General features: G+C 44.9%; 54 protein-coding genes, 9 tRNA genes and 1 other RNA gene (1 of these 64 running past the window's edge). 58 read left to right on the top strand and 6 right to left on the bottom strand.

Annotated features, from left to right (window positions below):
* Positions 1–136 precede the first annotated feature (136 nt).
* The 8 genes from A8709_RS05895 to A8709_RS05930 all read left to right on the top strand — a co-directional run bounded on the left by A8709_RS05895 (position 137) and on the right by A8709_RS05930 (position 942).
* A tRNA-Ser gene (locus A8709_RS05895) sits at positions 137–228 on the top strand.
* A 27-nt stretch (positions 229–255) separates the two neighbouring features.
* A tRNA-Met gene (locus A8709_RS05900) sits at positions 256–332 on the top strand.
* A gap of 18 nt (positions 333–350) precedes the next feature.
* A tRNA-Val gene (locus tag A8709_RS05905) sits at positions 351–426 on the top strand.
* Positions 427–433: 7 nt separating this feature from the next.
* Positions 434–509 (top strand) — tRNA-Thr (locus A8709_RS05910).
* A gap of 23 nt (positions 510–532) precedes the next feature.
* Positions 533–609, top strand: a tRNA-Asp gene (locus A8709_RS05915).
* A gap of 45 nt (positions 610–654) precedes the next feature.
* Positions 655–727 (top strand) — tRNA-Phe (locus A8709_RS05920).
* A gap of 44 nt (positions 728–771) precedes the next feature.
* A tRNA-Tyr gene (locus A8709_RS05925) sits at positions 772–853 on the top strand.
* A 16-nt stretch (positions 854–869) separates the two neighbouring features.
* Positions 870–942, top strand: a tRNA-Lys gene (locus A8709_RS05930).
* A 163-nt stretch (positions 943–1,105) separates the two neighbouring features.
* Here the strand turns inward: A8709_RS05930 and A8709_RS05935 are convergent.
* The 3 genes from A8709_RS05935 to A8709_RS05945 are packed head-to-tail and all read right to left on the bottom strand — an operon-like array spanning position 1,106 to position 3,615.
* Positions 1,106–1,411: an MTH1187 family thiamine-binding protein gene (locus A8709_RS05935; RefSeq protein ID WP_065851278.1), complete on the bottom strand. Its 306-nt coding sequence runs from the start codon at positions 1,409–1,411 to the stop codon at positions 1,106–1,108.
* A gap of 48 nt (positions 1,412–1,459) precedes the next feature.
* On the bottom strand, positions 1,460–3,022 hold the full coding sequence (locus A8709_RS05940; RefSeq protein ID WP_065851279.1) for a GMC family oxidoreductase: 1,563 nt from the start codon (positions 3,020–3,022) through the stop codon (positions 1,460–1,462).
* Entirely contained in the window at positions 3,019–3,615 is a 597-nt protein-coding gene (locus A8709_RS05945; RefSeq protein WP_065851280.1) for a gluconate 2-dehydrogenase subunit 3 family protein, read from the bottom strand. Before A8709_RS05945 ends, A8709_RS05940 begins: the two co-directional genes overlap by 4 nt.
* Positions 3,616–3,870: 255 nt before the next feature.
* On the opposite strand from A8709_RS05945, the gene A8709_RS35065 reads away from it, so the two are divergent.
* The 25 genes from A8709_RS35065 to A8709_RS06070 all read left to right on the top strand — a co-directional run bounded on the left by A8709_RS35065 (position 3,871) and on the right by A8709_RS06070 (position 29,126).
* Positions 3,871–4,722, top strand: coding sequence for an NlpC/P60 family protein (locus A8709_RS35065; RefSeq protein WP_065851281.1), 852 nt, complete (start codon positions 3,871–3,873; stop codon positions 4,720–4,722).
* A gap of 132 nt (positions 4,723–4,854) precedes the next feature.
* Positions 4,855–5,970 (top strand): PucR family transcriptional regulator, encoded by a 1,116-nt coding sequence (locus A8709_RS05955; RefSeq protein ID WP_065851282.1) that lies wholly within the window; start codon positions 4,855–4,857, stop codon positions 5,968–5,970.
* A gap of 226 nt (positions 5,971–6,196) precedes the next feature.
* The gene (locus tag A8709_RS05960; RefSeq protein ID WP_065851283.1) at positions 6,197–7,327 is read left to right on the top strand and encodes an ABC transporter ATP-binding protein; all 1,131 of its coding nucleotides are present in this window, start codon (positions 6,197–6,199) and stop codon (positions 7,325–7,327) included.
* Between the two features lie 169 nt (positions 7,328–7,496).
* Positions 7,497–8,438: an HPr(Ser) kinase/phosphatase gene (hprK, locus tag A8709_RS05965; protein WP_065851284.1), complete on the top strand. Its 942-nt coding sequence runs from the start codon at positions 7,497–7,499 to the stop codon at positions 8,436–8,438.
* Positions 8,439–8,461: 23 nt separating this feature from the next.
* Positions 8,462–9,436 carry a prolipoprotein diacylglyceryl transferase gene (gene lgt, locus A8709_RS05970; RefSeq protein ID WP_065851285.1) on the top strand — a complete coding sequence of 325 codons (975 nt, stop codon included), beginning with the start codon at positions 8,462–8,464 and terminating at the stop codon, positions 9,434–9,436.
* Positions 9,414–10,073 carry a pyrophosphatase PpaX gene (gene ppaX / locus A8709_RS05975; RefSeq protein ID WP_065851286.1) on the top strand — a complete coding sequence of 220 codons (660 nt, stop codon included), beginning with the start codon at positions 9,414–9,416 and terminating at the stop codon, positions 10,071–10,073. Before lgt ends, ppaX begins: the two co-directional genes overlap by 23 nt.
* Complete coding sequence (locus A8709_RS05980; RefSeq protein ID WP_065851287.1) at positions 10,070–10,561, top strand: acyltransferase; 492 nt, start codon at positions 10,070–10,072, stop codon at positions 10,559–10,561. The genes ppaX and A8709_RS05980 overlap by 4 nt, the downstream gene beginning before the upstream one ends.
* Before the next feature lie 179 nt (positions 10,562–10,740).
* Complete coding sequence (locus A8709_RS35395) at positions 10,741–11,733, top strand: peptidoglycan-binding domain-containing protein (protein ID WP_065851288.1); 993 nt, start codon at positions 10,741–10,743, stop codon at positions 11,731–11,733.
* Between the two features lie 304 nt (positions 11,734–12,037).
* A complete protein-coding gene (locus A8709_RS05990) occupies positions 12,038–13,219 on the top strand; it encodes an ATP phosphoribosyltransferase regulatory subunit (RefSeq protein WP_065851289.1) in 1,182 nt (393 codons plus the stop codon).
* Positions 13,220–13,281: 62 nt separating this feature from the next.
* Positions 13,282–13,917, top strand: a complete 636-nt coding sequence (gene hisG / locus A8709_RS05995) for an ATP phosphoribosyltransferase (RefSeq protein WP_065851290.1) — start codon at positions 13,282–13,284, stop codon at positions 13,915–13,917.
* A 30-nt stretch (positions 13,918–13,947) separates the two neighbouring features.
* Positions 13,948–15,234: a histidinol dehydrogenase gene (gene hisD / locus A8709_RS06000; protein ID WP_065851291.1), complete on the top strand. Its 1,287-nt coding sequence runs from the start codon at positions 13,948–13,950 to the stop codon at positions 15,232–15,234.
* Positions 15,235–15,843, top strand: coding sequence for an imidazoleglycerol-phosphate dehydratase HisB (hisB, locus tag A8709_RS06005; RefSeq protein WP_065851292.1), 609 nt, complete (start codon positions 15,235–15,237; stop codon positions 15,841–15,843). It begins immediately after the preceding gene.
* Between the two features lie 2 nt (positions 15,844–15,845).
* The gene (hisH, locus tag A8709_RS06010; protein WP_065851293.1) at positions 15,846–16,448 is read left to right on the top strand and encodes an imidazole glycerol phosphate synthase subunit HisH; all 603 of its coding nucleotides are present in this window, start codon (positions 15,846–15,848) and stop codon (positions 16,446–16,448) included.
* A gap of 115 nt (positions 16,449–16,563) precedes the next feature.
* Complete coding sequence (gene hisF, locus A8709_RS06015) at positions 16,564–17,322, top strand: imidazole glycerol phosphate synthase subunit HisF (RefSeq protein WP_065851294.1); 759 nt, start codon at positions 16,564–16,566, stop codon at positions 17,320–17,322.
* Positions 17,319–17,975, top strand: coding sequence for a bifunctional phosphoribosyl-AMP cyclohydrolase/phosphoribosyl-ATP diphosphatase HisIE (gene hisIE / locus A8709_RS06020; protein WP_065851295.1), 657 nt, complete (start codon positions 17,319–17,321; stop codon positions 17,973–17,975). The genes hisF and hisIE overlap by 4 nt, the downstream gene beginning before the upstream one ends.
* 27 nt (positions 17,976–18,002) lie before the next feature.
* Entirely contained in the window at positions 18,003–18,809 is an 807-nt protein-coding gene (gene hisJ, locus A8709_RS06025; RefSeq protein ID WP_065851296.1) for a histidinol-phosphatase HisJ, read from the top strand.
* A gap of 74 nt (positions 18,810–18,883) precedes the next feature.
* Positions 18,884–19,834 (top strand): ribose-phosphate diphosphokinase, encoded by a 951-nt coding sequence (locus A8709_RS06030; RefSeq protein WP_065851297.1) that lies wholly within the window; start codon positions 18,884–18,886, stop codon positions 19,832–19,834.
* 91 nt (positions 19,835–19,925) lie between these two features.
* Entirely contained in the window at positions 19,926–21,662 is a 1,737-nt protein-coding gene (locus A8709_RS06035) for a tetratricopeptide repeat protein (protein WP_065851298.1), read from the top strand.
* 100 nt (positions 21,663–21,762) lie between these two features.
* A complete protein-coding gene (trxB, locus tag A8709_RS06040) occupies positions 21,763–22,710 on the top strand; it encodes a thioredoxin-disulfide reductase (protein ID WP_065851299.1) in 948 nt (315 codons plus the stop codon).
* Between the two features lie 160 nt (positions 22,711–22,870).
* The gene (locus A8709_RS06045) at positions 22,871–23,818 is read left to right on the top strand and encodes an ROK family glucokinase (protein WP_065851300.1); all 948 of its coding nucleotides are present in this window, start codon (positions 22,871–22,873) and stop codon (positions 23,816–23,818) included.
* Between the two features lie 76 nt (positions 23,819–23,894).
* Entirely contained in the window at positions 23,895–24,782 is an 888-nt protein-coding gene (rapZ, locus tag A8709_RS06050; RefSeq protein ID WP_065851301.1) for an RNase adapter RapZ, read from the top strand.
* A gap of 31 nt (positions 24,783–24,813) precedes the next feature.
* The gene (locus A8709_RS06055; protein WP_065851302.1) at positions 24,814–25,797 is read left to right on the top strand and encodes a gluconeogenesis factor YvcK family protein; all 984 of its coding nucleotides are present in this window, start codon (positions 24,814–24,816) and stop codon (positions 25,795–25,797) included.
* A 5-nt stretch (positions 25,798–25,802) separates the two neighbouring features.
* The gene (gene whiA / locus A8709_RS06060; RefSeq protein ID WP_065851303.1) at positions 25,803–26,735 is read left to right on the top strand and encodes a DNA-binding protein WhiA; all 933 of its coding nucleotides are present in this window, start codon (positions 25,803–25,805) and stop codon (positions 26,733–26,735) included.
* Positions 26,736–26,881: 146 nt separating this feature from the next.
* On the top strand, positions 26,882–27,151 hold the full coding sequence (locus A8709_RS06065; RefSeq protein WP_028555561.1) for an HPr family phosphocarrier protein: 270 nt from the start codon (positions 26,882–26,884) through the stop codon (positions 27,149–27,151).
* Positions 27,152–27,362: 211 nt separating this feature from the next.
* Positions 27,363–29,126, top strand: a complete 1,764-nt coding sequence (locus A8709_RS06070) for a stalk domain-containing protein (RefSeq protein WP_065851304.1) — start codon at positions 27,363–27,365, stop codon at positions 29,124–29,126.
* A gap of 120 nt (positions 29,127–29,246) precedes the next feature.
* Here A8709_RS06070 and clpP read toward each other — a convergent pair whose 3' ends face one another.
* Complete coding sequence (clpP, locus tag A8709_RS06075; RefSeq protein WP_065851305.1) at positions 29,247–29,828, bottom strand: ATP-dependent Clp endopeptidase proteolytic subunit ClpP; 582 nt, start codon at positions 29,826–29,828, stop codon at positions 29,247–29,249.
* A 177-nt stretch (positions 29,829–30,005) separates the two neighbouring features.
* Positions 30,006–30,077: transfer RNA gene (locus A8709_RS06080), tRNA-Arg, on the bottom strand.
* Positions 30,078–30,339: 262 nt separating this feature from the next.
* On the opposite strand from A8709_RS06080, the gene A8709_RS06085 reads away from it, so the two are divergent.
* From A8709_RS06085 to A8709_RS06160, 16 genes are all read left to right on the top strand, one after another.
* Entirely contained in the window at positions 30,340–31,362 is a 1,023-nt protein-coding gene (locus A8709_RS06085) for a sugar-binding transcriptional regulator (protein ID WP_065851306.1), read from the top strand.
* Between the two features lie 83 nt (positions 31,363–31,445).
* Entirely contained in the window at positions 31,446–32,453 is a 1,008-nt protein-coding gene (gene gap, locus A8709_RS06090) for a type I glyceraldehyde-3-phosphate dehydrogenase (RefSeq protein ID WP_065851307.1), read from the top strand.
* Between the two features lie 344 nt (positions 32,454–32,797).
* On the top strand, positions 32,798–33,979 hold the full coding sequence (locus A8709_RS06095) for a phosphoglycerate kinase (protein WP_065851308.1): 1,182 nt from the start codon (positions 32,798–32,800) through the stop codon (positions 33,977–33,979).
* A gap of 73 nt (positions 33,980–34,052) precedes the next feature.
* A complete protein-coding gene (gene tpiA, locus A8709_RS06100; RefSeq protein WP_057310211.1) occupies positions 34,053–34,805 on the top strand; it encodes a triose-phosphate isomerase in 753 nt (250 codons plus the stop codon).
* A gap of 1 nt (position 34,806) precedes the next feature.
* Positions 34,807–36,345 (top strand): 2,3-bisphosphoglycerate-independent phosphoglycerate mutase, encoded by a 1,539-nt coding sequence (gene gpmI, locus A8709_RS06105; protein ID WP_065851309.1) that lies wholly within the window; start codon positions 34,807–34,809, stop codon positions 36,343–36,345.
* 46 nt (positions 36,346–36,391) lie between these two features.
* Entirely contained in the window at positions 36,392–37,684 is a 1,293-nt protein-coding gene (eno, locus tag A8709_RS06110) for a phosphopyruvate hydratase (protein WP_065851310.1), read from the top strand.
* Positions 37,685–37,771: 87 nt separating this feature from the next.
* A complete protein-coding gene (locus A8709_RS06115; RefSeq protein ID WP_065851311.1) occupies positions 37,772–38,482 on the top strand; it encodes a M50 family metallopeptidase in 711 nt (236 codons plus the stop codon).
* A 119-nt stretch (positions 38,483–38,601) separates the two neighbouring features.
* Positions 38,602–38,838, top strand: coding sequence for a preprotein translocase subunit SecG (secG, locus tag A8709_RS06120; RefSeq protein ID WP_065851312.1), 237 nt, complete (start codon positions 38,602–38,604; stop codon positions 38,836–38,838).
* Between the two features lie 76 nt (positions 38,839–38,914).
* A complete protein-coding gene (locus A8709_RS06125) occupies positions 38,915–39,727 on the top strand; it encodes an alpha/beta hydrolase (RefSeq protein WP_244163111.1) in 813 nt (270 codons plus the stop codon).
* Positions 39,728–39,756: 29 nt separating this feature from the next.
* Positions 39,757–42,786: a ribonuclease R gene (rnr, locus tag A8709_RS06130; RefSeq protein ID WP_084224706.1), complete on the top strand. Its 3,030-nt coding sequence runs from the start codon at positions 39,757–39,759 to the stop codon at positions 42,784–42,786.
* 97 nt (positions 42,787–42,883) lie between these two features.
* On the top strand, positions 42,884–43,366 hold the full coding sequence (gene smpB / locus A8709_RS06135) for an SsrA-binding protein SmpB (protein WP_028555549.1): 483 nt from the start codon (positions 42,884–42,886) through the stop codon (positions 43,364–43,366).
* A gap of 161 nt (positions 43,367–43,527) precedes the next feature.
* Positions 43,528–43,891, top strand: a transfer-messenger RNA (tmRNA) gene (gene ssrA, locus A8709_RS06140).
* A 293-nt stretch (positions 43,892–44,184) separates the two neighbouring features.
* Positions 44,185–44,943, top strand: coding sequence for an FRG domain-containing protein (locus tag A8709_RS06145; RefSeq protein WP_065851313.1), 759 nt, complete (start codon positions 44,185–44,187; stop codon positions 44,941–44,943).
* 1 nt (position 44,944) lies between these two features.
* Positions 44,945–46,102, top strand: coding sequence for a DUF262 domain-containing protein (locus A8709_RS06150; RefSeq protein WP_244163112.1), 1,158 nt, complete (start codon positions 44,945–44,947; stop codon positions 46,100–46,102).
* A gap of 268 nt (positions 46,103–46,370) precedes the next feature.
* Positions 46,371–47,225 (top strand): hypothetical protein, encoded by an 855-nt coding sequence (locus tag A8709_RS06155; protein WP_065851314.1) that lies wholly within the window; start codon positions 46,371–46,373, stop codon positions 47,223–47,225.
* Positions 47,226–47,593: 368 nt separating this feature from the next.
* Positions 47,594–48,244: a hypothetical protein gene (locus A8709_RS06160; protein WP_065851315.1), complete on the top strand. Its 651-nt coding sequence runs from the start codon at positions 47,594–47,596 to the stop codon at positions 48,242–48,244.
* A 147-nt stretch (positions 48,245–48,391) separates the two neighbouring features.
* Here A8709_RS06160 and A8709_RS06165 read toward each other — a convergent pair whose 3' ends face one another.
* Positions 48,392–48,619: an HTH-like domain-containing protein gene (locus A8709_RS06165; protein WP_065851316.1), complete on the bottom strand. Its 228-nt coding sequence runs from the start codon at positions 48,617–48,619 to the stop codon at positions 48,392–48,394.
* Positions 48,620–48,821: 202 nt separating this feature from the next.
* Here A8709_RS06165 and A8709_RS06170 point away from each other — a divergent pair, with 202 nt between their 5' ends.
* The 9 genes from A8709_RS06170 to A8709_RS06210 form a co-directional block, all read left to right on the top strand.
* Entirely contained in the window at positions 48,822–49,814 is a 993-nt protein-coding gene (locus A8709_RS06170) for a ParB N-terminal domain-containing protein (protein WP_084224707.1), read from the top strand.
* 1,311 nt (positions 49,815–51,125) lie between these two features.
* Entirely contained in the window at positions 51,126–51,794 is a 669-nt protein-coding gene (locus tag A8709_RS06180) for a vWA domain-containing protein (protein ID WP_065851319.1), read from the top strand.
* A complete protein-coding gene (locus A8709_RS06185) occupies positions 51,791–52,573 on the top strand; it encodes a PP2C family serine/threonine-protein phosphatase (RefSeq protein WP_167357012.1) in 783 nt (260 codons plus the stop codon). The genes A8709_RS06180 and A8709_RS06185 overlap by 4 nt, the downstream gene beginning before the upstream one ends.
* A gap of 3 nt (positions 52,574–52,576) precedes the next feature.
* A complete protein-coding gene (locus A8709_RS06190; protein ID WP_065851321.1) occupies positions 52,577–54,523 on the top strand; it encodes a helix-hairpin-helix domain-containing protein in 1,947 nt (648 codons plus the stop codon).
* A 464-nt stretch (positions 54,524–54,987) separates the two neighbouring features.
* On the top strand, positions 54,988–55,143 hold the full coding sequence (locus A8709_RS34435) for a hypothetical protein (RefSeq protein WP_167357013.1): 156 nt from the start codon (positions 54,988–54,990) through the stop codon (positions 55,141–55,143).
* A 159-nt stretch (positions 55,144–55,302) separates the two neighbouring features.
* The gene (locus A8709_RS34000) at positions 55,303–56,178 is read left to right on the top strand and encodes a hypothetical protein (protein ID WP_065851322.1); all 876 of its coding nucleotides are present in this window, start codon (positions 55,303–55,305) and stop codon (positions 56,176–56,178) included.
* Between the two features lie 119 nt (positions 56,179–56,297).
* Complete coding sequence (locus tag A8709_RS06200) at positions 56,298–56,768, top strand: SRPBCC family protein (protein ID WP_065851323.1); 471 nt, start codon at positions 56,298–56,300, stop codon at positions 56,766–56,768.
* A gap of 42 nt (positions 56,769–56,810) precedes the next feature.
* Positions 56,811–57,008: an ABC transporter substrate-binding protein gene (locus A8709_RS06205; RefSeq protein ID WP_141692444.1), complete on the top strand. Its 198-nt coding sequence runs from the start codon at positions 56,811–56,813 to the stop codon at positions 57,006–57,008.
* 225 nt (positions 57,009–57,233) lie between these two features.
* A protein-coding gene (locus A8709_RS06210) for a hypothetical protein (RefSeq protein ID WP_065851325.1) crosses the window boundary here: on the top strand, positions 57,234–57,671 show its 5' portion. 108 nt of this gene lie beyond the right edge of the window; only the first 438 of its 546 coding nucleotides appear in the window; the start codon lies at positions 57,234–57,236; its stop codon lies beyond the right edge, outside the window.

Here is a 57,671-nt window from a genome sequence, read left to right on the forward strand (position 1 = left end):
TGGAAGTGCGGTAACGTATGCAGCTGACGAATACTAATCGGTCGAGGGCTTAACCAAAATTCCTAAGAGTATTACTTTACGCAAGTTTCGTATCTAGTTTTCAGGGAATACTATTCCTGAATGGTATATATATCTTGGAGAGATACCCAAGTGGCTATAAGGGGACCCTCTGCTAAGGGGTTAGACTGCGTAAGTGGTGCGAGGGTTCGAATCCCTCTCTCTCCGCCAGTTCCAAATATATATACACTTTTATGTGGCGGCGTAGCTCAGCTGGCTAGAGCGTACGGTTCATACCCGTAAGGTCGGGGGTTCGAGCCCCTCTGCCGCTACCATAAAACCAAACACCAGATGGAGGCTTAGCTCAGCTGGGAGAGCATCTGCCTTACAAGCAGAGGGTCGGCGGTTCGATCCCGTCAGCCTCCACCATCATTATGCCGTTGTAGCTCAACTGGTAGAGCAACTGACTTGTAATCAGTAGGTTGGGGGTTCAAGTCCTCTCGACGGCACCATTTTTTGTAAAGATTTGTAGCATGGAGCTGTGGTGTAGTGGCCTAACATGCCTGCCTGTCACGCAGGAGACCGCGGGTTCGAATCCCGTCAGCTCCGCCATTTCTTATCACAATTAATGTAGGACATGCTATATAACAATCATTTGGCTTTGTAGCTCAGTCGGTAGAGCAGAGGACTGAAAATCCTCGTGTCGGCGGTTCGATTCCGTCCAAAGCCATTGAGATGGTTGTATTACTTAGGTAATACGGGTATCTCGTATCCGGAGGCTTAGTGAAGTGGCTAAACACGGCAGACTGTAAATCTGCTCTCTTCGAGTTCGGTGGTTCGAATCCATCAGCCTCCATTTTCCTTTCACCTACGAGTCATTAGCTCAGTTGGTAGAGCACCTGACTTTTAATCAGGGTGTCGTAGGTTCGAATCCTACATGACTCACTTTTATAAGTAACAAACGTTCAAGGCCGAGTGGTCTTTTTTTGTTTATATAGGCATGGTAAGTCAATACAATATGCGAAAGTAAGAGAAAAAGCATCCTAGGCTAGGATGCTTTTTTTGGTATTCGGAGATAGGCTCCGATGCGATGAACTGCAGTTGATGATCAGGAGAGCTTTGCGGCGACGGATTGCATTTTTTGTTCCATCGACGCGTCGGGCTTGTCGCGGCGATCGTCGATTTTGATCGAGGTGGAGACCCGCGCAGCACCGTTCAGGAAGGGAACTTCATGAACGGCACGTATGACCTCGAATAAGCGGTCCAGGGGGCCTTCCAGGATGGTGCCCATGGGTGTCATTTGGAAGCGAACATCGCTATGTCGCTCTAATTCTTTATGCAGATCGGCCACATAGCCGCTTAGGCTTGTGGTTGCTGTGCCGATGGGAATGATCGTGAACTCAGCTATAGCCATTGGGATCAATAGCTCCTTTCTTGTATGAGGCTCCAGTAAGCATAAAAATCAGGAGCTGGCGAGGTCAATGATGTAATCGGCTGTGCGTGCAGCGAGCGCCATGACGGTCAGTGTCGGATTACTCCCACTGGAGGTTACGAAGAGACTAGCATCGCAAATGAACAAATTCGGGATATCATGACTTTGACCATACGAATTAACAACGGAAGTCTTAGGATTGTTCCCCATACGGCAACCCCCCATTAAATGTTGTGTACCTGGCACGACATAGGCGATCTCCCCGCCAGCTGCGCGGAGGATTAACTGCATGTTATCAACAGCGTGATCTATCAGCTTGAGATCGTTGTCACTGTACTTGAAGGTTAGAGATGCCAATGGCATGCCGTATGCATCTTTCTCGTCCGAGAGGCTCACATGATTGTCCCACGCCGGCAGCACTTCCCCGACCATTTTCACACGCCCATAGAAGTTGTAATCAAGCATTGCCTTTTTAAAGGAAGGCCCCCACATGGGGGCTTGTGTCGATTTACGGATACCCTCAGCCATCTCGATAGGCCTTGAGCCGTGTGCATGCAAGGTATAGCCCCGAACGAAGCCTCTGCGTGGATCTGTTTCGTAGAAATCCTGGGTGGAAGCAAGTACAGGTGTACCTTTATACAAACGGATTTCCTGTTCGAATTTGGCATAAACATCGTTGCTGCTGTGCGTCATGATTGCCCGCCCGACCCAACCGCTAGAATTAGCTAAGCCCTCTGGAAATTGTGCTGTAGCTGAATGAAGGAGCAATCGAGGGGTTTCTACAACATGAGCACATAGGATAACGGTTCTAGCTCGTTGACGGTAGGTCGTGCCTTGATGATCAAATAGAACCCCGCTAGCATGTCCGTAGGCATCTACCTCGATTTGGGTGACTCGGCAATCTGCGAGGATTTCTGCGCCAGCCTGAACGGCTTTGGGAATCTGGAGGATCAATGTGCTGAACTTTGCGTTAGGTATACATCCTTGCAGGCAAAAACCGCGATTCGTACAGGCGGAACGTCCCTCCAGTGGAGAGGAAAGGATAGCCAAAGGAGTAGGCACGGACTGGATACCAAGGGATTTGCAGCCTTTATGGAATAAGAGGGCATTGGGGCTAAGTGAATCTAATTCAGGAAAGGGATAAGGGCCGTGAAAATTTCCCCAAGGGAAATGCTTAGGACCAGATACGGAAATTTCTTTTTCAATCCTAGCGTAGTAGGGTTCAAGGTCCTTATAGTGAATGGGCCAGTCCTCTCCGACGCCATCAATGGCCTTTGTTTTGAAATCAGATTCATGAAAACGCAGAAAGACCCCCGTAAAGTTCTGGGTGCCACCGCCAATGCCCATCCCCGATTGATGTCGTCCATTGACGAAAGCTTCGTCAGCCTCAGTAAGACGCGTATCCTGCCAAGCTAGGCTTTTCATGCTCAATTCATCGCTTGCGAAATCCTTAACAGGATCGCGCCAAGGTCCCGCATCGATAACGACCACGCTGAGCCCGGCTTCACTTAGCTCCTTGGCCAGAACCCCTCCAGCAGCACCTGCGCCTACGATGACGATATCAACCGTTTCACTTTCATGGCGCCATTTCATGATGGTTTCACAGCCTCCCATGTTTCTAACTGTTCAGGGCTATCTAATGAATACCCACGAGGGTATGCAGGGCCGCCGAAGCCGATTTCGGACCAAACTAGCGGGTGCGCATAGTACGCTTCGACACTAAGCTGCATGAGCTTGTGAAATAGGGCCTTCTGAGGAATACCCTCCCAATTTTTTGTTGCGGGATAGCTAGCTTCGCCAATATGGAGCATAATGTTGCGTTGATTCATCTCATCTAATTGAAAAAAGGGCTGGCTATTCGTGAACCAACCCGTTTCATCGATCGCTTTAAGCCCTTGACGTAGGAGAACACGCATAGAGGGTGTGCCTGCTTTACGGTGACCTTCGCCTTTATTTTCGAAGAGTATACGATCGATATGGCTGATGATGGATTGAATGATTTCTCCGCGATCATCGTCCATAAGCAGTGAACACCAGGATCGCAAAGTTTCTGCTTCCACTGTTGTTAAGAAATTATAGGAATATTCGCGAACTAGCCGAGCGTTCACAATGGATCGCGTGTGCGCATCCCACTCGGTGCTTTCTTTCATAACGTCATAGGTCGGGTAATGTTTATGATCTGTCATGGCATGTCACCTCCATAGCTAGCCATATCTTCATCTATAAAGTGCTACTACAATTATTTCCAAATTCTCAAAGATTATGAGGATTGTCATGCAAAGGGCAATGAAAGAATTGGCATGCTTGCCAATGTCATGGTTGATAGGAAATATTTTAGGAATGAAAGTCTTTTCATTGCCATGGTAATCTTGTACTAGTAAAGAGAGATGGTTACCATTTTAACCAATTCACCAAGAGAGAGCGTACAGGAGGAAATACCCATGTTAAAGATTCTTGCACAACGAACTTTAGGAATTACAGCTGCGATCACAATCGCGTTATCAGCAACTACTGCCATTTCCGCCTATGCCGCGAATGATGATATGGATGCCGTTTCTTTGGCTAATAAATTGGTTGGTATTGATTATTCCAAAAGCGCTGAAACACCGACTGCTGGTTTTGACTCTTCAGGTCTAATCTACTATGTCTATGAGACACTAAACTACACTGTCCCTAGAACCTTAAGTGGGCAATTTAATATGAAGTCAACGAAAATTACGAAGATCGATAAAGCAGAGCCTGGAGACATTCTATTCTTTGGAAGCGGCACGACGCCAACGTATGCTGGTATCTATGTCGGCAATGTGAAAATGGTTATGGCATCGAAAAGTAAAGACGAAGTCGTTACACGCAATGTAAGCGAGCTTAAAGGCAGCTTTATTGGCGGAAGAAGCATTCTATCGTCCAAAGATCGTTTGAAAGCTGAGTTAATCTTGACTGCTCAGAAGTATCTTGGAACTCCTTACGAGTTTGGAGCAAAATATGGTCAAACGAAGACGATGGATTGTTCATCGTTTACAAAAACGGTTTTTGCTGCATACGGGATGACGCTGCCGCGTGTTTCTCGTGATCAAGCCAAGGAAGGTACATTCGTTAGCAAAAGTAACTTACAAGTCGGCGACTTGGTGTTCTTCACAACGCCTGATTCCGGTAAGAATATTGGACATGTCGGCATCTATGTTGGTGATGGTATGATGATTCACACTTATGGTGAAGGTGGCGTCAAATTTACTTCGATTAATAAAGAATGGTGGGCTGACCACTATGTTACAGCTCGTCGCGTACTGAAATAGCACATCATACTTAGAGAACCCTTTTGCTAAACGAGCAGGAGGGTTCCTTGTTATTCACAGGTAGGGGCACACCTATGGTACAATAGTGAGAAAAATATAGAAGTTGCTATAGGCAGTAAGGAGTGAAGGCAGATGATTTGGGAGCATGTCAGAGAGCGATTGGAAGCGGTTTTACAGTCGCCAATACAGATAAGCCTGATACCTGAGTCCGAGTGGCACCAGCTTGTGGAGGATCAGGGAGAGCGACAAGAAGGATTTAGTCGAAGCGTTAGTCGAGGTCAGGAAGTGCTTTTCTTCGTATCGCAGGAACACAAAGAAGTCCGAATTATGCAGGTAAATGGAAGTAAGTTGTCGGTTTCTGAACGTAAGCTTGTCGAATTAACGATTGAATCCAAACAAACACTGGAGAAAAAGCAATATGGCTCCTTTCTATCTGAGGACGAAAGAAAATCTCATCAATTAAGAGATTGGCTACTGCAGCAAATGGAGCGTGGGACGAGCCATGCCGAATTGCCGGATGCTCTGGCTTCCCAATCCTCACTGTACTCAACGAAAATTCCGCTATTGTTATATGGGGACTATCCGCAGAATCAACGCGTTTCCTACACGGAACTGAAGAAGCTGCTGGAATCGTTCTTTGAAGCGGAGATCATTCTTATTCCTTTGCTGGAGAAAGAGTGGCTGATCTTAGCGCCTGAAGGACTTATTACCAGCGGAAGTGAAGAACGTGACGGAGACGAAGAAGAAAGTGTAGAGCAAACACTAGACGCTTTAGGCTCTGGCTTGTATGAGATGCTGGCGAATGAATGGGTGGGCGAATGTCACTTAGCCATTGATTTCCCAATGAAGCCAGCGAAGTCGATGTTCGCAACGGTACTAAAGCTGCGGGAAACTATCATGTTAGGCCGTTCTTTCCACGTAGGCAGCTTCATCCATCTACGCTGGGAGCTTCGTCTGGAAAAGCTGCTTCACCTTATATCGGAAGAGGAGAAAACAGAATTCTTAGAACAAGTGCTCCGCGGCACGGACCATGTCCTTGATAGTGAGACCGTCACTACGCTGGAACATTTTTTCACATTAGACTGTAATGTCAGCGAAACGGCGAAGAAGCTATATATTCATAGAAATACATTATTATATCGGTTAGACAAGTTCAAAAACGAGACTGGTTTGGATGTTAGGACGTTTAATCATGCGGTTTTGGTGCGACTTGCCTTGTTATTGTACAAAGTAACGAAAAGAAAGTGATTTTTTTGTAGGGATTGTGCATAGTCAGTCCGTCGTTCGTAGGGTAAGATGTGTATATAGAAATGTTGATGAGAAAACCTCTATCGAAGCCATTCAGAGATGAGCGAGCGCGTTAAGAGGTAGGTTTTATCGCCAATAAGAAAGCTGTTTTCGGAATCCGAAAACTTACACTTTCCCATGTGGTAAATAAATCATTTGAACGATAAATTGTAGGGGGAATGAAATCATGGCAGGCGTACGTTTAAATCATATCGTTAAAAGATATTCTGGTGCAGAAGAATCAACGGTTAAAGATTTCCATCTTGAAGTTGCAGATAAGGAGTTCGTTGTACTAGTTGGTGCATCCGGTTGCGGAAAATCCACAACACTTCGTATGATCGCAGGCTTAGAGGAAATCACTGAAGGTGAACTTTACATCGGAGACCGCCTTGTAAATGACGTAGCTCCAAAGGATCGCGATATCGCGATGGTTTTCCAATCCTACGCTCTTTATCCGCATATGACTGTTTATCAAAACATGGCGTTCGGTTTGAAACTTCGTAAATTCAAAAAAGCTGATATCGATGCTCGCGTTCGCGAAGCAGCGAAAATTCTAGATATCGTTCACTTGCTTGATCGTAAGCCAAAAGCACTTTCCGGTGGTCAACGTCAACGTGTTGCCTTGGGCCGTGCGATCGTACGTGAGCCACAAGTATTCTTAATGGATGAGCCGCTTTCCAACTTGGATGCGAAACTTCGTGTACAAATGCGTGCGGAAATCACGAAATTGACAAAACGTCTTGGTGTTACGACAATCTACGTAACGCATGACCAAATCGAAGCTATGACAATGGGCGATCGTATCGTTGTTATGGATAAAGGTATCATTCAACAAGCTGCTACACCTGAAGAAATCTACAACTTCCCAGTTAACATGTTCGTTGCAGGCTTCATTGGATCCCCATCCATGAACTTCATGTCCGGAACTTTGGCATCTGAAGGCGGCGGCGTATTCTTCAAAGCAGGTTCTGTGAATGTAGAAGTACCAGCCGGTAAAGCACAAGTTCTTAAAGACAAAGGGTTTGTTGGTAAAGAAGTGATTCTGGGAGTTCGTCCAGAAGATATTCACGAAGAGCCAGTATTCTTGGAAGCTTCCCCTAAAACAGTATTCAACGTTAACGTTGAATTGACTGAAAACTTAGGTCACGAAATGTACTTGTACTTGAACGGTATCGGCGCTAACACAGTAATCGCTCGTGTTGATGGTCGTTCCGGAATCAAAGAAGGTACAAACGTTAAATTGGCACTTGATATGAACAAAGTTCATTTCTTCGATAAAGAAACAACACTATCCATCTTGGTTAACCCAAACCTATAGGATTGTACTGAAAGGCCAGCCGTTATCGGCTGGTTTTTTTGTGTATTATGATCTTTATGAACGCGATAGTTGATTTCACCTAGGTATTCTATTACGATGAAACTATTGGGAACCTGCGTGCTGCACGAAGGGCACATGGTACATAAGCAAATTCGAAGGAGTTAGGACGATGGCCAAAAAAGTAAAGGTTTCCGAGATGATAGAACTGTTACATATGGAAGTGCTAGCAGGAGAAGCTGGATTGAAGCGTCCGATTACCACAGGTGATTTGCATCGACCTGGTCTGGAGATGGCTGGTTATTTTAACTACCACCCTAGAGAACGTATTATGATGCTAGGCAAGACGGAAATCACCTTCATGGAAATGTTGACGGTAGGCGTGCGTCGTAATCGGGTAGAGCAGCTGTGCGCTCCTGAAGAGACACCTTGTATTATCGTAACAAGAGGGCTGGACGTTCCTGTTGAATTGCTGGAAGAGGCGAATAAGCAAGATCTGCCGGTGCTGCGTACGCAGATATCTACAACGATTTTTGCAAGCCGATTGACGGGATTCCTGGAAAATAAGCTGGCACCTAGTACAACGATTCATGGAGTACTTGTCGATGTGTATGGTGTAGGAATGCTAATTACGGGTAGCAGTGGGATCGGGAAAAGCGAAACTGCACTGGAGCTTGTGAAAAGAGGACATCGACTCATCGCGGATGATGCGGTAGAAATTCGCCAAAATGGCGATAAAGTGCTGACAGGGAATGCACCAGAGCTAATTCGTCATTTACTTGAGATCCGCGGCGTAGGTATCATTAATGTGATGACGCTGTTCGGCGCAGGTGCGATTCGTAATGTGAAGAAAATCTCTGTCGTTGTGAAGCTTGAAAATTGGCAGCAAGAGAAGCAATATGATCGTTTGGGCTTAGATGAAGAGCTGACTCGCATCATTGATACGGATCTGCCACTTGTCACCATACCAGTAAGACCAGGTCGAAACTTAGCAGTTATCGTAGAAGTTGCGGCCATGAATTATCGGTTAAAGCGGATGGGTTATAACGCGGCGCTGCAATTTACGAATAAATTAACGGAATCGTTAAATGAAGATTATGAGGATTTTGATTGACCACATTATGAAGGAGTGAAACCATGTTAGAAAGCGTTGCGTTTTCCTTAGGACCGATTCATGTCCGATGGTATGGCATTATTTTAGGAGCAGCCGCGTTAATTGGTTTAATGTTGGCGATTAGAGAAGGAAAACGATTCAAGATCGTGCCAGACTTTTTCATGGATCTATTGTTGATTGGCGTGCCTTCTGCTATTATCGGTGCCAGAATTTATTATGTTGCGTTCCAATGGGCAGATTATAAGGATAACTTATGGGAAGTATTCATGATTTGGCACGGCGGAATTGCGATATACGGTGCACTCATTGGATCGATTGTTGCGGGATCCTTCTACATGCGAGCGAAGGGATATAACTTCTTTCGTATCATGGATATACTTGCGCCTGGTTTCCTTATTGGACAAGCCATCGGCCGTTGGGGCAATTTCATGAACCAGGAGGCTCATGGCGGACCCGTTTCGGAGTCGTTTTTGAGAGATAGTCTGCATCTGCCTAATTTTATTGTGAATCAAATGAATATTGATGGTGTATATTATCACCCAACGTTTTTGTACGAATCGGTTTGGAGTTTTGTAGGGGTACTTCTCTTATTGTGGCTGCGTCGTCGCCCCTTTCTGCGTGCAGGAGAGCTATTTTTGGGCTATTTCGTATGGTACGCGATGGGTCGCTTCTTTATCGAAGGGTTGCGTACAGACAGCCTTGATATCACAGGACCTTCGTGGGTGGCTTCGATTATGAACGCACTATGGTCCCCGATGAAGATTGTATTTGAACCTGGGGCACTTACCTATGGAGGAAATATCAGGTTCTCACAGTTGCTATCGCTGTTGATCGTGATTGCTGCCATCATTACCATTATCGTGAGAAGGAAAAAAGGCTACGCCAGCGAGCATTACTCCGACCCAATTGTATCTTCATTGGCGGTTAATACAAACAACGTGGTTAAAGAGGATGAGACAGATAAAGGAGTCGACTATGATTCAAACCGTACTGTTTGATTTGGATGGCACAATCGTGGATACGAATGAACTGATTGTGCAATCATTTCTGCATAGCTTAGAAGGTGAGACACCGGAGCCTATTAGCCGGGAGCTTATTATCCCGAATATGGGACGTCCGTTAGTGGAGCAAATGGTGTTTTTTTCAGGTAAAAAAGAAGTGGAGGCACTTATTACGAAGTATCGAACGTTTAACATTTCCAAACACGATGAACTCGTGAGGGAATTTCCGAATGTGCGTACCGTGATGGCGAAGCTTCATGAAAATGGGATTAAGATCGGCATTGTGACGAGTAAAATTAGACAGACTACGTTGATGGGGCTTAAGCTGTGTGGCTTAGATAGCTATATTAGCAGCATCGTGACGGTGGATGACGTGAAGGAACCGAAACCGAATCCGGAAGGCATTTTCACCGCGCTGAAAGAGTTAGATGCATCAGCTGACACAACAATGATGGTAGGCGATAGTCATTATGACATTGAGGCTGCTCAAAATGCAGGTGTTACAGCTGTTGGTGTATCCTGGTCCTGGAAAGGGCGCACCTACTTAGAGCAGTACCATCCAGATCACATCATTGATGATATGTTTGACCTTCTTCCATTAGTAGGCATATCTTCGGATGTGAAGGCTGATTGAGGAACACAGATAAATATCCGGTTGATGGGCCGAATGCGCTCTGGCAAATCTACCATACCGTTAGCAAGTGGAAGGCGATCAAGAATTTCGTATTTATTCAAATTACACGGTATTCCCCTTCTTTGCGGATGAAAAACTGGATATATCGCCATGTCCTAGGCATGACGGTGGGAGAGCACTCTGCATTTGCATTGATGGTGATGGTGGACGTGTTTTTCCCAGAGAAGATCTATATTGGAAGCAATACGATTATTGGCTATAATACGACGATACTTGCGCATGAGTATTTAACGAAGGAATATCGACTTGGCGATGTACGAATTGGATCCCACGTTATGGTTGGGGCGAATACAACGATTTTGCCAGGGGTGACGATTGGGGATTACGCCATTATTGGTGCAGGCTCTGTTGTACACAAAGATGTAGCTGCCCATAGTTTTGTAGCAGGGAATCCGATGCAGGTTATTCGCACGGGTCAGGATGCTTAATGAAAGAATGCTTAAAGGACTCAACATCATTGCGATGTTGGGTCCTTTTTGTTGTGGAAGAAGAGTAGAAAATGCTTTCACGCATTTGCACGACACATTCTGGAAAGACGATTAAAAATCGCTTATAGGGAATAGTAAAGACGCAGTGAAATTATAGGTAAAGGGAAGGTGTCAGTTAGGTGCAGCATTGGAATCGTAGTAAACACGCAAATGTGAGAAAAGTGAATTTGGGATGGTTAGGAAAACGTGTAAGCGTAGGTGTGCTTGCTATTATGCTTCTCTTGGCCTTGCCGACAACGGGTTTGGCCGTTGGTAAACCAGCGAATGGACCCGATGTGTATGTTATCCAGGGTATGCTGAAATCACTAGGGAGCTATTCGGGCGATATCAATGGTTACTACGATGATCTAACTGTACAAGGTGTGAGGTACTTTCAGAAAAAACATGGACTGCCAGTAACTGGCGCGGTAGATAAACGTACACTTGAGTCGATTACTTATGGCTATATGAAGCTAAAAGGTGTTGGTCAAGGTCAAGGCGGCGGTAAAGGCATGGGCGGAGGCAAGGGCGAAGGCGGAGGCCAAGGCCAAGGTGGCGGTAATGGCATAGGCGGAGGCAAGGGACAAGGTGGCGGTAAAGGCGAAGGCGGAGGCGGAGGCCAAGGCCAAGGCGGTGGTAATGGCATGGGCGGAGGCAAGGGCCAAGGCGGCGGTAAAGGCGAAGGCGGAGGCCAAGGCCAAGGTGGCGGTAAAGGCGAAGGCGGAGGCAAGGGCCAAGGTGGTGGTAATGACATAGGCGGAGGTCAAGGTCAAGGCGGCAGTCAAACGCCAGCGCCGAATGGCGGAGCTAAGCCTATGCCGTATGGCGGTCAAACGCCAGCGCCGAATGGTGGAGCTAAGCCAACGCCAAATGGCGGTCAAACACCAGCACCAAATGGTGGAGCAAAGCCAACACCAAATGGCGGTCAAACACCAGCACCAAATGGTGGTGGGCAAAATGGACAAACACCTGCGCCTAATGGCAATGGTGGTGGTCAAATTCAGGCGCCGAATGGAAACGGCAATGGCAATGGAAGCAAGGTTCCGAATGGCGGGCAAAATCAGTCACCTAACGGAGGCCAGACTCCGAACGGTGGACAAACACCGAATGGCGGGGAAGACGACGACGAATAGTTGTTTACAAAACAACTGGGAAAAGGCATGCTGCCGATATAGCATGTCTTTTCTTTTTGGGGAGAGGTTAAGAGGCACGCGGCAGGAGTACTTGACTGGCCTATAGTTGACGATACATAGGGTTATATGACATTCTTAAATCTGGAGATGAGGCGCCAAATAAGGCGTAAATGATTGACGCTCCTAGGGATACATGATAAAATAGCCGTACATTCTTTATTTTGGTAGCATGGTAGAACGTTAATGCACTAAAGTATATGTGAATACGAACAGATTATATACTCCTACTTATTGAGGTGAGACGGTGTCGAAGCCAAAAGTATTTGAAAAGCCGTTAGGCGTGAAAGATTATTTACCTGATGCGGTTGCAAAACTTAGAAACATAGAATTCCGTGTATTGGCCTGTATGGAACGCTGGGGTTATAACCAGATCATTACACCTACACTTGAATATTACGATACAGTTGGTGTTGCAAGCTCCACGGAAGACAAGAAGCTGTTCAAGCTATTAGATCGCAAGGGGAAAACATTAGTTTTGCGCTCTGAGTTGACGGCGCCAATCGCACGTGTAGCTTCATCTTTACTAAAAGAACAGGCGTTCCCTATCCGTCTTTCTTATCATTCGAATGTGTTCCGTTCGATAGAGGAAGAAGCGGGCAGAGATTCGGAGTTCTATCAAACAGGTGTTGAATTGATCGGGGACGCTTCATCTGAGGCAGATGCAGAAGTGGTTGCACTAGCGATTGCATCGCTTCAAGCAGCAGGCGTAGAAAAGTTTAAGATTGCCCTTGGTCATGTAGGCTTCCTAAATGGATTGTTCCAAGAGACACTAGACGGCCGGACAGAGGATCAGCTTGCGTTAAAAGAACACTTGCTAAGCCGCGATTATGTCGGATATCGAGAAGCGATTAAATCGTTGTCTCTCGCACCTGACGTTGATCGTGAGCTCAATGGTGTGCTGAGACTGCGTGGCGGGGATGAGATTTGTGAACAAGCCCGCATGGTTTCGCAACATCCGATCGCACAGGATGCCATTCGACATCTATGCGAAGTGTGGGACGTGCTGAAGGCTTACGGAGTTAGTGAGCATGTCGTGATTGATTTAACAATGATCGGAGATTTCTCCTACTATACAGGTATGACGTTCGAAGGATACGCAGCAGATCTAGGTTTCCCTGTCTGCAGCGGCGGTCGTTATGATAATTTATTGAGTCAGTTTGGACGCCCGGCGCCAGCGACTGGATTTGCTCTGAAGACCAATCGGATTCTAGAAGTGACAGGTAAGGATCAGGTAGATCGGCCAAGTCGTGTGCTTATCGCTTATGATGCCGAACATCGCGAAGAAGCGTTACAGCTAGCCAAGGCTATGCGAACTAGAGATGAGGCGGTTGCAGTTATCACACAGCTTGTAAGTGAAACGAATGGTCAGCAGAGCGGCGAGGTTGGAACGGGTTATCAGGAAGTAATCAGGTTAATTACGGAATAGCCCATCAGTGAAGAGGATTTTCTTACATCCGTAATGAGGGAAGTTTGAAGGAGGTTGGAACGGTGGATGACATTCTTAAAGTAGCGATGCCGAAAGGCCGTATCTATAAACAAGCAGCGAAGCTGTTTACGAAAGCAGGTTTACCGATTCCTGAAGATTTGGAAGAGGGACGCCGCTTAATTATCCCTGTACCAGGGGCAAAAATGGAGTTTATTTTGGCCAAACCGGTCGATGTTCCGACCTATGTCGAGTATGGCGTAGCGGATATCGGTGTCGTAGGTAAGGATGTTCTGATGGAAGAAAATCGGAATGTTTACGAATTGCTGGATCTTGGGATCGCGCGCTGCCGTATGTCGGTCATTGGGCTTCCAGATTGGAAGCAAGTGATTAACCCGCGTGTCGCGACCAAGTACCCGAACGTGGCTTCCCAGTACTTCCGTGAGCAAGGACAACAGGTTGAAGTGATCAAATTGAACGGCTCTATCGAGCTGGCCCCCCTAATCGGACTGGCTGATCGCATCGTAGATATGGTGGAAACAGGGCAGACATTGAAGGAAAATGGGCTTGTGGAGCAGGAAGAGATTTTTCAAATTACGAGCCGCTTAATTGCGAATCGTGTGAGTTACCGGATGAAGAACGACTCTATCCAACGGCTGTGTGATATGCTGCAGGCGGTACTGCCGACAGTGAAGCTATAGCATCTAGTAAAAGATGAGAGGATGATGAAGATGCGGATCATGCCCGCCTCCGAATTTCAATTAAACCGTGAGGTCGAATACGGCTCTCCTGAGCAAAATGAGTCCGTCCGCCGCATCATCGATGAGGTGCGGCAGGACGGAGATACGGCGCTTCGTCGCTTAGCGAAGCAGTTCGACGGCGTCGACGTCGCTGAGCTGCGCGTCAGCGACGAAGAGATCCAAGCGGCGTATGCGCAAGTCGACGCCGCGTTCCTAGCGGCGCTGCGTCAAGCCGCCGCTAACATTCGTGCGTTTCATGAGAAGCAGAAACGCAACTCCTGGATGGACCTGCAGCCGGACGGCAGTCTGCTGGGCCAAATCATCCGACCGCTGAAGCGGGTCGGATTGTACGTGCCCGGAGGGAAGGCGGCTTACCCATCCTCCGTGCTGATGAACGCCATCCCTGCGATCGTCGCAGGGGTGCCCGAGATCGCGATGGTGACGCCACCGTCCACCGCGGGCGAAGAAGGCATCAACCCGCATATCCTCGTGGCCGCAGCCGAAGCGGGTGTGAAAGAGATCTACCGCGTAGGCGGAGCGCAGGCAATTGCCGCGCTGGCCTACGGCACAGAATCGATCGCACCGGTCGATAAAATCGTCGGCCCGGGCAACATCTACGTCGCGCTGGCGAAGCGCTTCGTGTTCGGCGTCGTCGATATCGACATGATCGCCGGACCAACGGACATTGTCGTGCTCGCGGACGAGCACGCCGATCCTGAATACGTCGCGGCCGATTTGTTGGCGCAGGCCGAGCACGATGAGATGTCACCGTCGATTCTGGTGACACCTTCAACCGAACTAGCCGAAGAGGTTCGGCTAGCGCTATGGCGGCAGCTGGACGTGCTGCCGAAGAAAGCCATTGCCGCGGTCTCGACAGCGACAAAAGGCGCGATCCTGCTTGTCGACTCACTCGACGAAGGTGTCGACGTCATCAATCGCTTGGCGCCGGAGCACTGTGAACTGCTGGTGCAGGATCCATTCACGTGGCTGCCGCGTATTGAAAATGCTGGTGCCATTTTCCTAGGTGCGTACAGCACAGAACCTGTCGGCGATTATTTCGCCGGTCCGAACCATGTGCTGCCGACGAATGGCACGGCGAGATTCTCATCGCCACTGAATGTGGACGATTTCCTCAAAAAATCAAGCGTTATTCACTATAGCAAGGAAGCGTTACTCGCGAACGGAGAGATGATTATGACACTGGCTCGCAACGAGGGGCTGGAAGGTCACGCGAGAGCGGTTGAAATCAGACTTAAAAAGGAAGGGAAGTTGACCTAGATGGCTGAACAGGATCAAGTAAGAACGCGCTCAGCGAGCGTAGTCCGTAAGACCAATGAGACGGACATTAAGCTCTCTTTTGAAGTAGATGGTACGGGAGTTTCTGAACTCCAAACAGATGTTCCATTCCTGAATCATATGCTGGATCTATTCACGAAGCATGGTCACTTCAATTTGAAAGTGGATGCGAAGGGCGATATCGAAATCGATGACCACCACACGGTGGAGGACATTGGGATTTGCCTGGGTCAAACGTTTCGTGAAGCCCTTGGCGACAAACGTGGAATTAAACGCTACGCGAGCGTCTTTGTTCCAATGGACGAAGCGTTAGCTCAAGTTGTTATTGATATCAGCAACCGTCCGCATTTCGAATACCGTGCAGAGTATCCGACCGCGAACGTTGGCAGCTTTGAAACGCAGCTTGTGCATGAGTTCCTATGGAAGTTTGCTCTTGAAGCTCGTATCACGCTGCACGTTATTGTACATTACGGACAAAACACACATCACATGATTGAAGGTGTGTTTAAAGCGTTAGCTCGTGCTTTGGATGAAGCAACATCGATTGATCCTCGTGTGCAGGGGGTTCCTTCGACGAAGGGAGTGCTGTAAGCATGATCGCCATTATTGATTACGGAATGGGCAATTTACATAGCGTGAGCAAAGCGGTGGAGCGGCTCGGCTATGAAGCAGTTGTCACCGGAGATCCGGTGCAAATTCTGGCAGCAGAGGGTGCGGTCCTTCCAGGGGTGGGCGCGTTCGGAGATGCGATGGAGCATCTGCGTGAATCTGGTCTGGATGAGGTTGTAAAGCAATATGCAGCTTCTGGGAAGCCGTTGTTGGGTATTTGCTTAGGGATGCAGCTGTTGTTCAGCAGCAGCGAAGAGCATGGCGAGCACGAAGGGTTAAACCTGCTGCCGGGCTCAGTGGTTCGTTTTCGCGGAGATTACAAAGTACCGCATATGGGATGGAATCGTCTCAGCTTTAAGCAGAGTGAGAGCCCTATTTTCAAAGGCATCGAGGAAGGGCACGTCTATTTCGTACACTCCTACCATGCGAAGCCTGAGCGAGAGGGCGATCTTTTAGCCGTGACGGATTACTATCAGCCGGTAACTGCGATTGTAGGTCGTGATAACGTCTACGGCATGCAGTTCCACCCTGAGAAAAGTGGCGAGAGCGGTATGAAGCTGTTGGGAAATTTTTTGAAATTAAGTTAAATGTGTTTCACATCAGTTTTCGGCTAAATTTTTGGATAAACGCAAATGTCCTAAGAGGACGATGTAGTCGTTTATTTTAACCCTATGTAAACAACGTCTCAAGGAGGTGCTGAGCATGTTAGCCAAAAGAATTATCCCTTGCCTCGACGTCAAGGATGGCCGAGTGGTGAAAGGCGTAAATTTCGTGAATTTACGTGATGCTGGTGATCCTGTCGAGCTTGCGGCGATATATGATAAAGAAGGTGCGGATGAGCTCGTGTTCCTCGATATTTCGGCTTCCGTTGAAGGACGCGCGACGATGGTCGAGGTGGTTCGTCAAACGGCTGGTGAGATTACGATTCCGTTCACGGTTGGCGGCGGGATCTCTAGTGTCGAAGACATGAAACGTCTCCTGCGTGCAGGCGCGGACAAAATCGGAATCAACACAGCCGCTGTGCTTAATCCTCAGCTCATTTCGGATGGCGCGCGCAAGTTCGGTTCCCAGTGTATCGTGGTGGCGATCGACGCGAAGTTCAATCCCGAATGGGGCGAGTGGGAAGTGTTCACACACGGCGGGCGCAAACCGACTGGCATTAAGACGCTGGAGTGGGCGAAGCGTGTAGAAGAACTAGGAGCAGGCGAGATCCTGCTAACGAGTATGGATGCGGACGGAACGAAGGATGGCTTCGATTTGAAGCTGACACGTGCGGTATCCGAACTTCTCACGATTCCTGTGATTGCTTCTGGTGGAGCGGGGAAAGTGGAGCATTTCTACGATGTGTTTACGGAAGGCAAGGCCGATGCAGGGCTGGCGGCAACCATTTTTCACTATAAAGAATTAACGATAGACGAGGTCAAGGCAGACCTGAAAGGTAAAGGGGTTGAAATTCGATGACATTCTCAGTAGATCAAATTAAATATGATGCGCAAGGACTTGTGCCTGCCATCGTGCAGGATGCGGTAAGTAAAGAGGTTCTAATGATGGCGTACATGAACAGTGAGTCTCTGGCGCGTACGATTCAAACGGGGGATACGTGGTTCTGGAGCCGTTCACGTGAGGAGCTTTGGAATAAAGGGGCAACTTCCGGTCATACGCAAAAAGTAAAGGCACTTCGCTACGATTGCGATGCCGATACACTTCTTGTACTCGTGGAACAAGTAGGACCAGCTTGCCATAATGGTACGTATACTTGCTTCACAAACAGCATTGCGTTGGAAGCAGAAGGCAGTACGCAAGAAGCAACTGCTGCTACGGGTGATCGTTTTGCTATTCTAGGCGAGCTTGAAGCCGTCATTGCTTCCCGTGACGCGGAGCGCCCTGAGGGTGCGTATACGACCTACCTTTTCGAAAAAGGCGTCGATAAGATCCTGAAGAAAGTCGGCGAAGAAACGGCAGAGGTCATTATTGCAGCTAAAAATAAAGACAATGATGAGCTTCGTTATGAAGCGAGCGATCTTATTTTTCACTTAATGGTTCTTTTGCGTAATAATAAATTGCCATTGGATGATATTATGAAAGAGCTGGCTAATCGGCACGTCAAAAAATAAGAACAATGACCTGGAGTGAAATTCACGATGTTGATTGATTATCATACACATCATGTGCGCTGCGGTCACGCCTCTGGGGAACTGGAGGAATACGTCAAACGCGGCATCGAGATCGGACTTACCCAATTAGGGCTTTCTGATCATATGCCGCTTTTGCATGTCGATCCGCAAACGTATTGGCCGGAAATGGCGATGCCGATGGAGGAGCTTCCCCGTTATGTGGAAGAGTGCCTACATCTGAAAGAGAAATATAAGGATCAGATCGACATCCGTGTAGGTTTGGAAGGCGATTATATTGAAGGCTGCGAAACGGAGATTGCGGCTATCATCAACGCCTATCCGTGGGATTATGTCATCGGATCCGTCCATTTTCTAGGCGAGTGGGATATTTCCGATTTTAGGCAGCTGGCTGGTTGGGAAGGCAAGGATATTTTTGAAGTTTATACCCAATACTACGAGGCAGTTAAGCAAGCAGCTCGAACTGGACTGTATGATTATATCGGTCATATCGATATGATCAAGCGATTTGGCTATGTGCCGGATCGTGATACGTGGGAACTCGAGAAGTCAGCCTTGGATGCCGTCAAAGAAGCGGGACTAGCAATTGAACTGAACGCATCGGGGCTGCGTCATCCGTGTAAAGAAATGTTCCCGAGCCGCCGTATGCTGGAATATTGCCATAAGGTGGGAATTCCAGTGACGCTCGGATCGGACGCGCACCAGCCGGAACGGTTGTCTCAGTATTTGGATGAGGCGAGAGAGTTGTTAAAAACGATTGGATTTAACGAAATAGCCACATTTTCTGCTCGAAAACGACATCTTGTGACTTTTTAAATTCGACACGTATCATGTATAATGAGTAGGACTCTATAATCTATTTAATGAACCTTCGGAGGTAACCATTAACCATGCATAGCGACAATGTTAAAATTTTTTCCGGATCTTCGAATCCGAAGCTTGCGGAAAGTATTTGTAAAGAGCTCGGCCAGCCGCTAGGACAAATTAAATTATCCCGTTTTAAAAGCGGAGAAATTTACTGCCTTTACGAAGAAACGATTCGTAACTGCGACGTATTTCTGGTACAAACCTTCTCCCATCCGATTAATGAACATATGATGGAACTTCTGGTCATGATGGATGCGGCGAAAAGAGCATCTGCAAAAACGATCAACCTTGTCATCCCATACTATGGTTACTCTCGTCAAGAACGTAAAGCAGCTCCGCGTGAGCCGATTTCAGCTAAATTAGTCGCTGACTTGTTCAGTGCGGCAGGGGCAACTCGTGTTGTCACGATTGACCTACATGCGCCTGCGATTCAAGGCTTTTTCAATATTCCGGTGGATCACTTAACAGCGCTTGATCTGATTAGTGATTGCATCAAGAAGAAAAACCTGCCGAACCCAATCATCGTATCGCCTGATGCGGGACGTGCAACAACAGCAGAGAAAATGGCTAACATTCTCGACGCGCCATTCGCGATGATGATCAAGAAGCGCCCAGAGCACAACGAATCCGTAATCACTCACGTGATTGGTGATGTTGCTGGACGTACACCGATTATTATCGAGGATCTGATCGATACAGGGACAACGATCGTGAACGTCGTGGAAAGCCTCAAAGAGCGCGGTGCACTTGATGTCTACATCTGTGCTACGCATCCTGTATTCTCTGGCCCAGCATTACAACGCTTGGATCACCCGAGCATCAAGGAAGTTATTATTACGGATTCCATCGCGATTCCGGAAGGACATTCCGACAAGTTTAATGTGCTATCTGTAGCGCCTTTGTTGTCCGATGCGATTCGCATTATTAATGAAGGTGGATCCCTATCCTCCCTATTCAAATACGGCGGCGTATAGGCCCCATTTCTTACCTTCGGATAATGTTTTTGGCTTCTAGACGATCTATGGTATAATTTGATGGTAATCAAATTGCCGGAGGTGTCTTGCTATGGAAAAGAAAAAGCGTTTATCCGAAGCGCCAAAACCAAAAGTTATTGCAATAAACATGGATGCCGCCTTCTTTTTCGAGAGAGCGGTTCAATCTTTGGATCGACTTCATTATGATAAGGCATTGAAATATTTCCGGCGGGCAGCAGAATATGAGCAGGATAACCCTGTGAATCACTGCAACCTCGCGGGAGTTCTCTCCGAAGTGGGCAATTATGACGAGTCGAACCAAATTTTGCAGCATATCCTTGAAACGATCGATCCCGAGATGACAGAATGTCACTTTTATATGGCGAACAACTACGCCAATATGGAAAACTTCGAGCAGGCAGAACAAGCGTTGGTTCGGTATTTGGAGAATGACCCCACAGGGCAGTTCATGGACGAATCCGAAGAAATGATGGAAATGCTGAGCTACGAGCTTGATCGTCCCGCCCCTCTCACTAGCATCAAGAGTCGAGAAGGGCTGTTCGAGCATGATAAAGCCCGTGCGTTGCTGGAGGAAGGTAAATTTGCAGAAGCGGTCAGGCAGCTGGAGAAATTAGTGAAGAAGCAGCCTGATTTCACAGCGGCTCGGAACAATCTAGCTCTGGCCTATTACTATATGGGTCAGTTCGAGAAAGCGATGGAAACGATCCAAGAAGTGCTGGCTATCGATTCAGGTAACCTGCATGCACTCTGCAACATGGCAATTTTCCATCAGCATTTTGGCAATAAGAAGGAACTGGCTGAGCTGACTTCATTGCTTTGTAAGACGTTCCCGTTCCAGCAAGAGCACGTGTTCAAGCTGGCAACGACCATGGGAATACTTGCTCAGCACGAGAAGGCTTACCACTTGTTCAAGCGTCTGCTGAAAGCGGGTGACGGTGGAGCAGATCCTTGCTTGTATCACTATGCAGCCGTAGCGGCTTGTCATATCGGTCGCTTCGATGAAGCGCATCGCTACTGGAAGCAGGTTCAGAAGCTCGATCCTGGAGCTGAAATCTCGAAGTTCTACTTGGAGCAGCTGCGTGTGAGAGAGAAATCGGCGATTCCGCTCACGTGGAGCTACCACTATCATCTGCCGTTCGAAGAGCAGTTCCGTGCGCTTGAGAAGTCAACGCAGGGAATTCCAGACCAATTAAAGAAAGATCCGCTCGTGCGATCCTCTTTCTTCTGGGCTTTGCGGCACGGTGATGTAGAGACGAAGCTTCAAGTTATTCAAGCCTTTGGGCTGATTGCGGACAACGAAGTGCGAGATGCCCTGCAGGACTTCATTTTGGACCATAAAGAAGATGATTACTTGAAGAAGGTAGCCATTTTCGTCCTCCGAAGTATGGGAATCCGCGAATCGCTTCCGGCGTACTTGGAGAATAAAGATATCATGGTGGAAGCTTCCCTGTACTCGCCACACCTCCCTGTTTGGGATGCTAGATGGCAGAGCGTGATGGAAACGGCACTTTCACATATGCATAAGCGTTACGATATGGTTCAACAGTATGACTTGGAGATTCTATGGGTTGAATTTCTGACGAAGGTGTACCCGAATGTACCGAAGATTCATAAATCAGAGGGCTGGGCAGCCGCGTTAGAATATTTAATTGCCAAAATGCACCGCCGAACGATTTCCTATCAGGAAGTGGCTACGCGTTATGGGGTGACCGTTTCAACCGTTAGTCGACATGTGAAGCTTATTGATGACACCTGTGGATTACGTGAGAAAATGGAAGCGATATTCAATAAGTTTACGAGCCTTTGATAGCCGAGCTTCTCAAGTGAAAGTCCCGGCTTTCATGCATATATGATGACAAGTTTGTAAAGATAGCTTTCCTTAGGAAAGCACTCAGGAGGGAAACCATATGTATAAATCAGTCGTTGTAGGAACAGGACCATCCGGTCTAACAGCAGCTATTTACTTGGCGCGCGCGAACCTTAGCCCACTTGTTATCGAAGGACCAGAACCAGGCGGTCAGTTAACAACAACTACCGAAGTAGAGAACTTTCCAGGGTTTCCCGAAGGCATCATGGGACCTGAGCTTATGGAGAACATGCGCAAACAAGCAGAACGCTTTGGCGCAGAATTCAAGACAGGTTGGGTAAACTCCGTCGAATTGACGAATCGCCCTTTTAAACTGCAAGTCGAAGGCCTTGGCGAAATTGAAACAGAAACGCTGATTATCTCCACTGGCGCATCTGCTAGATTGCTGGGCATCACGAATGAGAAAGAAAACATTGGCCGCGGCGTAAGCACGTGTGCAACATGTGATGGTTTCTTCTTCCGTGGCAAAAAGATTATCGTAGTTGGCGGCGGTGACTCCGCCATGGAAGAAGCAAACTTCTTGACTCGTTTTGCTTCCGAAGTACGCCTCGTGCATCGTCGTGATGAGCTTCGCGCATCCAAGATCATGCAAGATCGTGCACGCGGTAATGAGAAAGTAAAATGGTCGTTGAATAACACGCCGCTAGAAGTTGTAGCTGGTGACAAAGGCGTAACAGGCCTGAAAGTGAAAAACAACCAAACTGGTGAAGATGAAATCATCGAAACAGATGGTATTTTCGTTGCCATCGGTCATACGCCGAACACGAAATTCCTCGGTGGACAAATCGAGACGGATGATCACGGCTACATCGTGGTGAAGCCAGGTACGACAGAAACGAACATCCCAGGCGTATTCGCTTGTGGGGATGTGCAAGATACGAAGTACCGCCAAGCGATCACAGCGGCAGGAAGCGGTTGTGCAGCAGCGTTGGAAGCGGAGAAATTCCTAGAAGGCAACAGTGTTCATGACTGGAGCATTTCTTTGTAAGTGATTATGGCATTTCAGTTAACGTGGAAGGCTATGCTTTCCACGTTTTCTCGTTTGTTTGGGGTGCTTCCTTATCTTGACCTCCCTGCAGGGTTGTCTTATAGTGGGAACAGGAGCATATGCCCGAAAATTTTATGATTATTCATGAGGTGACCTTGTAATGTCCAATCAAATTTATATCGGTGTAGATCTAGGCGGCACGAATATTAAGGTAGGTCTGTGTGACGAGCAAGGCAATCTGCTTAAAACGTTAGAAGGACCAACTTCACCAGAACTGGGTGCAGAGTCTGTCCTTGAACGAATTGCGCAATATGTGCGTCAAATTGTCGAAGAGTCGGATTATGATTGGGAGCAAGTGGCAGGTATTGGCGCAGGCTTGGCTGGATTCATGGATATTCCTGAAGGTTTCGTCAAATTTTCGCCTAATTTGCAATGGCACAATGTCCCTGCCAAGAAGACGCTGGAAGCACTTCTAGGTAAACAAGTTAAAATTGATAACGATGCGAACGTAGCTGCACTTGGTGAAGCTTGGGCTGGTGCTGGCGCAGGTATTCCGAATGTGGTGTGCTATACACTTGGAACAGGTGTTGGCGGCGGTATCATTATTAACGGTAAAATTTATCAAGGTTCCGCGGGTATGGCTGGAGAGCTTGGCCATATGTCCATCGTTCCTGACATCGAAGCGATTCAATGCGGATGCGGGCAAATGGGCTGTCTAGAAACGGTATCATCCGCGACGGGCATCGTTCGTATGGCGAAAGAAGCGGTTGAGCGTGGTGAGCGTACGTCGCTTGCTCTACATGAGAAAATTGAAGCTAAGCATGTGTTTGATGATGCCAAAAGCGGAGATGAAGTATCCCTGCGCATCGTGAACCGTGCGGCTTATTATATCGGGCGTTCCATGGCAGCTTTAGCTGTTGTTGTAAACCCTAAGCGCTTTATTATTGGCGGTGGCGTATCCAAGGCTGGAGAAATTCTATTCCAACCGATTCGTGAAACGTTCATGAAATACACACCAGGAGCAGCAGCTGAAGGTGTTGAGATTGTTGCAGCTACACTTGGCAATGATGCAGGCGTTGTTGGTGCTGCAGGACTGAATTTAAGATAGAAAAGCTAGACCGGGTTCGAAGGTGAACATGGCGGAAGCTGGTCTGCGATAGCACCCCCAAAGGAAGGTGTCATTCATGGAAGAAAACCACCCTTTAGCGAAACTGGTCATCATCACAGGCATGTCGGGCGCAGGGAAGACGATTGCGGTCCAAAGCATGGAGGATCTGGGATTCTTCTGCGTGGACAATTTACCTCCCGTCCTCATTCCTAAGTTTGCTGAGTTAATCGTGCAGTCGATGGGTAAAATCGGCAAGGTTGCTTTGGTTATTGACTTGCGCGGACGTGAATTTTTCACTGCGCTTCAAGAATCCTTGCGATATATTCAAGAGAATTACACGCTAAGCTATGAAATTCTCTTTCTGGATGCTACGGACTCTACGCTCGTGCAGCGTTACAAGGAAAGCCGTCGCCGACATCCTTTGGCACCAGACGGGGCGCCGCTTGAGGGCATTGGTCTTGAGCGCAAGCTGCTGGAAGAACTCAAAGGATTGGCTACGCAAGTCATTGATACGAGCAGCCTGAAGCCGGCACAATTGAAAGAAAGAATTATATCTCGGTTCACCAATCTAGAAGCTAATCGCATATCTATAAATGTAATCTCATTCGGGTTCAAATATGGCGTTCCCATTGATGCGGATCTCATCTTTGATGTGCGCTTTCTGCCTAATCCGCATTATGTGGATCAGCTGCGCCCCCAAACGGGTCAAGATCCAGATGTCTATGACTACGTAATGAAATGGTCAGAGACGCAAGAGTTCCTGACAAAGCTGCTGGATATGCTGAATTTCTTAATGCCTCAGTATAAGAAGGAAGGCAAAAGTCAGGTCGTGGTAGGCATTGGATGTACGGGCGGCAAGCACAGATCGGTTGCGATTACGGAATATCTGGGTAAAGTCATGGGGAATAGCGAGACCGAGACCGTGCGTCTAAGTCATCGGGATGCCGAGCGGGACCGCTTATAGGCGGCTATGCCATTAAGAGGGTGAAAGAACTATGGATCTTGGACAATTACAACGTAAACCCAGAATAGTCGTTATTGGCGGTGGAACAGGGCTCTCGGTGATGCTGAGAGGACTGAAAGAGAAGCCGGTTGATATTACAGCGATTGTGACCGTTGCGGATGATGGAGGAAGCTCAGGCATTCTAAGAAGCGAACTGCAGATGCCGCCTCCGGGTGATATCCGCAACGTGTTAACCTCGCTGGCTGATGTCGAGCCCTTATTGTCTTTAATGTTACAGTATCGATTTCAAAGCGGAACAGGTTTAGCTGGGCACAGTCTGGGAAATCTAATACTGGCGGCATTAACAGATATTACTGGTGATTTTGTAACCGCCGTGCAAGAAATGAATCGGGTCTTCGCTGTGCGGGGAAGAGTACTCCCAGCTTCGAATCAGGCCATTGTTTTGAAAGCCATCATGGAGGACGGGACTTTAGTTGTTGGAGAGTCCAAAATCCCCAAGGCCGATGGGCGCATCAAACGCGTATTCATTGAGCCGGCTAATGTAACACCGCTCACGGAGGCTGTTCAAGCGATTCGCGAGGCAGATGCGATTCTGTGCGGTCCAGGGAGTTTATATACCAGCTTGCTGCCGAACTTGCTTGTGCCAGGGATTGCTGAAGAAATCGTGGCGTCTAATGCCGTGAAATTATTCATCTGCAATGTGATGACACAGCCAGGCGAAACCGATGATTACTCCGTTAGTGACCATTTGGATGCCATTTATGATCATCTGGGTCAGCATTTATTTGACTATGTGATTGTAAACAATGGTGAAATACCAGCGCAGGTGCAAGCGAAATATGCGGAAAAAGGTTCAAAAGCGGTTCATTTAGATTTGGATGAAGTGACGAAAAGAGGCTATCGGGTTATCGCGGATCGACTTGTGCTATTCCGTACCTATCTTCGTCATGATGCAGAGAAATTGAGTGACCATATCTATCAGCTCGTCGAAAGCTGGCTGTTAAGGAAGAAGTGAGTCCCTTGTCCTTTGCGGCAACAACCAAAAAAGAATTAACTTTAATCAATGATTCAGAACCGTGTTGTGAAAAAGCGGAGCTATCTGCGCTCATTCGTATGAATGGCGCTGTGCAGTTAACGAGTCAACGTGTCGTATTGGATGTTTCTACGGAGAATGCAGCCATCGCACGGCGGATTTACTCGTTAATCAAGAAGACGTATAATACACACACGGAACTGCTTGTGCGTAAAAAAATGCGTTTGAAGAAGAATAATGTCTATATTGTTAGAGTCCCTGGTCAAGTGCAAGAACTTCTCAGCGATTTGAAAATTGTTTCTGAGGGTTTTATCTTTACAACGGGCATTAATAAGGATATTATTCGCGGCAACTGCTGTAAACGCGCATACCTTCGGGGAGCATTCATGGCCGGCGGCTCCGTTAATAACCCAGAGGGCTCTTCCTATCATTTGGAAATTGCTTCGATTTATGAAGAGCACTGTAAAGCATTAACGCAGCTTGCTAACAAGTTTGACTTAAACGCCCGATTCATTGAACGTAAGAAAGGGTTCGTGCTGTACATCAAAGAAGGCGAGAAAATTATCGAGTTTCTGAATATCATTGGGGCTCATCAGGCGCTGCTGCGCTTCGAGGATGTCCGGATTATGAAAGATATGCGTAACTCTGTTAATCGGATCGTCAACTGTGAAACAGCGAACTTAAACAAAACGATCGGAGCTGCTGTAAGACAGATCGAGAACATTCGATTGCTGCAGCGTGAGATCGGTCTCGACAGCTTGCCTGAGAAGCTCAGAGAGGTTGCGGAGATCAGACTTCAGCACCCTGACTTGAATTTGAAGGAAGTTGGCGATATGCTTTCAGGGAGTGTTAGTAAATCAGGCGTGAATCATCGGCTGCGAAAAATTGACGAATTGGCAGAAAAACACCGTAATTCGTAGATAAATTGGGGCTGTGCAACGCTTGTATAAGTTTTTCGCATTTTTTCTAGTGTACTTGAAGGAAAAATGCTATAATATTAAAACATAAGGTAACGCTGTTATTAATAGTAATCCATATAAGCTCCACACTAGGGGGAATTAGTTCCATGTCCAGACGTCCAGTCGTTGTGAAGTTGAGAACAGGACTTCATGCCAGACCTGCGGCATTGTTTGTTCAAGAGGCGAATAAATTTTCATCAGAGATCTTTGTTGAGAAAGATGAAAAGAAAGTGAATGCGAAAAGCATCATGGGAATTATGAGTCTTGCGATCAGCACAGGGACCGAAGTCTTCATAAGTGCAGAAGGTTCGGATGCCGAGCAGGCTGTAAACGCTTTAGTCACATTAGTCAGTAAGGAAGAATTGGAAAACCAATAATTCTTTAAAAGCCTGCCTTTCGAGGGGGCTTTTTTGCAGTTTGGGGATCCTTATTCACTTCCATCGAAAAGTGTCAGTTTTGTTAACTTTTAGTGGTTTTAGCAACCTTTTTCACTGGGCTACGTCTAATAAGCGTGGTCACGGTGGATAAGGCTATTTGTGTTACTCTTTCTACGTGCCTAGCCTAGCTTGAAGAAGGAGCCGAAGTGAAATGAATGTAGTAAAGAAAGAAATGATTGCACTACTTGCCGTACTCGTATTTCTTGTCAGCACGATAACAGCACCGGCCGCTTATGCGGTATCAACAAGCTCGTCCTTTATTTTACTTTATATCGATAAGTCAGAGGCATTCGTAAATCAAGAACAAATTAATCTGGAATCCCCGTCGACGATTATTGATGGAAGTACGTACGTTCCGGCTAAATTCTTAGGCGACACGCTCGGTTTTAAAGTGGAGTGGAATGATTTATCTCGTACGATTCAAATGACACCTCCTGGCTATAATATTATTCTAGACTCCGATCACAAAACCATAACCACCAATGGGGTCGATGTGCCCTTTAAATCTGTAGCGGCCATCGTGAATGGCAAATTGCTCGTGAAGCTAACTTGGCTAGCCGATTATATGGGTGCCAAGTATACGTATAACAGTGAATTAAGACGTGTAGAGATCGTGTATTTTAAGGCTCCTGAGGGTATCTACATTGACCAGGATAACAATTCCCGACCTGTTGCTAAGTTCGCCACAGCGAAGCCTACATATCGACTAGGCGAGCCTGTCAAATATGTGGATTTGAGCTACGATCCGGATGCAGAGGGTATTGCGTCATACGACTGGACGGGGAAGCAAGAAGCGTTCTTCAAACCCGGTTCCTATCCGGTTACCTTAACGGTGAAAGATGGCCACGGTCATGTGAGTAAACTTTTCAAAAGCTATGTAACTGTCGTAAATGAACCGTATTTATCCGAAGTGGAGTACCCGATTTATATGAAGCCGGTTGGCGGTTTCATCAAAACGAACTGGTCGACCATTTGGTCTCATTTTAATGAATTACCTTTGCTTCCGCGGGAAGTTAATGAAGTGCAAGGCCGCACGCTGCTAGTGAGCGATAGTCCTGAAGAATTCACATCGAGTGGTATCCTGTATCAAGACAACATTAATGGTAAAGCTCGTTTGTACGCGGACCATGTGAATGGCACAGACAAGAAAATGACAATGGCCATCTTCGCAACGAACAACTCGGACAAACCGGTTACGATTAAAACAACGAATAAAGGTGAAGTATATCCTTCCGTTTATGCGAATTTAATTGGGAGTGAAGCGTCCGTAGATTTCCTGCTAGAGAACGTATATACAGATACAATGACAGTGCCTCCAGGCGCGAGTTATGTGTATGCGAAGCTGCCGGATTTCTACCCTGGGCAAGGTGTTAATTTGTTCTATGATGTCGAAACCGACGGTCAGCTGCAAATGTCCTTTATCGTAACGGATCAAGTCTTAACAACAACGACAGTGAAAGAGCTGCCTTTACTCTCCTTCACAGGCCATGTGCGCGGCACATTCCCTGTGTCTCAGATTAATTGGAAGATCGATGCGTCGAGTTTCACGAAACCTTCCGTATTAACGATCGGTGATAACAAGACGGATCCGTTCGTCAAAGGCTATGACGTGATGCGCAAGTTAGATGTTGAGAACGGCGGCAATTATGGCGTGGTATATAAAATCCATGCAGATAAGCCGCGCAAGATGGCTGTCATGATTATGGCGAGAGGCGGCGTGTTCAAAGGGCCGTTCAAAATTAACGGCGAGATCATTCCAGTCCCTGCCTCCGGTGTGATTACAGCTTTCGACGGGCTAGAAGTACTAGCACGCACGACAGGCACTGAGGATTCCCTTGATATTGAGTTCACGCCACCTGCTGGCTCAGCATTCCCGATTGATTTGATTTTCTACCCATTGGAAGATAAGAAGTAAGAAACAAGAAAGAACAGGGCCTAATTCTCTTATTGTAAAATAAAAAAACCAGCCGACTTTCAACGCTCAGGTGAGCAATGAAGGTGCGGCTGGTTTTTTATATGGGCCTTTATAAAAGCATTAGACGCGTTCGATGACTTTATCGATGAGTCCGTATTCGGCTGCTTCTTTAGCACTCATGAAATTATCACGGTCTGTATCCTTCTCGATGCGCTCGAACGATTGTCCAGTGCGCTCTGCCAAGATCGTGTTCAGGTTGTCTCTCATTTTCAAAATACGCTTAGCGCGAATCTCGATGTCGGAGGCTTGACCTTCTGCACCGCCAAGTGGTTGGTGAATCATTACTTCGCTGTTCGGAAGCGCATAACGCTTACCTTTGGCACCTGCTGTTAGCAAGAAAGCGCCCATGGATGCGGCCATACCTACACAGATCGTGGATACGTCTGGTTTGATGAACTGCATCGTGTCGAAGATCGCCATACCGGCTGTGATGGAACCGCCAGGGCTGTTAATGTAAAGCGAGATATCTTTATCAGGATCTTGAGCGGCTAAGAAGAGCAACTGAGCAATGATGGAATTCGCCACAACATCGTTGACACCCGTGCCTAAGAATATAATGCGGTCCTTCAGCAAGCGAGAGTAGATGTCATATCCTCTTTCACCGCGCGCGTCCTGTTCGACGACCATAGGAATAAAACTCATGAGAATGACCTCCTTGGGGTTGGGTTACAAGCTTGGTTACATACTATTTACAGTATCTACAAGTATGATAACGAAAAAACGTCTGAAGGTCAAGAAAGGTCAAACTAAACGCAAAAAAAATCAGCTTCAGAGCTGATTCGGGTGTAAATCTATAGATGTCATGCTGCATGTACTGGACGCGCCCGAAAGGAATCGAACCTTTATCTCAGGCTTCGGAGGCCTACGTCATATCCATTGGACCACGGGCGCATAGTTGGTTAAAAAGGAAGCAAGGGTTATTATAAGACAGCTTCCCAGAAAAAGCAAGATAGAAAGCCCTTTCAGTCCAAATTGCTTAAAATGTTTGAACAAATGTTGAATGTTACTCCGAGATTGGTTATAATAAGAACTGTAAGGCGAAACGAAATACGAAATTGAGTTAGGAACTTTTTTTTCGCCCGGGTGGGACGCAAAATGTATACCCGGGACATAAAACGTCCTACAATGGATCAGGAGTGTTAGAAGTCGTTCAATGAGAGAGATTCTAGACATTCAGAAACAGCTTATGCCTGATCTTATGGACATCATGAAGAAACGGTATTCGATTCTGCAGCACATCTTAGTATCTGGTGTTGTTGGACGAAGGACGCTAGCGTCCTCACTTGATATGACGGAACGCGTACTCCGCGGTGAAGTGGACTTCCTGAAGGAGCTTGGGCTTCTCGAATCCGACGCAAGCGGCATGAAGATCAGTGAGTCGGGTCGTCAACTGCTAGAGGATATGCAACCGATCATCAAGATGGCGTTTGGTTTAACCGATTTGGAAGACAGTATTGCTAAAGCTTTTCATCTTACGAATGTGATTATCGTTCCAGGAGATTCCGACACTTCGATCTTTACGAAGAAGGAGCTTGGACGCGCCGGTGCCGCGGCATTGCGCAAATATGTGTCCAAAGATGATATCATCGCGGTAACGGGTGGTTCAACCATGGCGCAGATTGCCAATAACTTGGCAATATCTTCTTCGATGAAGGGCAGTTGGTTCGTTCCTGCACGTGGTGGACTTGGTGAAAGTGTGGATATGCAAGCGAACACGATTGCTTCCATTATGGCCAAGAAGACAGGCGGGAAATACAGATTGCTGCATGTACCCGATCATTTGGGAGAAGAAGCCTATCAATCGCTTATCCAAGATCCGCAGATTCAGGAAGTTGTTAACGCTGTGCGTAGTTGTCGCATCGTTGTACACGGTATCGGAGATGCTATGGTCATGGCACGCAGACGTAAGGTAGATAGTGAGACTACGAGCAGTTTGAGAGGCGATGGGGCACTTGCTGAGGCGCTTGGTTATTATTTTGACCGCCAGGGTAATGTGGTTCATAAGATGCCGACAGTCGGATTACGGCTGGAAGATCTGCAGCGTGTTGAAGTTGTGATTGGTGTTGCTGGTGGTAAGAGCAAGGGTGAAGCGATCGCCTCGGTACTGCGACATGGCCAAGAAGATGTGCTGGTCACAGATGAAGCAGCAGCCTTGGAAATCATGAAGCATGTTTAACGGAGAAGTTGACATCATAACGTATGCCTTCTTGGCTGCGTTTTGAAATATAAATATTTATTTAATCTTAGGAGGAACTGACTATGACAACAAAAGTAGGTATTAACGGTTTCGGACGTATTGGTCGTAACGTATTCCGCGCAGCATTGAACAACCCAGATGTACAAATCGTGGCAGTAAATGATTTGACTGACGTTAAAACATTGGCTCACTTGCTTAAATATGACACTACTCACGGTAAACTAGACGCTACAGTTGAAGCTGGCGAAGGTGAATTGATCGTTAACGGTCGTTCCATCAAGGTTTTTGCTGAGCGTAACCCTGGGGATCTGCCATGGGCATCTGTAGGCGCTGAAATCGTAATCGAATCCACTGGTATTTTCACAGCGAAAGAAAAAGCAGAACTTCACTTGAAAGGTGGAGCTAAGAAAGTTATCATTTCCGCTCCAGCTTCTGACGAAGATATCACAATCGTACTTGGTGTTAACGAAGACAAATACGATCCAGCTGCTCACACAATCATCTCCAACGCTTCTTGTACAACAAACTGTCTAGCTCCTTTCGCGAAAGTTATCAACGATAGCTTCGGAATCGTAAAAGGTATGATGACAACTGTTCACTCGTACACAAATGACCAATCCGTTCTAGACGTTCCACATAAAGACCTTCGTCGTGCTCGTGCAGCAGCTGAGAACATCATTCCTTCCAGCACTGGCGCAGCAAAAGCAATCGGTCTAGTTCTTCCTGAGCTTAAAGGCAAATTGAACGGTATGGCTATGCGTGTTCCTACACCTAACGTATCCGTAACTGATTTGGTTGTTGAGCTTAAAGTTAACGTAACTGTTGACGAAGTAAACGCAGCTTTGAAAGCAGCTTCCGAAGGCCCTCTTAAAGGCATTCTGAACTACACAGAAGATGCACTTGTATCCAGCGACTTCAATGGTGACCCAGCTTCCTCCACAATCGACGCTTTGTCCACAATGGTAGTTGGCGACAACATGTTGAAAGTTGTTTCCTGGTACGATAACGAGTGGGGCTACTCCAACCGCGTTGTTGACTTGGTAGCTTTCATCGCTAAAAAAGGTCTGTAATTTCATAATCATCACATAACAAAACCACATGAAGGGGAGAAGCGATTCTCCTCTTTATGTGCGATTTACACACAAAATAAACGGCTCCGCCGTCCTTTAAGGACGCATCGCAGTGTTTATGGAGAAATATAGCCGACTTATTATGTGGAACATATAAATGCTTATATTTTAGAAAAAGATGGACCCGGAAGAGAACCATACATGCCAGAGCTTATGCTTAAGAAGTCAGTTGTCTGACGAAAACTTAGGTGTAATGCTTACGAACGATAATTTACTAAAGTAAAACTTAAGATTACGCTTACGAAGTCAGTTTTCTGACGAAAACTTTTAGGAGGCCTTTTACGATGAATAAGAAAAGTGTTCGCGATGTTGAAGTAGCTGGTAAAAGAGTATTTGTTCGCGTTGATTTCAACGTGCCTGTAGAAAACGGTCAAATCACCGACGATACACGAATCAGAGAAACGCTTCCTACGATTAAATTCTTAGTTGAACAAGGCGCTAAAGTTATTCTTGCTGCTCATTTTGGTCGTCCTAACGGTCAAGTGGTGGAAGAACTTCGCTTAACACCGGTTGCGGCTAAATTAGCTGAGCTTCTGGGTCAAAACGTGATCAAAGCGGATCAATCCGTTGGTGAAATCGTGAAAGCACAAGTCGATGCGCTTGAAAATGGCGACGTTCTTCTACTTGAAAACGTTCGTTTCAACGAAGGCGAAGAGAAGAATGATCCTGCATTGGCAAAAGCTTTCGCTGATCTAGCTGATCTGTTCGTGAATGATGCTTTCGGTGCTGCTCACCGTGCACATGCTTCGACAGCAGGCATTGCGGCTTATATCCCGGCTGTATCCGGGCTTTTGATGGAGAAAGAGCTTGATGTTCTAGGCAAAGCGCTGAACAACCCAGAGCGTCCTTTCACAGCTATCGTTGGCGGATCCAAAGTTAAAGATAAAATCGCGGTCATCGAGAACCTCCTGAACATTGCAGACAACGTCCTCATTGGCGGTGGTCTAACTTATACATTCTTGAAAGCACAAGGCTACGAAATCGGTAAATCGCTTTTGGACAATTCGAAGCTTGATCTAGCACTTAGCTTTATCGAAAAAGCAAAAGAAAAAGGCGTGAATTTCTTACTTCCTGTGGATATCGTTGTTACGGATAAATTCAGCGCTGATGCTACTACACAAATCGTTGGCATTGACAGTATTCCTGCGGATATGGAAGGCATTGATATCGGACCGAAAACACGTGAACTTTACGCAGACGTTATCGCGAAATCCAAACTGGTTGTTTGGAATGGACCGATGGGCGTATTCGAAATCGAGCCTTTCTCCCACGGTACACGTGCTGTAGCACAAGCTTGTGCTATAACAGAAGGCTACACAGTGATCGGTGGCGGCGATTCCGCTGCAGCAACTGAGAAATTCCACTTGGCTGAGCAAATGAACCATATGTCCACAGGCGGCGGCGCTTCCTTGGAGTTTATGGAAGGTAAAGCATTGCCAGGCGTAGTAGCACTTAACGATAAATAAGAAATTTTTATATATAAAAAGCGTATGCTTACGACGTCAGTTATTCTGACGAATAACTTTAAGGAGACTTACGATGAGTAGAACACCGATTATCGCGGGTAACTGGAAAATGTTCAAAACGGTTTCCGAAGCGATCAGCTTCGTGAACGAAGTCAAAGGCAGCACAGTTGAAGGCGTGGAGAGCGTTATTTGCTCCCCTTTCACAAACTTGCCTGCATTGGTTGAAGCTACAAAAGGTACTGACGTTCACGTAGGCGCTCAAAACCTTCACTTTGAAGATAACGGCGCATTCACAGGTGAAATCAGCGGCGTGATGCTGAAAGATCTTGGCGTTGAGTACGTCATCATCGGTCACTCCGAGCGTAGAGCTTACTTCGCAGAGTCCGACGAAATCGTGAATAAGAAAGTCGTTGCGGCTTTCAAACACGGCTTGAAACCAATTCTTTGCGTAGGCGAGAAATTGGAAGAGCGTGAAGCAGGTCAAACGAAAGAAGTTTGCAAAGTACAAACAGAAGCAGCTTTCGCTGGTCTAAGTGCGGAGCAAGCAGCACAAGTAGTTATCGCATACGAGCCAATCTGGGCGATCGGTACTGGTAAATCTTCCACAGCGGAAGATGCACAAGACGTGATCGGTTACATCCGTACATTGGTGAGCGGTCTTTACGGAGCAGCAGTTGCAGACGTAGTTCGTATCCAATACGGCGGCAGCGTAAAACCGAATAACATCGCTGAGTACATGGCACAGCCTGACATCGATGGCGCGCTTGTTGGTGGAGCGAGCTTAGAGTCCGCTTCCTACATCCAACTCGTCCAGGGGGCGAAGTAACATGTCCAGACCGAAACCGGTAGCACTCATCATTCTCGATGGCTTCGGACTCCGCTCAGAAGAGCAGGGGAATGCGGTTGCTCATGCCAAAAAGCCGAACTACGACCGTTACTGGTCGACGTTCCCTCATACAACCCTCACCGCTTGCGGTGAGGCTGTAGGTTTGCCAGAAGGCCAGATGGGGAATTCTGAAGTAGGACACCTGAACATCGGTGCAGGCCGTACAGTGTATCAGGATCTTACAAGGATTTCGAAATCGATTCGTGATGGCGAATTCTACGACAATGAAACGATCTTAGGCGCTGTTCGTCATGCCAAAGATAACGGCAAGAAGCTTCACCTGTACGGTTTGCTTTCGGATGGCGGCGTACACAGTCACATTCAGCATTTATTTGCTCTTTTGGACTTGGCGAAGAAAGAAGATTTTCATGAAGTTTACATCCACGCATTTCTTGATGGCCGCGACGTAGCTCCGGATTCTGCAAAGGGGTACATGGAAGAGCTTTTGAACAAAATCAAGGAAGTCGGCGTAGGCAAAATTGCGACCGTGCAAGGCCGCTATTATGCAATGGACCGCGACAAACGCTGGGAGCGTACGGAGAAATCCTACCGCGCCATGGTGTATGGCGATGGCCCAACCTACACGGATCCGATGAAAGCGATCGTTGAATCCTACGAGAAATCCGTCTACGACGAGTTCGTTATGCCAACAGTTATCGTTGGTGACGATGGTCAGCCGGTAGGTCTTGTAGAATCAGGCGATGCTGTCATCTTCTTCAACTTCCGTCCTGACCGTGCGATTCAGCTGTCCCAAGTCTTCACGAATGAAGACTTCCGCGGCTTTGATCGTGGTCCTAAAGTAGCGAAGAACCTCTACTACGTGTGTCTGACGTTGTTCAGCGAGTCCGTAGACGGTTTCGTAGCGTACAAACCGAAGAATCTCGATAACACGCTGGGCGAGGTATTGGCGCAGAACGGTCTGAAGCAGCTTCGCGCTGCGGAAACTGAAAAGTATCCGCACGTCACGTTCTTCTTCAGCGGTGGTCGTGATGCCGAATTGCCAGGCGAAACTCGCCTTCTGATTCCTTCACCGAAGGTTGCGACGTACGATTTGAAGCCTGAAATGAGCGCTTACGAGTTGGCGGATGCTGTCGTGAAAGAAGTAGAAGCAGAGCGTCATGACGTGATCATCTTGAACTTCGCGAACCCTGACATGGTAGGTCACTCTGGATTGCTGGAGCCAACAGTGAAAGCGATCGAAGCGACAGACGAGTGTCTAGGTAAAGTTGTTGAAGCGATCCTAGCTAAGGGCGGCGTCGTCTGCATCACAGCGGATCACGGAAATGCAGATGTGGTTACGAACGCGGATGGTTCACGCAACACAGCGCACACAACGAATCCAGTGCCTTTTATTGTGACAGACAAATCTGTTACACTAAGAGACGGCGGTATTCTGGCAGATATAGCACCAACGATGCTAGATTTCTTAGAAGTGAAGCTACCGGAAGAAATGACGGGCGCAACGATTCTAAACAAGTAATAAAGCAATTAACAAATTTATATTATTGAAGGAGTGTTTTTTCACAATGACAATTATTTCTGATGTTTATGCACGCGAAGTATTGGATTCCCGCGGTAACCCAACGGTTGAAGTAGAAGTATACCTAGAGTCCGGCGCATTCGGCCGCGCTATCGTCCCTTCAGGCGCTTCCACAGGCGCATACGAGGCTGTTGAGCTTCGTGATGGTGACAAAGCTCGTTACCTTGGTAAAGGCGTTCTGAAAGCCGTTGAGAACGTAAACGAAATCATCGCTCCTGAAATCATCGGCCTAGACGCTCTTGATCAAGTTGGCATCGACCACAAAATGATCGAGCTTGACGGTACACCTAACAAAGCAAAATTGGGAGCTAACGCAATTCTAGCTGTTTCCATGGCTGTTGCTCGCGCAGCTGCTGACGCTTTGGACGTGCCATTGTACGTTTACCTTGGTGGATTCAACGCGAAAACTCTTCCAGTTCCAATGATGAACATCATCAACGGTGGGGCACATGCCGATAACAACGTTGACGTTCAAGAATTCATGGTTCTGCCTGTTGGCGCACCAACATTCAAAGAAGCTCTTCGCATCGGCGCTGAGATTTTCCATAGCTTGAAATCCGTATTGAAAGAAAAAGGCCTTAACACAGCAGTTGGCGACGAAGGCGGATTCGCTCCTAACTTCAAATCCAATGAAGAAGCAATTACGACAATCCTTACAGCTATCGAAAACGCTGGTTACAAACCAGGTGTTGACGTATTCTTGGGTATGGACGTGGCTTCCACTGAGTTCTTCAAAGACGGTAAATACCACCTTGAAGGCGAAGGCAAATCCTTCACATCCGCTGAGTGGGTTGACTTCTTGGCTGCATGGGTTGATAAATATCCAATCATCACGGTTGAAGATGGTTGCTCCGAAGACGATTGGGAAGGTTGGAAATTGCTTACTGAGAAATTGGGTAACAAAATTCAACTCGTTGGTGACGATCTGTTCGTTACGAACACTGAGCGTCTTTCCCGCGGTATCGAAGAAAACATCGGTAACTCCATCTTGGTTAAAGTTAACCAAATTGGTACACTTACTGAGACTTTTGACGCGATCGAAATGGCAAAACGCGCTGGTTACACAGCGGTTATCTCCCACCGTTCCGGTGAGAGCGAAGACAGCACAATCGCTGACATCGCGGTTGCTACAAACGCTGGTCAAATCAAAACAGGTGCTCCGTCCCGTACGGACCGTGTAGCGAAATACAACCAACTTCTTCGTATCGAAGATGAGTTGTTCACTGTAGCTCAATACGCTGGTAAAAAAGCATTTTACAACTTGAGAAACTTCAAATAAGTTGATTCGTATATAATCAAATAAGATCATGAGCGAGCAGGTGATGATGTCACCTGCTCGTTTATGCAATTAGGGGGCGTCAGTCGTATGAGCAACTGGGTGAAGACTATTCTATTCCTGATAGGTTCCGCAGTGCTCACGCACTGGATCCCTTCTGCTTTTTTCAGGAACCTAGACACGATGGTACATGAGTTCGGTCACGCGGTGGTCACGCTGGCGCTGTCGGGCAAGGTGATGTACATTGAGCTGTACAGCGATCAAAGCGGGGTTACCTTATCCAGCATGACGAAGTCATGGGCGATCATTCCTGTGTCACTGGCGGGTTATATGACAGCATCCCTATTCGCCTGGTTTCTGTTCTCTGCCTACGGAAGAGGCAAGCAGCGACTTGGTTTACAAGTGATGGTGGTCTTGTCCGCCCTATCGCTGGTGTTATTCGTGCGCAATGGGTATGGGGTTACTTTTTTGATCGGTTTTATTATACTAACGGTCGTGGTTCTAGCCTTTACACCTAAGTGGCTAAGTGACTTCTACTATCTGCTGCTGGCGTTCTTATGCTTGGAAGAATCGGTGTTTGGCCCAGCTTCCTTGATCTTGTATGCGGTGCAAAATAGTCGGCAAGCAGGAGATGCCACTAATTTGGCGGTGCATACGGGTATTCCTGCTATCGCATGGGCGGTCGGATTTACTCTGTTTGCGCTATGGTGCGCGAAGCAAGCGGTGAGTGCCTTCTTAGGGCGGAGCAAGGGTGCCAAACGCTCAAGTCGCCCAACTGCGACGCCATCATACCGTGATTAAGAGGTTAGCATTAGAGGTTACAGGGATGCTTAGGCGTCTTGGTTGTATTTATGGACGAACTATGTTAAAATACTCATGCTAGTTGTATAAGGCAAAGAATAGGCAATTGGGGTGCTAATATGTTAATCTTTATGAAAATTTTGTTAATCATAGCTTCGGTTGGATTAATCGCGATTGTCCTTTTACAAAAAGGGAAAAGCGCAGGCTTGTCCGGTGCCATTTCCGGTGGCGCAGAACACTTATTTGGTAAACAAAAAGCACGTGGTTTAGAACTATTATTGTCCCGTACAACAATGGGGCTTGCTGCTGCATTCTTCATCCTTTCCATTGTCGTAGCCTACGTAGTGAAATCCTAACACACATAAAACGATAACAGCAGGGGAACTATACTCCTGCTGTTTTTTCATTTTGAGCGAGTGATTCGTATTGGAGTTGGCTGTCATCGAGCAGAGGGTATATAAGTCGACAGAGCCGTTTTTTTGGACAGGTAGTGGCAAGAACCAAGAAACCGGCATATTAATGATTCATGGGTTTACAGGGTCCCCCTCAGAATTCAGACGAATTGCTTATGAGTTGCGGGAGGATGGGTACACCATTCAAGCGATTAGGCTGCCTGGACACGGCACGTCGCCAAAGGATATGAAGCGTACCGGATGGACGGATTGGTATGGGCATGTGCTGGAGAGCTTTGACGGGCTTGCAGCTACATGCAAAAACGTGATTGTTATGGGGCATTCAATGGGTGGTTTGCTTGCATTGAAGCTGGCGGTAGAACGTCGTACAGCGGGAATTATCTCGCTGGCTACGCCTATTTATTTGACTTCAAGGAAATCGGCGCTTGCCGTTCTCGTGCAATATTTTAAACCTTACATAGCCAAGAAACCCAAACAAGTCTCCACGCTGTTAGATGAGTCATGTGCATATACCAAAACGCCGATTCGCTGCGTCGTTAGCTTACGTAAGCTTTTGAAACAAGTACGTGGATTATTGCCTCAAGTGCAAGCCCCGATATGGATCGGGCAAGGAAAGAAGGATGGTGTCGTCCATCCCCGAAGTGCAGACTTTATACAAGAGCGGACTTGCTCGCAGGTCAAACAGCTTCATTACTACGAGGAATCCTCTCACGGCATGCTGCTAGATAAGGAAAGAGAGCGCGTTTATGCGGACATATCTGGGTTTATCCTTTCCTTGGAAGTGGCATACTATGGAGTGAAGGAATCAGATACGGTGATAGAGAAAGCTTAGCTTAACAACAACAAGAAGGTGATATGAGTATGATGACAGACAAAGAGATTATTAGTTTGATGCAAGAAGAGGCGTATAAGCCGATGTCCTATAAAGAGTTAGAAAAGCATTTTGGGATCGTGAGTGCGAATGAATTTAAAGATTTTATCAAAATGCTCAATGCGCTAGAAGAAAGTGGTCATATTGTAAGAGGTCCGAATGATCGCTACGGTGTGCCAGAACGGATGAATTTAGTGCGGGGCAAACTGCAGGCTCATGCGAAAGGATTTGCGTTCTTAATTCCAGATGACCGGGAGCACCCGGACGTTTATATCAATGCGCACGACCTGAACACCGCCATGAATGGCGATATTGTGTTCGTGAAGGTAACAGCGAGAAGCCAAGGCGGCGGGCGCCTAGAGGGCGAAGTGGTGCGTGTTATTTCGCGGGCAAATTCGCAGATTGTCGGTGTTTTTCAGAGTCAAGATACGTATGCGTTCGTTATTGCGGATGATAAGCGGGTGTCACGGGATATTTTCATTCCGCAGCATGCTTTTATGGGGGCGGTCTCGGGACAGAAGGTCGTTGTAAAGATCGTGAATTATCCCGAAGGGCGTTCCGCAGCGGAAGGCGAAGTGATCGAGATTCTCGGACATAAAGATGATCCGGGTGTCGATATTCTGGCTATTATTCGTAAGCATCAGCTGCCGGAGGCGTTCCAACCGGAAGTTCTAGCAGAAGCGGAAGCAGCACCTGATTCGATTACAGAAGAAGAAATCATCGGTCAAGGCCGGCGTGATCTTCGTTCGAAAACCATTGTGACCATTGACGGTGAAGATGCGAAGGATTTGGATGATGCCGTTAATGTGGAGTTGTTGGAAAATGGCAACTTACGCCTAGGTGTTCATATTGCCGACGTCAGTTACTATGTGCGGGAAGGTACGGCGCTGGATATTGAAGCGTACAATCGCGGTTGCTCCGTATATTTGACCGACCGAGTCATTCCGATGCTGCCGCACCGTTTATCGAACGGGATTTGTTCCTTGAACCCGCGAGTTGATCGATTGACGATGTCTTGTGAGATGGAATTTGATCAGGATTTGAAGGTCGTCAATCATGAGATTTTTACAAGTGTGATCAAAACAAGTGAACGCATGACCTATACGAATGTACGCAAGCTGTTGACAGGTGAAGCAGAGCCTGAAATCGTAGAGAAATACGCGTATTTAATGGATGACTTCAAACGCATGGAAGAGCTTGCAGCTAGATTGCGTTCCAGACGGATGAAGCGCGGCGCGATTGATTTTGACTTTGAGGAGTCCAAAATCCTCGTAGATGCGGACGGTAAGCCGACCGATATTATCAAAAGAGAGCGCTCCGTCGCGGAAATGATGATCGAAGAGTTCATGCTAGCCGCGAATGAGACCGTAGCCGAGCATTTCTCCTGGCTGAAAGTCCCTTTCTTGTATCGTGTGCATGAAGATCCGGATTCTGAGAAATTGATGAACTTCATGGAGTTCGTAACGTCCTTCGGCTATGCCATGCGTGGCGGTAAGGGAGGAGCGATCCATGCGAGTTCCTTACAGGCTATTCTGGAAGATATCAAGGGATCACCGGAAGAAACCGTGATTAGTAAAGTCATGCTGCGCTCGATGAAACAAGCTAAGTATGATGCGCAGAGTTTGGGGCATTTTGGCCTAGCGGCGGAGTTTTATTCCCACTTTACATCACCCATTCGTCGTTATACGGATTTGGTTATTCATCGTGTTATTCGTGAAGTGTTGGAGAACGGTGGTACTTTATCCGACAAACGGCATGATTATTTAGCATCGCGGATGAACGATATTGCTCAGCAGTCTTCCGAACGCGAGCGTGTTGCTGTGGATGCAGAACGTGATACAGAAGCCTTGAAAAAAGCTCAATATATGATGGATAAAGTCGGCGAAGAGTTCGAGGGTATTATTTCGAGCGTGACGGGCTTTGGTATGTTCATCGAGTTGGATAACACGGTTGAAGGTCTGATTCGTTTAAGTGATTTGACGGACGATTACTACAACCATCATGAAAAGCAACATGCGTTGATCGGCGAACGTACATCCAAAATCTATCGTCTTGGCGACAACATTAAGGTGCGCGTCGCTCGTGTGAATATGGATGAGCATACAATTGATTTTGAATTGCTGGATATGAAACCTCGTAAAGAGGGTGGATATAGCCGTGGCGGCGGTGGCTCAAATCGTGGCGGTAAGCCTCCATTCAAGGGTGCAGCTGGATTTAAAGGCTTCCGTGGGGGTAAGGGCGGACCGGATAAGGGTAAGGGCAAAATAGAGAAGGGCAAAGGCGGTTACCCTAACAAAGGGAAAGGTGGCTTTGCTAAGACGCAGCCAGTGGTTGGGCAAGGCGAGGGAGACGCGGGGAACCAAGGTAAACGTGGAGACTTAGCGGTAGGAAATCAAGGGAAAAAGCGTGGGCGTGCCGATAGTGGTGCTGCTAGGCGGATTGAGATGGCTGCGAGAGCCCGGGCTGAGGGTTCAGGAAGCGTAGAAGGCATCGAGCAAGCGCCTAATGATGGATCAGGTCGTTCTGGTGGCAGAAGATACAGAAGAGGTAAGGGACAAGATGGACTGTTCAACGGTGGCCAAGGCGGAAGAGGTCGAGGCTCATCGGAAGGCGGAGATGGCAAAGCTGAAGGAATCGAAGGCATTGGTGCAGCTGGAACCGGCCAAGGCTTCCAAGGAGCTGGCAATGGGGCAGGCCAAGGCAAGTCGCGTCGCCGTAAGGGCGGTAGCACGCCGTGGAATGAGAAAAGCAGCGGCAAAGGCGGTAAAGGGCCGAAGCTAAGCGAAGGCGGCAGCTTGAGCCAGCGGCTGCAGGCTGTTGGCGCAGGGCGTACTGATAGCGGCGCTGGTCGCGGCCGCGGCGGGATTTCGCTTGGGGGCGAAGCCCCAGCGGGTGGCGGTAGTTCGCCGGCTGTGGAACGTAGCGGCGGCAGTGATTGGGCGAGCGGCGTTAACGCGCTCGCCAAGGGCGGCCGTCGTCGGAGCGACGACGGCGATGGTAGCAAGAAGCGGCGGAGATAGTCGCCGGTTCTTGCTTTTCGGGCTTGATCTTGCTACAATAGGTTGCACATTGTAGCAAGATTTACCTGCATTTTAGCGTGCGGGAGGAGGATCTCACGTGGCAACTAAGAAGGCCGATGGCAAACTACTCGCCCAGAATAAAAAGGCGTCACACGACTACTTTATCGAAGATACGTACGAATGCGGACTTGTCCTGACCGGCACGGAGATCAAATCCTTACGGGCAGGTAAAGCGAACATTGGCGACAGCTTTTCGACGATTCGAAATGGCGAAGCTTTTGTACACAATATGCATATTAGTCCTTTCGAACAAGGTAACCGCAGCAATCCGGAAGATCCTACACGGACGCGGAAGCTGTTGTTGAAGAAAGTGCAAATCGCCAAAATCCTAGGCCAGGCTAAGCAAGAGGGTTACACCGTCGTTCCATTGAAGGTGTACATTCGTAACGGCTACGCCAAGCTGCTCATTGGTATTGGTAAAGGGAAGAAACAATATGACAAGCGTGAATCTGCTGCGAAGAAAGACGCACAACGCGATATTCAACGCGCGCTGCGTGAGAAGCAGAAGATTGCTAGATAGCTTGTGAGTTGGAAGGTAACACCTTCGCTTCCATGAACCAAGTGTTCATTTTGCAGCTGTATGTGGTATACTAGGTAATGTAACAAAGAGATTTCAAGTGTAACTTGGCTCTACAGCTTGTCCTTTCACCTTCACCGCCTTGGCGGTAACGAAGGCAATCCGGGGGTGTTCTTGGATTCGACGGGGATAGTTTGAGCGCGGGTTGCGGGTAGTGGGGCCGCGTCCACTATAAAACGCTAAAGCCTATTAAATGGCAAAACACAAAACAACTACGCTTTAGCAGCTTAATAACCTGTTAGCGTGCTTCTACTCAGCATCGCCCATGTGACTGGGATAGGGGCTCAACTATAGTGGGATACGACGTTCGGTCTCCGCCTGGGGTCGACGTAAGAAGATAATCAGGCTGACCCAACGCATAGCCGGTTACGGGGCGATGCTCGGGTGACATCAAAACTGTGACTACACCCGTAGATGCCTGTGTGGCAATATTTTCGGACAGGGGTTCGACTCCCCTCACCTCCATACAGAAAATCCACAACCTTGAGGTTGTGGATTTTTGCTTTTTTCTTAATTTATTATAATTATTGTTTCTACTTTGGAACGTATTTGACTTAAAGTTCTATTTTTATCGTTGAAATTAGCATTATTGTTCTCAATTTATTGGTTGAGATATATCTTAAAATTTTAAATAGTTATATGGGAAAATATTACTTCATATTGTAGTATAGATAGTGATTTATAAGAGAGCATAATTGTTTGCTTTTCAACATTGAATAAGTATTCATAAACTATACAACACGTTAAGTTAGGAGTAATATATGAGCATTTCAACAGAAACTATTGAAACTTTAAGTGAATTTATGGAATACGTTGAGAATCTTCCAGAAGGTTTTATTTTATCGAGAGGACAGAGTAGAGATTTTCCACTCTTGCCAAGTGGTTTAAGGAAAAAGGATGGTAACAGAAAATACTCGAGGCAATCAATTAAATTCTTCCTAGATGAGTTTAAAATAAACTCTCACCATTATCTACCATCCCCTTGGGATATTAAGGACGATTTTGAATGGATGATATATGCTCAACATCATGGGATACCAACAAGACTACTTGATTTTACATACTCACATATTATCTCATTGATGTTTGCGGTTGAGAGAGCCTTTACGGAAGAAGAAACAAATGATGCTGTTATTTGGTTTCTTAACCCACGTGCATTAAATAACAAATTTGCTAACCGTTCTGAAATATTAAATTTATCGAGTAATGAAAATGTAAATTTAGAGCATTATGAAGGACCAGTAGCCATACAAGGTCGAAAATTAAATAATAGAATAACTGCACAGAATGGACTTTTTGTATATTTTCAAGATTCAGAACGGCCGCTAGAAGAATCAGTTCAAGATAATGAGTCTATACTTAGAAAGCTCATAATTAGAAACGGTTATTCTAAGAAAATACTAGCATCTTTATATTCTATGGGCATAGGTTTTACTCAATTATACCCGGAATTAGATTCTGTATCCAAAGACATTATGATGAAAAAGAATATCATTGATTTTCTGAAAGGAGGGGAATAACTTGTATAACATTAAACCGCAAAAGACTGATATGCCTATTCAGGTATTAATAGAGAAAATTGAAAAAGGTTATATATTACAAGAGGAACTCGAGTACCCACTAAGTGAAGAAGATATTCTAAAATATAATGATTCAATCATAGTTGCACCAGATTACCAAAGAGAGTATAGAGCAACAGTAAAGGATGAAAGTTCCTTAATAGAATCCGTCTTAATCGGAATTCCAATCCCTCCCATTTTTTTGGCTAACGATAAGTTCAATGGAGTTCAAGTTATGAATGTGGTAGATGGGCAACATAGATTGCGTGCATTTCATAGATTTATCAATAATAAGTTCACCCTTAAAGAGTTAACACTTTTGAAAGAGTTAGAAGGAAAATCATATAAAGAATGTGGCATTACCGAAAAACAGCAAATTTTAAGTCAAGGTATATCCGCTATAGTTTTTAGGGAATTTCCTGGTAAGGAATTCGAGTTAGAGATTTTTAGTAGATATAACAAAGGTACAAAACCCCTAACCCCTCAAGAGATAAGACATGCTGTGTATAACTCTGAATTTAATAGTTACGTAAATAATTTCGCCAAGGAGTTAGGGATTAACTCCAACAGCAGGTTAGCAAAAGCGTATAATGCTACCAAAGATAGGACTTTTAAAAAGAAACTTCAAGAGAGTGTATTTGTTATATTTTATATCCTGGAAAATGGGATAAATGCTAATTTTGATAAGTCACTTGATTATGCTGAGGATTTTATGGAGAGAAAGTCTAAAGCAGAAAATAAAGATGAGATATCTGCTAAACGAGATTTTGAGAACTTAAGGAAAACGTTTGAAGATTTTAATAAGTTTATCGATATCTTATCCCATAGGGTTGAATATCCATTTTCTAGAGAGATATATGGGGTTTCAAGTTCCAATTATAAATTTCAAATCTCAGTTGCAATGATTTTATCAGCCATTTTCCAGAAGCTGTATAATAAATTCAACAAGGATATAGATATACTTCTAGATACTAAATTCATAGAGAAGTTTCTTGGAAAAATTGATATTCAGTTAAATAATTCATTTCTTGAGAGACCTGAGTACAGTGGTTCTTCTACAAATTCAAAGGAAATAAAGCTACTTGTAGATTCTTTCCTTTTTGCTATTGATCATGGTTAGACATAATAATGTACAGATATACGATTTTCAATATTAATGCAAAAGTTATTTCTTACAGGTTTGCTAATTGTCTTTTCACTATGTAACATAGTTATATGAAAATCTGAAACAACTTTAATATTACATGTCGGGGATTTACCACGCATGGCTCGCTTTATTGAATCCTTATCCATATAAACCCACAATAGTTATTACAGAACAGGGGTCTTACGGTTTCGAATTAAAATTACGGTTATTAAACAGGTTTACTTAAATTGGGGGCGAAAGTTTGAGGACAACTCGTAAGCCAAAGTACGAAATAGAAAACGTTTTTCCGCAATTATTAAACTATCGAAAAATGTCAATCCGATTGCATCCGATGAGAGAAGAATGCATTCCAAGTTCAGATAGCAAGTTTGGTGAAAATATACAGTGGATTGTTTCGGATGAATGGCCAACTTGCTCGGAACACCGGCAACCATTTATACCTGTACTTCAGATCTTTAAGAAAGACATTCCTGGCTTCGATTTCCCAACAGGATATGATACGCTGCAAGTCTTATGGTGTCCAAATGATCATGGTGAAATATATTCTCCTCTTTGCAAGGCTTACTGGAAAAATTCTAATCAAGTGAATAGTACTTCAAGGGTCTTTTCTGATCAACTTATTATAAATAACGATTATGTTGTTAGGACATGTAAGCTAAATCCGGAATCTGTTTTCGAATACCCATCACTTGAAGATTTGCTGCTAACAAACGAACCGTTAGGTCGAGCTATTATGAATTGGCAACAGCAGTTTGGCGAAGAAGAGGAAGCAGTCTATGAGTACGAATTAAGCGTTGCGGATGGTAGTAAACTTGGCGGTTATGAAAAATGGATACAAGGTATTGAAAGACCTAGATGCGAATGCGATAACGAAATGGAGCATTTCCTTACAATTGCAGAATCAGAATTTGACGGAGGAACATTTGGACGATGGTGCCCCGATGAATATGGCGATATTTGGTCAGTGTCATACGAAGTTCGGAGGAATATTCAATCACCGCTCGGTATTCATTTGGGTGATATGGGTAAAATTTTCTTTTTCGTGTGTAAGAAGTGCGAATCGTTACCTACCAAAACCATATTTCAATGCAGCTAGTATGGAGGTTCGATTACGGGGATGCATGATTTCATTAGATTTGCTGGCGGTTAGAATAATTATACGACTTCTCCAAACAACCGCAGTAAAAAGCCGCGGCGAATTGTGGAGTTGCCAAGCCACCGCTCGGTAAAGTAATCCCTTGTCCAGTTAAAACCACAACATATAAACGAGGGACAGGGGTTCGGTACACTTCTGTTAAATAATAATGTTCAAAATACTGGTTTTAAATCTTTTTCACATTATGGGGATAAAACGAAGAACTTTAACCGAATGGTTAGGGTTCTTTTCTGTTTCTCTTCCGCATATGAATCTATCATATGCAAATTCTACTAGTTCAGAAAAATAATAATGTAGGGGATGAAAATATGACGATTGCTGCGCTTGAGAAATGCCAAACAGAGTTAACTACTAATTATGAGGGATTTGTAAAACGAAAAATTCAAGAAGGTAAACTTCACGATTTATTTAAATTTCAAATGCAGGTCATTCATCAAATTACAAATTGGAAAGATGAATCAGAGAAAATTGATATTATCGATCATATTATTACAATATTCAAGGAAGCTTGTCAGGAGTTAGTGATTTGTCAGAATTGTGCACAGCCTTTTAACTTTAGGCATTGTAAAAACCCAAGTGAGACTGAACAGGGTTATAGACATGTTATTGAATTAAGTTGTAATGATTGCGGGGATTATTTCACAATAGCGGAGGGAAGAGAAGTTGTAACACATTTTAACTGGAATGTTTTAGGGATAGTTGAAAATCTAAGACGAAGAAGTAGGGGGTTTACGATTAAGTATACATTAGCTAATCTTGGTAATCCTGCACTAATTAACATACCAAATAATGGTGGGAGGCCAGTTGTTTGGATTGATGGAAATCAGGTTCTAAGAAAGGAAGACGCTCTGAAATATTGGGAACGTGCAAAATCCTTTTTAAAAGGAGGAAAGAAACAAACGGACATTCCTGAATTGCAATGGTATGAAACAGAAGAAGCGAAGGTATTTATAATGTAGCGCTTAGTTCTATAATCAAGGTCGTTAGGCCACCTCCCCAAACAGTTTGAGCATCAAGCTACCCAACCACGGCTCAGAAAATTGAACCCTTGTCCATGCAAAACCACAATGGTTAAGGAGGACAGGGGTTCTGCATGCGAATTTATATTAATCTCTTGGAATAACATATTCAGATAGTTTGATTCCTTTACTAACTTCTGTTGCATATGAAATGTTGATACCAGAAGCTGCTATAATGTCCTTAACACTGTAGTGGTTTCTTTGTATGACGTCCGCATACTTAACACCGAATAAATGAATTTTAGCAACTTGTTTTCCGTGAGGTGCCTTAATATACATTTCACCAAGAATCTTTCCTAACTCTTGAACATTCAAATGAAAGTCCCCTTTTGATTATTAATTTGATTAGCTGTATTTCTATGGGGGCGGAGTTAATTCCTGCTCCGAGCTGGCTTTGTTATTTTTCTAGTTGCGAGGATACCGCCAATTGTTTTATTGAAGATGCTTTTGACGGTTTGTTTGACATAGGACAATTTTCGCCAAACATAGCCTTTTATATATGAAAGGTTAAAGGGCGGTGGCGAAATTGTTATTACCTGTTAAAAACATACTTATTGACATTAGAAGACGGATTAACCTTGATACATTCTCACTTGAACAGGATATCAGAAACCATGGATTAAAAGTGCCACTTGATGTAGAAGGCCCTGATGAAAACAACAATTATTATCTGATTAATGGAGATCGCCGCTTAGAGGCGTGGAAGAATGTTCGGATTAATGAGCTAATCGAAGTAAAAGTACTGAGAGGGCTTACATCGCGTTTAGAACGAAATAAAGAGCGGCTTCAAATGCATCTTGATATAAAACCTATGCCTGGTGTGGATTTTCAAATTCTGATTGAGGACATATTGAGAGAAAGTGGCATGTCTGATGGTGACCTTGCAAAAGAACTAAGAAGAGATAAGAGGAGAATTAGGAAATACAAACCTGGAAGTGAGGTTCCAGAAAATGTAAGGGAGGAAGTTGCAAAGGTTCGAGGCAGCCAAGATATGCTTGAAGTAATATATGTACTTAACATTGATGTGGATTTCAAGCAAAGATTGTATAAAAGCCTACTATCAAGAAAACTTACAGGTGACCATGCTAAGGCTCTGAAGAGGCTTGTTGGTAGTAGCGTTTATGGACGTCTTAATGAACATCAAAGAGTACGTGCCATTGAAGAAGCCTTACAACAAGCTACATTTACTAAAGTGGAAGCTGAATTAGTCGTGCTCAGTGAATTGATGCGTACAAAGCCGTCTGATCACCAAGACAAATTTAATACGTGGATGTCGAATATATTAAATAATATGGGGAAGCTTGCGGACTATTTACATCCCGATTTAGAGCTTTTGGTAAGTCCACTTCAAAAGAAGCAATTAGCAAGAGCTGTAGGTGAAATAAATAAGGCCGTATTTTGGATTTGGAAGGATAATAAGAAATCTGATCAGTCATCTTTTGAAACGGAACTGGAAATTCTACGTGAGAGTACCGATACTGGCTATCGCTATATATTCCGAAATCGATAATCTCAAGCCACCTCCCCAAAAATTCTCAGCATCACGCAGCGGCGAATTGTGGATTTAGCAATCCATGGCTCACCTCCATACAAGTACAAAGATGAAGCACCCGTTGAGGGTGCTTTTTTCTTTTGTATGGGTGAGAATCGGGAGGAGAACCCCTCAAGGGTTCAGACCGCGCGGACCGAAGCGTGAGCGGAGGGAGCACGGCATTGAAATGTACCGCTAGGGTAGTCATCGGTGGGTAGGCTTCGTAGTAAGTTAAATGGACATTTCAATACTGCCCCTCAGCTTCATCTTATGTGCACACAATATCCAGTTTAAAATGAAGTCCACATGTTCTTCTTGGACGACGACCTTATCGACGTAGTGTTGAATGAACTTCGTGATCTCTGGGACGTTTTTCTTATCTACAAATGATTTGAAGTTAGAGAACAGTTGAGGATAGTATCCTCTGTTATAGCTGTTCTCTTTTAATTCCAACTCCTCCATTCTGGATAAAGAAGACGCCTGCGTAAAACCTTTAGATACTGCATCTACGTTTTTATTGGTCTATTTATCAATTCCTACCATTTGCTCTTTAATTAAGGGCGCATCATTCATACCTTCATTTTCGTTTTGTCGAATTTAACTGTTTAACTGAATTACTAAGTCAGGAATTGCTTCTTCGCAAAGGGGATTCTTGTGAAGTTGGTCTATTACATATCACTCGATATATTCGCGGCGAAGTGCTTCAGGGTAGGAGTGTAGAAGATCAAAAATCATTATTGCAAGTATTAGGAATTGTATTTGACTGGAAAGGTAGTAAATCGCGATAAGACGAAGGATCACCTTTAAGGGTGTCCTTTTTTACTAGATTGCTATTTTCAACAAAAGGTATCCACAATACCTATCATCGCAAAAGAATGGTTCAAGATACGGTGCTTATGGGGGAACAATCCTGAAAAATATGCAACAATTCGCTTTGATCGAAAAATTGAGAGGAATGATAACTTGAGCATTTTAATCTTTTGACGATTGAGGGGGGAAGAATGTTGTGACGAAGATGATGTAGTAATAGTACAAGCCTTATTAAGCATAGCCTAGTTTGTAATATATTTAAAAAGTAGAAGTGGATAGATTTATGGTGATTATTCAACTGGTACGGGTACAAGGATGAACAATGTTATTATAGGTCGGTATAACTAGCTACTGCAAATATAGCTATGTGAAAGCAAAGAAAAGGAACTACCTGGAGTAGGAAGCATTTCCTGGTTAAAGCAGGAAAAAAACGTAAGATGTCGAATATTTGTCTAAAAAAATTATAAGGTGGATGTAACGATGTCCTTTGACCAAATACCGTTTGCAGCTGAGTTTGCTGAAAATCCTGAATCTCGTTGTCCTGTTGTGCTGCTATTAGATACGTCGTATTCCATGAATGGAGATCCGATTAGAGAGTTAAACGAAGGGCTGAAAATATTCAAAGATGAACTAATGGCTGACAGTATGGCAGTAAAACGTGTAGAAGTTGCAGTTGTTAGTTTTGGGCCTGTTAAGGTTGTATCGGATTTCCAAACCCCAGATATGTACTATCCTACTGAACTTGCACCGAGCGGGGATACACCAATGGGAAAAGCGATAGAGCAAGCAATCGCTATGGTTTATACAAGAAAATCTATTTATAAGCAAAATGGAGTCTCCTACTATCGACCATGGATCTTTTTAATTACTGATGGGGGACCAACAGATAACTGGAGAGGTGCAGCGTCACTCGTAAAGGAAGGGGAAAATAGCAAGTCGTTCATGTTTTTTGCAGTAGGTGTAGACGGGGCTGACATGGACACGCTGGGGAAAATATCAACGCGTGAACCGATAAAACTTAAAGGATTGCGGTTTAGAGATTTGTTCAGTTGGCTGTCCGCCTCCTTAAGTTCAGTGTCGCATTCTACCCCTGGGGATGCAGTGCCTTTGGAAAATCCCGTTACACCTGAAGGATGGGGGGCTGTGTGAAAGCTAGCTGGAAATATGCCTTCGCATCTGTGAAAGGAACATCACATGAAAAAAACGGACTTCCTTGTCAAGATGCCTCTCTTTGCGAAATTCTCAAGGATAAGAACGGGCAGGACATACTGGTCGCGGTCGTTTCCGACGGGGCAGGAAGTGCTCCCCTCTCGGACCAAGGGTCTAAGCTAATTTGTGCTTTGTTTATGGACGAAATGAAAGCATTGTTAGCGACAGGACAGGGAACAGAAGACGTGACAGAGACCTTTTTTAAGACATGGCTTAATTACTTTCAAAAAGAAATTAAAGTAAGAGCAGAAATAAGTTCAGGCACGCCCAGAGATTTTGCCTGTACTTTTCTTTGCGCTATCATAAGTAACGAATGTGAAATTTTTGCTCAGATTGGTGACGGAGCAATTGTAGTTTCCAACGAATTGGACCATTATTTGTGGGTCTTCTGGCCCCACCAAGGCGAGTATGAGAATACCACATTTTTTGCGACGGACGTCAAAGCAGAAGAGTGGCTTCAGTATGAACGTCGAAAAGGCGTGCCTTGTTTTGAAGTTGCTCTCTTTTCTGATGGATTACAACGGTTAGCCCTACATTATCAGACTCAAAGTGCACACAGTCCTTTTTTTCGACCGTTTTTCAGTGCATTGCGATCACAAGAGCAGTCTGTTAGTGATAAGTATACTCAATCATTGATCTCATTTTTAGGATCGCCACCAGTCAATGAACGGACCGATGATGATAAAACGTTTATTCTCGCTACGAGAAGAGGCGATTGACCCATGCAAAATCGTATAATGGCGATAAATAGTTCAGGGAAAAATGTACCCTTTGGCAAGGAATTAGGGCGTGGAGGAGAAGGAAGCGTATTTGAAATATCTTCAGCTTCTAAAATTGTTGCAAAAGTATATCACCAAGCGCTACAGCCCAAAAAACAAGAAAAAATACTCACTATGGTGCGTTTACACAAAGATCGATTATTGAAATTCTCAACATGGCCTCTAGACGTACTTAAGAATCCCAATAACGAAATAATCGGATTTATCATGCCTAAACTTACAGGTAAAGAGATACATAAGTTGTACGGTCCCAAAACTCGATTAATTGAATTCCCTTACTCCACATATCCGTTTCTCGTTCATACGGCAGCAAATTTAGCGCGTGCATTTGCAGCTGTTCATGAAAGCGGACACGTAATTGGAGATGTGAATCATGGGAATTTTTACGTTTCGGATCAGGGAACTGTGATGTTGGTAGATTGCGATAGTTTTCAAATTAAAACTACACAAGACATTTTTCGCTGTGAAGTCGGCATCCCAATGTATCAGCCGCCAGAACTTCAAAATGTTTCATCTTACCGGGATGTGGAGAGAAACTCGAATCATGATAACTTTGGTTTAGCAGTTTTTATTTTTATGTTATTGTTTATGGGCCGTCACCCCTTTGCAGGAGTGTACTCTGGTCCTGAAGATATGCCTATTGAAAAAGCAATTGGACAATTTCGATTTGCTTATGGTAGTCATGCAGCGGCGAAACAAATGAAGCCACCACCAGGAGCCCCATCATTGACTTCGGCCCCCCCAGCTGTGGTTCAATTATTTGAGCGCGCTTTTGCACCAGAAGGAGTAAAGGGAAATCGCCCTAGCGCAGAGGAATGGATAAAAGTGTTGGGGGAGTTTTCGGGAAATTTACAAAAGTGTAGAATGAAAGAACAACATCACTATAGTAAGCATCTATCGTCTTGCCCTTGGTGCGATATCGAAAATAAAATTGGAATTGTTTTATTCCTTTCCCAGGTTCGATCCTGTACTTCAGGCTCAGTAGGGCAACAAAATACTTTTGAGATAAAAATGATTTGGGCCCGTATCGCGGCTGTTTCCTCCCCACCTTCGGCGTTTACATTACCTGATTTTTCATCCGCAGTGGTTGCACCGTCTCAGACGGCACTTAAGGCAGCAAAGAAAAGAAAACGGATGAAGGGATTCACCCTATTATCGATTATAGCTGTTGATGGGACTTTGTTAACTCTAATTCCGCAAGCATCAGTATGGATTATCATTGTATCAATCGTCATTGCAGTGGTAGTATTCCAATCTAAGAAACCAGTAAGTGCTTTCAAAGAAAGTTACGAAAAGGTAAAAAAAGAGCGGGATAGTTTAATTAGCAGATGGGCTATGGAAACGGGAGCAGAAGCGTTTTATAAGATGTATCATTCTTTAGAAAATATAAAAAGTGAGTATCAAAATTTAGATTCATATCGAAACTCTCTATTAAAAGAGCTTCAATCAAAACAGCGAGATATCCAATTACAACGATATTTACAGAGCATACGCATTGCTAATGCAAGAATCGACGGAATTGGTTCCAGTCGAACCGCGACACTCCAATCATTTGGTATAGAAACCGCAGGAGATATCTCTAAGGCTGCCATTCGGCAAGTCCCTGGGTTTGGACCTTCTTTTACTAAGCGGTTATTAGACTGGCGAGATACAGTAGCTCGCCAATTTGTGTTTAATCCTAAACAGGCGGTTTCAACAGCTGATATTGCTACAATAGACCGAGATATTTCCATAAAAAAACAAAAGTTCGAACAACAATTATTAGTGGGGGCGTCCCAACTACAACAACTTTCTGACCAAATTAATTCCAAAAGAACACGAATGCTTCAAGAAGCTAATTTGGTTGCAAAGAATTTTGCACAGGCAGAGGCAGATTATAAATCTCAATAAAGTTTGGGAACTAGTTATAGGACTAACACACTGTAGATAGTCTTAATTTTAATGCTTTAGACTGGTCAATTTAGGCTTGCTTATCAAAGAACGTTGTACGACTCACAAGGAAGTAACAGTTCAATCGAGTAGTAAAGCCAATGTTCTCTGAGTATAGGTCTCCGTTCCTTAGAACTTTGGTTGGTTTCGGCCATGTCTTTTTGTATGCGATTTAAAACATGTGCTTCTCAATCAAGTCACTGGCAGTAAAGATTATTCGAGGTGAGCCTTATAAAATCACTACATGCCTAGCTATGGATGAGGAATAATGTGTTGAATTCATTTGGCCTTTTTTTATCTGAACACTTTATTAGCATCGAATGATTGAAATGATAGAAATTTTTTGATACTGGTTTTCTGCCATTTTATTATTGAATATTGACTCTCCAGGATGGAATTGAAATCACTAGTAAGTTAAATGGACATTGATCAAATTGATGGGTCAGTCTGTCAATGTAACTGAAACCTTAGTGACAAAAGTGATTTTAGGTACAATTGGTTGTGTACCTGCGAATGATAGATTCTTTCAAAATGGTTTGAAAATGCAAACAATGACTCAATCATTTGGAGAAGAAGCATAGAACAATTGATTGACTATTATTAAGAGAATAAAGATGAAATTGATAAGGTGCAGTTAGAAATTAAAAAAGATGGCTTGCATTATCCAATCATGAAATTAATTGATATGTACTTTTGGGAAATAGGATATGAGCAGGACAATGTGAAAGGGGAATTTAAGAATGATTCGGAAAATTGCATTAAAGGTAATTTTACTTGCGATAATAGCCACATTATTTTCGCCGTTTTTGCCACAAGATAAAGCAGAGGCTGCTGTACATGTTAAAGGGTATTATCGAAAGAATGGAACATATGTCAGCCCCCATTATCGATCTGATCCAGATGGTATTAAATCAAACAATTGGAGTTATTGTGGAAATATAAATCCGTATACAGGAAAGGTCGGTTCTACTGATTGTGGAACTGCATCGCTAGGTAACACTGATACAAGGTCAGAAGGAGAAAAACAAGCAGATAGTTATGTTTGGCAAGCAGAGTACTATTCTAACCAACAAAATTATTACAATGCACTTTACTATTACGGAAAGGTATATGAAACAGGATATTCTTATAAAATATCTTCTCAAGTTTCAGACATAGCATTAAAGGTTTCCTCAGAAGCCTATTCTTTATTTATTATTGATGAACTAACTAAATCTCTTCAATACTATACACTCTTGAGGGATTGCAAAGCATCACCAAATTCTTTAATAGAAAATGCAAAGAAAAATATTGAAATAGTAAATGAGAAATTGAAATTCAAAAGCGCATTTAGTGAAGCATTATGGTACTTTAATCAGAATGATTTTTTAAATGCAGTACTTGTAGCTAATTCAAAAATGGTTGAAGGTAATACTAGTACATCAGCTTTAGAATTTATGAAACAATCAGCCGAAAAATTATCAGAAAAGGCATATTCTTCATTTATAAGTGGTGACTATGAATATTCTTTGAAATGCTATACTGCTCTTTCTTATTTATCGTTTGTACCGAAAGAATTGCAAGCAAATGGCTTAACTAATTCTAAAATTGTTCAATCACACATCAATAATAAATAATGTTTAGGGTGACAGAAAAAAGCTCCATAAGTTGGATGCTTTTTTTGTTTCTATGAACAACGACATATAAAATACTACACGAAATTAGTGCTGAATAACAAAACGAAAGAGAGTTACTAATGCCAATTATAGAATCAGAGTTATATATAAATGCTCCAATTGAGGTATGTTTCGACTTAGCAAGGAGCATAGACATTCACGCTAAATCAACGTCACAAACCAAGGAACGAGCAATAGGTGGTGTTACAAGTGGTTTGATTGAACTTGGCCAATCTGTGACTTGGGAAGCCATTCATTTTGGTATTAAGCAACAATTGACAGCTCAAATTACGGAAATGGACTTTCCGCATCGTTTTGTAGATGAGCAGATTCGTGGGGCTTTTAAACGGTTCAGACATACTCATGAATTTATTGAAGTCAATGGTGGTACTTTGATGATAGACATTTTTGAATATGATGCTCCATTTGGTATTATGGGGAAGTTGGCTTCTGCACTGTTTCTAAAGAGCTATATGGAAAGATTTTTGATGAAGCGTAATATCTACATCAAGAAAGTAGCCGAGGAAGATTACAAAAAGAAGCAAAGATAAAGGGACTTTATTTTGCTGGTCTTATTCTATAGATTTTTACGGTTGAGAAAAGACACGCATCATCGCCGGTACGAATACCAAAAAATTGTTGCGGATCAGTTGTCGAAGATTGCACCGATTGTATTTCAGGATGAAGCGAAGATGGATGTTTGGAATGACTGGCTAGGTGTAATGACGAAGTTTGGTGAAATGCTTGGGCAGGAGGATGTTGCGAAGCAAGCGATCTTAATGTCATTGTGAGTGTGCTTAAGAAGTAGTTGGCGGCGCCGTGATATAAGAAGAAAAGCACCCGTTAAGGGTGCTTTTTTCTATTTTGTTATTGTACGGTGGAAAGGGAGGGTGAATCACCCGTTTAGAGTCTTCAAATCTCTCTAACTTTTCCATATATAAGAGATGGATAGTATTGACACGAATAAAAGTCTAAGTTATCTTAGACTAAATAATAAAGTGCGAAGGAATGGTGAAATGAGAATCTCAGCGTCTGAAGTCATTAGAAAGACTGCGCTTATCATCTTAGCAAGCCATCCCAATGGTTTGAGGTTCACAGATTTGAAATTTAAAACTGAGGAAACATTAGTAGATACTTTTCCTCCGGATGATTATAAAAACGGGAAATTCAGGTCAGCAATTTGGGATTTAGACAAACGATATTCAGAATTATTATTAAAAGAAAAGAGAGGTGCATTGTCGTTTTTTACTCCCAAACCTAAACTAATTGAAGAGAAAGATCAAATTGAAATTCCTTTATTTGCACCCACATCAAGAGAGAAGCATGTCGAAAATCAAAGGGAGGGAAGATCTGATAAATATGTAGACTATGTAGAGTTTAAGGCTAAATTAACAGAGATTATTGCTTATATCGAATCCAAGAAAATTACTGATGTTAATGTTGATTATTTTACA

Origin of the sequence: Paenibacillus pectinilyticus (genome assembly GCF_001700435.1) — a bacterium.
Classification (GTDB): Bacteria; Bacillota; Bacilli; order Paenibacillales; family NBRC-103111; genus Paenibacillus_E; species Paenibacillus_E pectinilyticus.

Bases quoted from the DNA above. Each gene is read 5' to 3' on its own strand.
- A8709_RS05935 (WP_065851278.1), bottom strand. From the start codon at position 1,411: ATGGCTATAGCTGAGTTCACGATCATTCCCATCGGCACAGCAACCACA.
- A8709_RS05940 (WP_065851279.1), bottom strand. From the start codon at position 3,022: ATGAAATGGCGCCATGAAAGTGAAACGGTTGATATCGTCATCGTAGGC.
- A8709_RS05945 (WP_065851280.1), bottom strand. From the start codon at position 3,615: ATGACAGATCATAAACATTACCCGACCTATGACGTTATGAAAGAAAGC.
- A8709_RS35065 (WP_065851281.1), top strand. From the start codon at position 3,871: ATGTTAAAGATTCTTGCACAACGAACTTTAGGAATTACAGCTGCGATC.
- A8709_RS05955 (WP_065851282.1), top strand. From the start codon at position 4,855: ATGATTTGGGAGCATGTCAGAGAGCGATTGGAAGCGGTTTTACAGTCG.
- A8709_RS05960 (WP_065851283.1), top strand. From the start codon at position 6,197: ATGGCAGGCGTACGTTTAAATCATATCGTTAAAAGATATTCTGGTGCA.
- hprK (WP_065851284.1), top strand. From the start codon at position 7,497: ATGGCCAAAAAAGTAAAGGTTTCCGAGATGATAGAACTGTTACATATG.
- lgt (WP_065851285.1), top strand. From the start codon at position 8,462: ATGTTAGAAAGCGTTGCGTTTTCCTTAGGACCGATTCATGTCCGATGG.
- ppaX (WP_065851286.1), top strand. From the start codon at position 9,414: ATGATTCAAACCGTACTGTTTGATTTGGATGGCACAATCGTGGATACG.
- hisD (WP_065851291.1), top strand. From the start codon at position 13,948: ATGCGGATCATGCCCGCCTCCGAATTTCAATTAAACCGTGAGGTCGAA.
- hisB (WP_065851292.1), top strand. From the start codon at position 15,235: ATGGCTGAACAGGATCAAGTAAGAACGCGCTCAGCGAGCGTAGTCCGT.
- hisH (WP_065851293.1), top strand. From the start codon at position 15,846: ATGATCGCCATTATTGATTACGGAATGGGCAATTTACATAGCGTGAGC.
- hisF (WP_065851294.1), top strand. From the start codon at position 16,564: ATGTTAGCCAAAAGAATTATCCCTTGCCTCGACGTCAAGGATGGCCGA.
- hisIE (WP_065851295.1), top strand. From the start codon at position 17,319: ATGACATTCTCAGTAGATCAAATTAAATATGATGCGCAAGGACTTGTG.
- hisJ (WP_065851296.1), top strand. From the start codon at position 18,003: ATGTTGATTGATTATCATACACATCATGTGCGCTGCGGTCACGCCTCT.
- A8709_RS06030 (WP_065851297.1), top strand. From the start codon at position 18,884: ATGCATAGCGACAATGTTAAAATTTTTTCCGGATCTTCGAATCCGAAG.
- A8709_RS06035 (WP_065851298.1), top strand. From the start codon at position 19,926: ATGGAAAAGAAAAAGCGTTTATCCGAAGCGCCAAAACCAAAAGTTATT.
- trxB (WP_065851299.1), top strand. From the start codon at position 21,763: ATGTATAAATCAGTCGTTGTAGGAACAGGACCATCCGGTCTAACAGCA.
- A8709_RS06045 (WP_065851300.1), top strand. From the start codon at position 22,871: ATGTCCAATCAAATTTATATCGGTGTAGATCTAGGCGGCACGAATATT.
- rapZ (WP_065851301.1), top strand. From the start codon at position 23,895: ATGGAAGAAAACCACCCTTTAGCGAAACTGGTCATCATCACAGGCATG.
- A8709_RS06055 (WP_065851302.1), top strand. From the start codon at position 24,814: ATGGATCTTGGACAATTACAACGTAAACCCAGAATAGTCGTTATTGGC.
- A8709_RS06065 (WP_028555561.1), top strand. From the start codon at position 26,882: ATGTCCAGACGTCCAGTCGTTGTGAAGTTGAGAACAGGACTTCATGCC.
- A8709_RS06070 (WP_065851304.1), top strand. From the start codon at position 27,363: ATGAATGTAGTAAAGAAAGAAATGATTGCACTACTTGCCGTACTCGTA.
- clpP (WP_065851305.1), bottom strand. From the start codon at position 29,828: ATGAGTTTTATTCCTATGGTCGTCGAACAGGACGCGCGCGGTGAAAGA.
- A8709_RS06085 (WP_065851306.1), top strand. From the start codon at position 30,340: ATGAGAGAGATTCTAGACATTCAGAAACAGCTTATGCCTGATCTTATG.
- gap (WP_065851307.1), top strand. From the start codon at position 31,446: ATGACAACAAAAGTAGGTATTAACGGTTTCGGACGTATTGGTCGTAAC.
- A8709_RS06095 (WP_065851308.1), top strand. From the start codon at position 32,798: ATGAATAAGAAAAGTGTTCGCGATGTTGAAGTAGCTGGTAAAAGAGTA.
- tpiA (WP_057310211.1), top strand. From the start codon at position 34,053: ATGAGTAGAACACCGATTATCGCGGGTAACTGGAAAATGTTCAAAACG.
- gpmI (WP_065851309.1), top strand. From the start codon at position 34,807: ATGTCCAGACCGAAACCGGTAGCACTCATCATTCTCGATGGCTTCGGA.
- eno (WP_065851310.1), top strand. From the start codon at position 36,392: ATGACAATTATTTCTGATGTTTATGCACGCGAAGTATTGGATTCCCGC.
- A8709_RS06115 (WP_065851311.1), top strand. From the start codon at position 37,772: ATGAGCAACTGGGTGAAGACTATTCTATTCCTGATAGGTTCCGCAGTG.
- secG (WP_065851312.1), top strand. From the start codon at position 38,602: ATGTTAATCTTTATGAAAATTTTGTTAATCATAGCTTCGGTTGGATTA.
- rnr (WP_084224706.1), top strand. From the start codon at position 39,757: ATGATGACAGACAAAGAGATTATTAGTTTGATGCAAGAAGAGGCGTAT.
- A8709_RS06145 (WP_065851313.1), top strand. From the start codon at position 44,185: ATGAGCATTTCAACAGAAACTATTGAAACTTTAAGTGAATTTATGGAA.
- A8709_RS06160 (WP_065851315.1), top strand. From the start codon at position 47,594: ATGACGATTGCTGCGCTTGAGAAATGCCAAACAGAGTTAACTACTAAT.
- A8709_RS06180 (WP_065851319.1), top strand. From the start codon at position 51,126: ATGTCCTTTGACCAAATACCGTTTGCAGCTGAGTTTGCTGAAAATCCT.
- A8709_RS06190 (WP_065851321.1), top strand. From the start codon at position 52,577: ATGCAAAATCGTATAATGGCGATAAATAGTTCAGGGAAAAATGTACCC.
- A8709_RS34000 (WP_065851322.1), top strand. From the start codon at position 55,303: ATGATTCGGAAAATTGCATTAAAGGTAATTTTACTTGCGATAATAGCC.
- A8709_RS06200 (WP_065851323.1), top strand. From the start codon at position 56,298: ATGCCAATTATAGAATCAGAGTTATATATAAATGCTCCAATTGAGGTA.